The organism is Fodinibius sp. SL11 (assembly GCF_052060035.1).
GTDB lineage: Bacteria > Bacteroidota > Rhodothermia > Balneolales > Balneolaceae > Fodinibius.
In genome coordinates this window covers 55,782-112,593 of the sequence record NZ_JBPOEA010000008.1, presented here as the reverse complement: position 1 = coordinate 112,593, position 56,812 = coordinate 55,782, and the positions used below count along the sequence as shown (strand labels likewise).

General features: G+C 46.0%; 63 protein-coding genes (2 of these 63 only partly in view). 6 read left to right on the top strand and 57 right to left on the bottom strand.

Annotation, left to right across the window (positions count from 1 at the left end):
* Positions 1–437, top strand: the end of a protein-coding gene (locus ACQ76V_RS10730; RefSeq protein ID WP_441000499.1) for an acetate/propionate family kinase. Its footprint begins 787 nt before the window's first position; only the last 437 of its 1,224 coding nucleotides appear in the window; the start codon falls outside the window, past its left edge; the stop codon is at positions 435–437.
* A gap of 567 nt (positions 438–1,004) precedes the next feature.
* Here ACQ76V_RS10730 and ACQ76V_RS10725 read toward each other — a convergent pair.
* Complete coding sequence (locus ACQ76V_RS10725; RefSeq protein WP_441000498.1) at positions 1,005–1,697, bottom strand: XRE family transcriptional regulator; 693 nt, start codon at positions 1,695–1,697, stop codon at positions 1,005–1,007.
* 152 nt (positions 1,698–1,849) lie between these two features.
* On the opposite strand from ACQ76V_RS10725, the gene ACQ76V_RS10720 reads away from it, so the two are divergent.
* Entirely contained in the window at positions 1,850–4,852 is a 3,003-nt protein-coding gene (locus ACQ76V_RS10720) for a PAS domain S-box protein (RefSeq protein ID WP_441000497.1), read from the top strand.
* Positions 4,853–5,172: 320 nt separating this feature from the next.
* Here ACQ76V_RS10720 and ACQ76V_RS10715 read toward each other — a convergent pair whose 3' ends face one another.
* The 14 genes from ACQ76V_RS10715 to ACQ76V_RS10650 form a co-directional block, all read right to left on the bottom strand.
* On the bottom strand, positions 5,173–5,394 hold the full coding sequence (locus ACQ76V_RS10715; protein ID WP_441000496.1) for a GDCCVxC domain-containing (seleno)protein: 222 nt from the start codon (positions 5,392–5,394) through the stop codon (positions 5,173–5,175).
* Complete coding sequence (locus ACQ76V_RS10710) at positions 5,391–5,840, bottom strand: MerR family transcriptional regulator (RefSeq protein ID WP_441000495.1); 450 nt, start codon at positions 5,838–5,840, stop codon at positions 5,391–5,393. Before ACQ76V_RS10710 ends, ACQ76V_RS10715 begins: the two co-directional genes overlap by 4 nt.
* Before the next feature lie 82 nt (positions 5,841–5,922).
* Positions 5,923–6,069, bottom strand: a complete 147-nt coding sequence (locus tag ACQ76V_RS10705) for a hypothetical protein (protein ID WP_265764428.1) — start codon at positions 6,067–6,069, stop codon at positions 5,923–5,925.
* Between the two features lie 68 nt (positions 6,070–6,137).
* Entirely contained in the window at positions 6,138–6,719 is a 582-nt protein-coding gene (locus tag ACQ76V_RS10700) for a helix-turn-helix domain-containing protein (RefSeq protein ID WP_441000494.1), read from the bottom strand.
* A gap of 98 nt (positions 6,720–6,817) precedes the next feature.
* The gene (locus tag ACQ76V_RS10695) at positions 6,818–7,261 is read right to left on the bottom strand and encodes a c-type cytochrome (protein ID WP_441000493.1); all 444 of its coding nucleotides are present in this window, start codon (positions 7,259–7,261) and stop codon (positions 6,818–6,820) included.
* Between the two features lie 23 nt (positions 7,262–7,284).
* On the bottom strand, positions 7,285–7,767 hold the full coding sequence (locus ACQ76V_RS10690) for a DUF411 domain-containing protein (protein WP_441000492.1): 483 nt from the start codon (positions 7,765–7,767) through the stop codon (positions 7,285–7,287).
* Positions 7,768–7,796: 29 nt separating this feature from the next.
* Positions 7,797–8,156, bottom strand: a complete 360-nt coding sequence (locus ACQ76V_RS10685; RefSeq protein ID WP_441000491.1) for a P-II family nitrogen regulator — start codon at positions 8,154–8,156, stop codon at positions 7,797–7,799.
* Between the two features lie 58 nt (positions 8,157–8,214).
* A complete protein-coding gene (locus tag ACQ76V_RS10680; RefSeq protein ID WP_441000490.1) occupies positions 8,215–11,355 on the bottom strand; it encodes an efflux RND transporter permease subunit in 3,141 nt (1,046 codons plus the stop codon).
* Between the two features lie 57 nt (positions 11,356–11,412).
* Positions 11,413–12,837 carry an efflux RND transporter periplasmic adaptor subunit gene (locus ACQ76V_RS10675; RefSeq protein ID WP_441000489.1) on the bottom strand — a complete coding sequence of 475 codons (1,425 nt, stop codon included), beginning with the start codon at positions 12,835–12,837 and terminating at the stop codon, positions 11,413–11,415.
* Positions 12,838–12,873: 36 nt separating this feature from the next.
* On the bottom strand, positions 12,874–14,154 hold the full coding sequence (locus ACQ76V_RS10670) for a TolC family protein (RefSeq protein ID WP_441000488.1): 1,281 nt from the start codon (positions 14,152–14,154) through the stop codon (positions 12,874–12,876).
* A 172-nt stretch (positions 14,155–14,326) separates the two neighbouring features.
* The gene (locus tag ACQ76V_RS10665) at positions 14,327–14,779 is read right to left on the bottom strand and encodes a nuclear transport factor 2 family protein (protein WP_441000487.1); all 453 of its coding nucleotides are present in this window, start codon (positions 14,777–14,779) and stop codon (positions 14,327–14,329) included.
* Positions 14,780–14,793: 14 nt separating this feature from the next.
* Positions 14,794–15,864, bottom strand: a complete 1,071-nt coding sequence (locus tag ACQ76V_RS10660) for a DUF2231 domain-containing protein (RefSeq protein WP_441000486.1) — start codon at positions 15,862–15,864, stop codon at positions 14,794–14,796.
* A 63-nt stretch (positions 15,865–15,927) separates the two neighbouring features.
* Positions 15,928–16,692 (bottom strand): copper resistance protein B, encoded by a 765-nt coding sequence (locus ACQ76V_RS10655; protein ID WP_441000485.1) that lies wholly within the window; start codon positions 16,690–16,692, stop codon positions 15,928–15,930.
* Positions 16,693–16,749: 57 nt separating this feature from the next.
* Positions 16,750–18,573, bottom strand: a complete 1,824-nt coding sequence (locus tag ACQ76V_RS10650; RefSeq protein ID WP_441000484.1) for a copper resistance system multicopper oxidase — start codon at positions 18,571–18,573, stop codon at positions 16,750–16,752.
* A gap of 155 nt (positions 18,574–18,728) precedes the next feature.
* Between ACQ76V_RS10650 and ACQ76V_RS10645 the strand changes: the two genes are divergently transcribed.
* Positions 18,729–19,451 carry a response regulator transcription factor gene (locus ACQ76V_RS10645; RefSeq protein WP_441000483.1) on the top strand — a complete coding sequence of 241 codons (723 nt, stop codon included), beginning with the start codon at positions 18,729–18,731 and terminating at the stop codon, positions 19,449–19,451.
* Positions 19,444–20,892 (top strand): sensor histidine kinase, encoded by a 1,449-nt coding sequence (locus ACQ76V_RS10640; RefSeq protein WP_441000482.1) that lies wholly within the window; start codon positions 19,444–19,446, stop codon positions 20,890–20,892. The genes ACQ76V_RS10645 and ACQ76V_RS10640 overlap by 8 nt, the downstream gene beginning before the upstream one ends.
* On the opposite strand, the gene ACQ76V_RS10635 is transcribed toward ACQ76V_RS10640, so the two are convergent.
* The 26 genes from ACQ76V_RS10635 to ACQ76V_RS10510 form a co-directional block, all read right to left on the bottom strand.
* Positions 20,889–21,530: a class I SAM-dependent methyltransferase gene (locus ACQ76V_RS10635; RefSeq protein WP_441000481.1), complete on the bottom strand. Its 642-nt coding sequence runs from the start codon at positions 21,528–21,530 to the stop codon at positions 20,889–20,891. The two genes, ACQ76V_RS10640 and ACQ76V_RS10635, sit on opposite strands and share 4 nt — an antisense overlap.
* Before the next feature lie 40 nt (positions 21,531–21,570).
* Positions 21,571–22,275, bottom strand: coding sequence for a hypothetical protein (locus ACQ76V_RS10630; RefSeq protein WP_441000480.1), 705 nt, complete (start codon positions 22,273–22,275; stop codon positions 21,571–21,573).
* A gap of 21 nt (positions 22,276–22,296) precedes the next feature.
* A complete protein-coding gene (locus ACQ76V_RS10625) occupies positions 22,297–23,154 on the bottom strand; it encodes a patatin-like phospholipase family protein (RefSeq protein WP_441000479.1) in 858 nt (285 codons plus the stop codon).
* Positions 23,129–24,052, bottom strand: a complete 924-nt coding sequence (locus ACQ76V_RS10620; RefSeq protein ID WP_441000478.1) for a c-type cytochrome — start codon at positions 24,050–24,052, stop codon at positions 23,129–23,131. Before ACQ76V_RS10620 ends, ACQ76V_RS10625 begins: the two co-directional genes overlap by 26 nt.
* 52 nt (positions 24,053–24,104) lie before the next feature.
* The gene (locus tag ACQ76V_RS10615) at positions 24,105–25,634 is read right to left on the bottom strand and encodes a glucoamylase family protein (RefSeq protein ID WP_441000477.1); all 1,530 of its coding nucleotides are present in this window, start codon (positions 25,632–25,634) and stop codon (positions 24,105–24,107) included.
* An 11-nt stretch (positions 25,635–25,645) separates the two neighbouring features.
* On the bottom strand, positions 25,646–25,978 hold the full coding sequence (locus ACQ76V_RS10610; protein WP_441000476.1) for a glutaredoxin family protein: 333 nt from the start codon (positions 25,976–25,978) through the stop codon (positions 25,646–25,648).
* Positions 25,975–26,832 carry a restriction endonuclease gene (locus ACQ76V_RS10605; protein ID WP_441000475.1) on the bottom strand — a complete coding sequence of 286 codons (858 nt, stop codon included), beginning with the start codon at positions 26,830–26,832 and terminating at the stop codon, positions 25,975–25,977. Before ACQ76V_RS10605 ends, ACQ76V_RS10610 begins: the two co-directional genes overlap by 4 nt.
* Before the next feature lie 28 nt (positions 26,833–26,860).
* Positions 26,861–27,526 (bottom strand): methyltransferase family protein, encoded by a 666-nt coding sequence (locus tag ACQ76V_RS10600; protein ID WP_441000474.1) that lies wholly within the window; start codon positions 27,524–27,526, stop codon positions 26,861–26,863.
* Between the two features lie 53 nt (positions 27,527–27,579).
* Entirely contained in the window at positions 27,580–28,608 is a 1,029-nt protein-coding gene (locus tag ACQ76V_RS10595) for a type II glyceraldehyde-3-phosphate dehydrogenase (protein ID WP_441000473.1), read from the bottom strand.
* A 17-nt stretch (positions 28,609–28,625) separates the two neighbouring features.
* On the bottom strand, positions 28,626–28,841 hold the full coding sequence (locus ACQ76V_RS10590) for an SHOCT domain-containing protein (protein WP_441000472.1): 216 nt from the start codon (positions 28,839–28,841) through the stop codon (positions 28,626–28,628).
* A 113-nt stretch (positions 28,842–28,954) separates the two neighbouring features.
* Entirely contained in the window at positions 28,955–30,040 is a 1,086-nt protein-coding gene (locus ACQ76V_RS10585) for a site-2 protease family protein (protein WP_441000471.1), read from the bottom strand.
* Positions 30,037–30,336 carry a DUF5676 family membrane protein gene (locus tag ACQ76V_RS10580; protein ID WP_441000470.1) on the bottom strand — a complete coding sequence of 100 codons (300 nt, stop codon included), beginning with the start codon at positions 30,334–30,336 and terminating at the stop codon, positions 30,037–30,039. Before ACQ76V_RS10580 ends, ACQ76V_RS10585 begins: the two co-directional genes overlap by 4 nt.
* A gap of 15 nt (positions 30,337–30,351) precedes the next feature.
* Positions 30,352–30,540, bottom strand: coding sequence for a hypothetical protein (locus ACQ76V_RS10575; RefSeq protein WP_441000469.1), 189 nt, complete (start codon positions 30,538–30,540; stop codon positions 30,352–30,354).
* A gap of 15 nt (positions 30,541–30,555) precedes the next feature.
* A complete protein-coding gene (locus ACQ76V_RS10570) occupies positions 30,556–30,771 on the bottom strand; it encodes a hypothetical protein (protein WP_441000468.1) in 216 nt (71 codons plus the stop codon).
* 2 nt (positions 30,772–30,773) lie between these two features.
* Entirely contained in the window at positions 30,774–31,256 is a 483-nt protein-coding gene (locus ACQ76V_RS10565; RefSeq protein ID WP_441000467.1) for a hypothetical protein, read from the bottom strand.
* A gap of 44 nt (positions 31,257–31,300) precedes the next feature.
* Entirely contained in the window at positions 31,301–31,687 is a 387-nt protein-coding gene (locus ACQ76V_RS10560) for a DUF302 domain-containing protein (RefSeq protein WP_441000466.1), read from the bottom strand.
* A gap of 91 nt (positions 31,688–31,778) precedes the next feature.
* Complete coding sequence (locus ACQ76V_RS10555; RefSeq protein ID WP_441000465.1) at positions 31,779–32,120, bottom strand: P-II family nitrogen regulator; 342 nt, start codon at positions 32,118–32,120, stop codon at positions 31,779–31,781.
* Between the two features lie 13 nt (positions 32,121–32,133).
* On the bottom strand, positions 32,134–34,173 hold the full coding sequence (locus ACQ76V_RS10550) for a heavy metal translocating P-type ATPase (protein WP_441000464.1): 2,040 nt from the start codon (positions 34,171–34,173) through the stop codon (positions 32,134–32,136).
* A gap of 209 nt (positions 34,174–34,382) precedes the next feature.
* Positions 34,383–36,179 (bottom strand): cytochrome c biogenesis protein CcdA, encoded by a 1,797-nt coding sequence (locus ACQ76V_RS10545; protein ID WP_441000463.1) that lies wholly within the window; start codon positions 36,177–36,179, stop codon positions 34,383–34,385.
* A gap of 30 nt (positions 36,180–36,209) precedes the next feature.
* Positions 36,210–36,764 carry a TlpA disulfide reductase family protein gene (locus ACQ76V_RS10540; RefSeq protein ID WP_441000462.1) on the bottom strand — a complete coding sequence of 185 codons (555 nt, stop codon included), beginning with the start codon at positions 36,762–36,764 and terminating at the stop codon, positions 36,210–36,212.
* Between the two features lie 116 nt (positions 36,765–36,880).
* On the bottom strand, positions 36,881–37,168 hold the full coding sequence (locus tag ACQ76V_RS10535) for a hypothetical protein (protein ID WP_441000461.1): 288 nt from the start codon (positions 37,166–37,168) through the stop codon (positions 36,881–36,883).
* Between the two features lie 8 nt (positions 37,169–37,176).
* Positions 37,177–37,674 (bottom strand): DUF411 domain-containing protein, encoded by a 498-nt coding sequence (locus tag ACQ76V_RS10530; protein WP_441000460.1) that lies wholly within the window; start codon positions 37,672–37,674, stop codon positions 37,177–37,179.
* 138 nt (positions 37,675–37,812) lie between these two features.
* Positions 37,813–38,136, bottom strand: a complete 324-nt coding sequence (locus ACQ76V_RS10525) for a hypothetical protein (RefSeq protein WP_441000459.1) — start codon at positions 38,134–38,136, stop codon at positions 37,813–37,815.
* Between the two features lie 260 nt (positions 38,137–38,396).
* The gene (locus tag ACQ76V_RS10520; RefSeq protein WP_441000458.1) at positions 38,397–39,584 is read right to left on the bottom strand and encodes an Lnb N-terminal periplasmic domain-containing protein; all 1,188 of its coding nucleotides are present in this window, start codon (positions 39,582–39,584) and stop codon (positions 38,397–38,399) included.
* A gap of 124 nt (positions 39,585–39,708) precedes the next feature.
* On the bottom strand, positions 39,709–42,348 hold the full coding sequence (locus tag ACQ76V_RS10515; RefSeq protein ID WP_441000457.1) for a heavy metal translocating P-type ATPase: 2,640 nt from the start codon (positions 42,346–42,348) through the stop codon (positions 39,709–39,711).
* 27 nt (positions 42,349–42,375) lie between these two features.
* The gene (locus tag ACQ76V_RS10510; protein ID WP_441000456.1) at positions 42,376–42,741 is read right to left on the bottom strand and encodes an STAS/SEC14 domain-containing protein; all 366 of its coding nucleotides are present in this window, start codon (positions 42,739–42,741) and stop codon (positions 42,376–42,378) included.
* Positions 42,742–42,923: 182 nt separating this feature from the next.
* On the opposite strand from ACQ76V_RS10510, the gene ACQ76V_RS10505 reads away from it, so the two are divergent.
* Entirely contained in the window at positions 42,924–43,550 is a 627-nt protein-coding gene (locus ACQ76V_RS10505; RefSeq protein WP_441000455.1) for a rhomboid family intramembrane serine protease, read from the top strand.
* Between the two features lie 68 nt (positions 43,551–43,618).
* On the opposite strand, the gene ACQ76V_RS10500 is transcribed toward ACQ76V_RS10505, so the two are convergent.
* The 12 genes from ACQ76V_RS10500 to ACQ76V_RS10445 form a co-directional block, all read right to left on the bottom strand.
* Positions 43,619–44,056, bottom strand: coding sequence for a hypothetical protein (locus tag ACQ76V_RS10500; protein ID WP_441000454.1), 438 nt, complete (start codon positions 44,054–44,056; stop codon positions 43,619–43,621).
* Between the two features lie 116 nt (positions 44,057–44,172).
* A complete protein-coding gene (gene nhaA, locus ACQ76V_RS10495) occupies positions 44,173–45,528 on the bottom strand; it encodes a Na+/H+ antiporter NhaA (protein WP_441000453.1) in 1,356 nt (451 codons plus the stop codon).
* A 266-nt stretch (positions 45,529–45,794) separates the two neighbouring features.
* Positions 45,795–46,361: a helix-turn-helix domain-containing protein gene (locus ACQ76V_RS10490; protein ID WP_441000452.1), complete on the bottom strand. Its 567-nt coding sequence runs from the start codon at positions 46,359–46,361 to the stop codon at positions 45,795–45,797.
* Positions 46,362–46,531: 170 nt separating this feature from the next.
* Complete coding sequence (locus ACQ76V_RS10485; protein ID WP_441000451.1) at positions 46,532–46,852, bottom strand: P-II family nitrogen regulator; 321 nt, start codon at positions 46,850–46,852, stop codon at positions 46,532–46,534.
* A gap of 61 nt (positions 46,853–46,913) precedes the next feature.
* Complete coding sequence (locus ACQ76V_RS10480; protein ID WP_441000450.1) at positions 46,914–50,018, bottom strand: efflux RND transporter permease subunit; 3,105 nt, start codon at positions 50,016–50,018, stop codon at positions 46,914–46,916.
* 39 nt (positions 50,019–50,057) lie between these two features.
* A complete protein-coding gene (locus tag ACQ76V_RS10475; protein WP_441000449.1) occupies positions 50,058–51,317 on the bottom strand; it encodes an efflux RND transporter periplasmic adaptor subunit in 1,260 nt (419 codons plus the stop codon).
* Positions 51,318–51,346: 29 nt separating this feature from the next.
* Entirely contained in the window at positions 51,347–52,714 is a 1,368-nt protein-coding gene (locus ACQ76V_RS10470; RefSeq protein WP_441000448.1) for a TolC family protein, read from the bottom strand.
* 119 nt (positions 52,715–52,833) lie between these two features.
* Positions 52,834–53,304 carry a hypothetical protein gene (locus ACQ76V_RS10465; protein WP_441000447.1) on the bottom strand — a complete coding sequence of 157 codons (471 nt, stop codon included), beginning with the start codon at positions 53,302–53,304 and terminating at the stop codon, positions 52,834–52,836.
* A 99-nt stretch (positions 53,305–53,403) separates the two neighbouring features.
* The gene (locus ACQ76V_RS10460; RefSeq protein ID WP_441000446.1) at positions 53,404–53,769 is read right to left on the bottom strand and encodes a hypothetical protein; all 366 of its coding nucleotides are present in this window, start codon (positions 53,767–53,769) and stop codon (positions 53,404–53,406) included.
* Positions 53,766–54,230: a hypothetical protein gene (locus tag ACQ76V_RS10455; RefSeq protein ID WP_441000445.1), complete on the bottom strand. Its 465-nt coding sequence runs from the start codon at positions 54,228–54,230 to the stop codon at positions 53,766–53,768. The genes ACQ76V_RS10460 and ACQ76V_RS10455 overlap by 4 nt, the downstream gene beginning before the upstream one ends.
* Positions 54,202–54,561: a hypothetical protein gene (locus tag ACQ76V_RS10450; RefSeq protein ID WP_441000444.1), complete on the bottom strand. Its 360-nt coding sequence runs from the start codon at positions 54,559–54,561 to the stop codon at positions 54,202–54,204. Before ACQ76V_RS10450 ends, ACQ76V_RS10455 begins: the two co-directional genes overlap by 29 nt.
* Positions 54,558–54,719, bottom strand: coding sequence for a hypothetical protein (locus ACQ76V_RS10445; RefSeq protein ID WP_441000443.1), 162 nt, complete (start codon positions 54,717–54,719; stop codon positions 54,558–54,560). The genes ACQ76V_RS10450 and ACQ76V_RS10445 overlap by 4 nt, the downstream gene beginning before the upstream one ends.
* Here ACQ76V_RS10445 and ACQ76V_RS10440 point away from each other — a divergent pair, their 5' ends adjacent.
* Entirely contained in the window at positions 54,720–54,869 is a 150-nt protein-coding gene (locus ACQ76V_RS10440) for a hypothetical protein (protein ID WP_441000442.1), read from the top strand.
* Between the two features lie 223 nt (positions 54,870–55,092).
* On the opposite strand, the gene ACQ76V_RS10435 is transcribed toward ACQ76V_RS10440, so the two are convergent.
* The 4 genes in view from ACQ76V_RS10435 to ACQ76V_RS10420 are tightly spaced (at most 27 nt apart) and all read right to left on the bottom strand, a layout consistent with a single transcriptional unit that may run on beyond the window.
* Positions 55,093–55,335, bottom strand: a complete 243-nt coding sequence (locus ACQ76V_RS10435) for a hypothetical protein (protein ID WP_441000441.1) — start codon at positions 55,333–55,335, stop codon at positions 55,093–55,095.
* A 27-nt stretch (positions 55,336–55,362) separates the two neighbouring features.
* Positions 55,363–55,812 (bottom strand): hypothetical protein, encoded by a 450-nt coding sequence (locus ACQ76V_RS10430; RefSeq protein WP_441000440.1) that lies wholly within the window; start codon positions 55,810–55,812, stop codon positions 55,363–55,365.
* Positions 55,809–56,369: a transglycosylase SLT domain-containing protein gene (locus ACQ76V_RS10425; protein ID WP_441000439.1), complete on the bottom strand. Its 561-nt coding sequence runs from the start codon at positions 56,367–56,369 to the stop codon at positions 55,809–55,811. The genes ACQ76V_RS10430 and ACQ76V_RS10425 overlap by 4 nt, the downstream gene beginning before the upstream one ends.
* Positions 56,369–56,812, bottom strand: partial view of a hypothetical protein gene (locus ACQ76V_RS10420; protein ID WP_441000438.1) — the 3' portion only. The gene runs 447 nt beyond the window's last position; the window shows 444 of its 891 coding nt (coding positions 448–891); its start codon lies off the right edge, out of view; it ends in the stop codon at positions 56,369–56,371. Before ACQ76V_RS10420 ends, ACQ76V_RS10425 begins: the two co-directional genes overlap by 1 nt.

Sequence of the window (56,812 nt, the reverse complement as noted above, 5' to 3'; positions counted from 1 at the left end):
ACCTACATGCACTGTTGAACAAGCATAGCGGGTTATTGGGACTGAGCGGTTATGCGGCAGATATGAGAGAACTCACTGAAGAAGCAAAACGGGGGGACCGTCGGTGTCAGCAGGCGATTGATGTATTCTGCTATGACTTAAAGAAATATATCGGCTCGTATATTGCAGCTCTAAACGGTTGTGATGCCATTATTTTTACTGCCGGAATCGGAGAAAATTCGGCAATGGTACGTCGGCAGTCTCTTAAAAATATGGAATCACTGGGTATTGGGATTGATCCTGAAAGAAATGAATCAACGGAATCGGGCAAGATACAGAAAATAAGCAGTGATTCATCCAAAACGGAAGTCTGGGTAATTCCCACCAATGAAGAGCTGGTTATTGCCATAGACACAGCAAAAATTGCACAGGCCTCCGATCAATCTCCATGGGTGTAGCACATATCCTTTCCGTATTTTGAGAAACCGTATCTGAATCTCTTGCCTTAACAATATGCAATGGGGGGCAGCATACAACCCGATTGCTCCCCAAAGTGGTATCGCAGGTAGAGCACCTTTCGCACTGCATTAATATTGATCAGAAGTACTTAACTCTGGTACCCAAATGTTACCAAAATTTGGATCCTTTCTCCTAAATTTTATCAATAAGTGAAAATAAAAAAGCCCATAACTTATTGTAAGTTATGGGCTTATAAGAAAGTACGCCCGAAAGGATTCGAACCCTTAACCTTCTGATCCGAACCCAAATTGATATATGGTTTTATGATTCATAGAGATTGATTTTGGGATGTCATGTAACAACTAATAGGAAAGCTGTGAAAACAATTCAATGGATATTTTACTATCTACTAATCAGTAGTCCAAGAGGCTAATAATTCCTCCTATTACTCTCCCCGCCGGCTAAGAATATTATTACACCGAAATTTTACAGTTGTACACTTTTTATAAAAACGTAGCCAACTATAACGTAACGGTGAAGATGATTTTAATTCAGGTGGATAAAAATTAAACAGCTGATCCTCTCCAAATTATTCGTCCGATAATATCAAAGTTATCTTCATCTAATCCAACTTCTATGGGATTAAATTTCTTATTTATCGTCGAAAGCTGTAGCCGCTTTGATGGGAGGCGTTGAACAAGCTTCATACGTATTTCATTATCAAATCTTACGATGAAGATTCCATCACCGACAGGATCGGTTTGATCTCTATTTGCCAAGATAATGCTTCCAGACTTTATAACCGGACTCATTGAGTCGCATTTGACATTGATGGCCAAGAGATTGCTTGTATTGGGTTCAACTATAGTATTAATGAACGTATTACAAAATGGAATGGTACGAGAGGGGTTTTGCCATTTCTCTACAGACAGATATCCTTCTCCGCCTTCCTGCATAGGGTTCATTGTATAATACGGCAGATTTACGAAATTAATCCGATTTCCGTCTTTCTCATTATTTCGTTTCGTGCTTTTTTTAAGAATAGGATAAACACCTTTTAGGAGCCATTCGGCATTTATAGTATTTTCATTTTTGAGAATACTATTTAGAAAATCCAAGTCGGGGGTTGACTCCCCTTTTCTATACCGGTAATACGTAGACTGACTACAGCCCCCTATATTAGCCATTTCAGTAGGTGGAAGGCCTAATACTTGTTCCAACTCTTTTAGTCTTTCACTAAATATTTTTCTTGCAGGCATAATGAATGTAAATAATTATTCCCATATTTGGGATTTCGTTGTGAGATAGATAGACTTAGCAGTGTAATCAAAAATTAGTGCTTTTTCATTTAGGATTTGTACTGTTGGCTGGTGGATAGGGAAGCCAATCTTATTAAAAATAATATCATGTTATGACGAATGTTGAGGAAGCTTTATTCTGGAATAATCCTATTCCAATGGTTCTGCTGTCTGGGAAACGTAAAAAAATTACCGATATTAATAATGTTTTTCAGAAGCGTTTCGACCCTACTTCTGAAATTATTGGTCGTTCGCTCCAGGAGATTACAAAGCCTCTTGCTTCAACCCTAAGCCCCGATGAAGATTCGAATATATCAAAGGATTTTATTGTATTATCACTACCCGAAGGCGATGATACGATTGTTGAACTATCCTTTCAGCAAGTCGAGCATGGTGAGGACCCGAGGTTTTTAGGTACCATAAAAGAGCTTTTCCCACCGCTTGTTGAAAAAGATTCCACTCAACATCCCATTTTTAAAGCTATTTTTGATAATGCCCTGGATATTATCCTCGTAGCTGATGATGAAGGGCAGTTAACTCAGGTGAATGATACCGCTTGCAAAAAGTTGGGATATTCCCGAGAGGAGCTACTGGAGATGGGCGTCGGAGATATTACTTATAAACCCATGCAATCATATACGGATAAAAAATGGGAGGATTTTCAGCGTACCGGTACGGATGAAGGAGAATATTTGCTGCAAACAAAGCAAGGAGAAGTTATTTATACGGAGTATAGGGCTATTGCCAATATACGACCGGGTCAGCATCTGTCCATCTTACGTGATGTGAGTAAAACCGTTCGTATCGAGGAAGAGCTTCAGGTAAGTGAAGGGCGCTTTAAACGATTATTGGATGCCGCGCCAGATGCCATTTTTGCTGTTGACCAACATGGTGAGATTCTCTATTGCAACACAGAGGCTGAAAGCATGATGGGATATTCCGAAGAAGAGCTTGTGGGCAGTCCCATTGAAATTCTTGTTCCCGAGCTTATGCGGGACGAACACAAAGACCATTGCCGCCGGTATACTGAGAATCCGCACAAAAGGCCGATGGGAGCTGATCTTGAATTATCGGCTATTCGAAAAGATGGAACAAAGGTACCGGTAGATATTATGCTTGGGCCACTTAAAGAAAATGGTGAAGTGCATACGCTGGCTGTGGTCCGTGATATCTCGGACTTCCAAGAGGCTCAAGAGAAGATTAGAAGAGAACAATCTTTTACCAAGCTGCTTCATAGTTTGACCAAAATAGCCAATGAAGCTCGGGGCTTGGATGAAGCGTTGGATAAAAGTATTCAAGAGATCTGTGAGTTTATGGACTGGCCTGTTGGTCATGCTTATAAACCGGCCAATGATGGCTCGGGAGAATTTTATCCGGCTGACCTTTGGTATTTTCAAGATCCGGAACTGTTTGAAGACTTCCGTAATTTTACCATGGGCGTCCGGTTTTCTCCCGGAGAAGGAATGGTGGGTGATGTCATAGAAACCGGTAGGCCCCAATGGGTGAGAAATGCCCACGAAGATCCCGATTTTGTTCGGCGCCTCCCTGATATCGATCTAAATATTAGGGCATGCTTTGGCTTTCCAATTCTTGTCGAAAACAATGTAGTGGGAATTTTAGAGTTTTTTTCTTCAGACGTGTTAGAAGAAGATGCTTTGCTCCTGGAAAGAATGGCTACCATTGGATACCAGCTGGGACGAGTATATGAGCGTTACAACGCTGAGAAAAAGTTGAAGCGAAGTGAACAAAAATTTAAGCGACTGTTTGATATCTCCTTTGATGCGATTGTAATTCTGGGTAAAAAGGAATTAATCGATTGTAACAAGCGAGCTGAAGAGCTGTTTCACTGTTCTTGTGATGAACTCAAAGACAACTCTTTGACTTCTTTTTTCCCAAGCAAACAACCCTCAGGGAAATTATCAGATGATACAGGGCATGAGAAGGTAAGGAAGGCTTTCCAGGGAGAGGATCAATTTTTCGAATGGCAGTTTCAACGAAAGGATGGCACCACTTTTGACGCCGAGGTGAGTTTAATCCATATGCCTCTGCATGGAGAAAATTACGTGCAAGCTATCATAAGAGATATTACTGAGCGTAAGGAAAAGGACCGGCTTTTAAAGAAAAATATGGAGCTATTTAGCCAGCTCTTTGAAAATGCCCCAGTGGGGTTGCTGTTGTTAGATGAGAATCATTCGATTGCAAGAGTAAATGAAAGTTTTGAGGAAATGTTTGGTTATCAGCTTTCAGAATTAAAACACAAGGATGTTGATACGTTTCTGGCTCCTCCGGAGCGGGAACAAGAAGCTCGGAATATTACTAATCGAACATTACAGGGGGAGTCCTTCCAGATAGAAACAGTGCGCCAGTGTAAGGATGGAAAAGATGTGCCGGTTCTTATTGCCACAGTACCCGTGGAAATAGATGGAGATATTATTGCCATTTTTGGCATCTACGTGGATATATCAAAACGAAAAGAAGCAGAACAGCAGCTAAAAGAGCAGTTGGAAGAGAAGAAGATACTACTTGCCGAAATCCACCACCGGGTAAAAAACAATCTGGCAGTTATATCGGGGCTCCTTGAACTCCAAAAAGATAATACCGAGCATGAGGAGGCCTATCGAAGCCTACAAGATAGTCAAAATCGTATCCAAAGCATGGCGCTCATCCATGAACACCTGTATCAGATGGAGATGTTTTCTTCTCTTCAATTTGATGAATATGTTCAGAACTTGGGGAAAGCTGTTGCTTCCAGCTTTATAAATGATTCCAAAGAAATTACAATTACTTATGATAGCGAGCCTGTAGAGCTTGAGATGGATCAAGCCATCTCGTGTGGATTGCTATTGAATGAATTATTGACCAATGTGTTCAAACATGCTTTTCCAAATCGAACTAAAGGAGAGATTAAAATTTCAGTACATGAAGAAGATGGGATTGTGAGGTTAAAAGTCAGGGATAACGGCATTGGAATACCAGAAGAAGTGAAGGAAGGTCAGGATGGTTCTCTTGGGATTAAATTAATTCATACGCTTACGCATCAGCTTGGAGGAGAACTTGAAATCACAGAAGATAATGGTTCTTGCTTTATTTTGACCTTTGATAAAGCAAATACATAACTAAAACTGGCATTTTATGTACCATCATTTGTTACAACAGGATGGAGAAAAGATGAGCTTTTCCGTGTTTTCCCAGTTAGGATAAAATGAAACTAAAATAAAAAAGTGTCCGCCAAAAAATGACGGGCACTTTACTTAAGTACGCCCGGAAGGATTCGAACCCTCAGCCTTCTGATCCGAAGCCAGTCCAAGATATTCTTGTGCGCGAAATGGGCCGCGATTTTGGAATTTTATGTAGTACTTTTTGTAGTACCGAAGGGGAATTATGGGAAATGGTTTCCCGAAAGGTTACAGGCTATTTATTCGAATCAATTTACTGATTAACAGCAGGATTTCTCTTTTTGAACAGGGGGACATGGGATATCACCATACGAGCAAAACACACAACAATCTCTCTTTTGAGGTTTGAGAATTTCACCACAATTTGAACACTCCCAAAAATACTGGCAGGAGTCGGTTGGCATTGTCTCTGTAGACTCATGTCCACAATTTGGACAAGTGATTGTTGATTGAAGTTTAATTTTTCGGTCAGTGTTATTCATTTTCTAAGTTGCTTTCCGGTATTATTCTTTCCTTCTAAAGCTTCAAGAATAGGGCAATCTCTGATCGGCCTATCTTTAGAACAGGAATCAATAAGATTGGTCAATGTTTCTTTGATACGTAGTAGATCATCAATTTTCTCTGAGACATCTTGATACTTTTGCTGTGCCTCTTCCTTGATTTCGGAGCAAGATGACTCTTCATCCAATCGTAGCTCAAGAAGCTCTTTAATTTCAGTGAGGGTAAAACCTAACTGCTGGGCTCGTTTGATGAATTTAATCTGATCAATATGTCGCTGAGTAAATATTCGGTAGCCTGACCGTCGACGATCAGGTTTCGGAATGAGTTCACGTTGCTCGTAGTAGCGGACGGTTTCTTTGTTGACATCAGCCCGTTTTGCTACTTCTCCAATCTTGTAGGTAGTGATGCCCTGATATTTTTCGTCCATGTTCTTAATCATTTACATCACCTCGAAAACAATTATCTAAATTTGTGAGCAGCCAAGGTAAAACCCCGGATGCTTATTAATATCAGTTTTTCTTTACCATGGTTTTTCCACAGCAACAGGTTGGGTTTTGAGTGCCTGAACAGTCGCTGGGTGCTCCTTTGGTTACGGTTACTTCGCAGCCGCAACTTTCATCGGGACATTGATAAACTTCTCCTTTTTTGAGTGGCATAACAATACATTTTGTTTATTATAGAATGCAATTCACCTACAATATAAGCCCTGTACCATGGTCGAGAGTCAAATGTTAATTTGTAGAAGTTTATCAAGAGGCAGCCTATAGTTGTCCTTATGATAGATAAATTCTTCTATTGATAAGTTCAGCCGTTTCTTAAAAGTGTCTTCCAAATCCCTACTTGAAAGATAACCCAGCTGCCGAGTAATTTCTTCAGGTGCTTTTTCATTATAAGACAGCAATTCTTTAGCCCGCTCAAAACGAAGTATATCCCAATATTGTTTAATTGATATTTGACAGACGGAATAAAATTGAGAGTTCAGGTACTGATAATGTTGGTGGGTGGCAAATTCAAGATAGCTTTGTAGATGAGATGAGGTTACTCCCCTGGATTGAAAATAGATGTTATATATCAACAGAATTTTTATCCGTTCCACTAACTTGGTCTTTGGTGTAGTTAAAAGGTCGAATCCCATAGTCCTTAGCTTTGAGGATAAAGCAGGAAGACTTGATAACCTAACAACCGCCTGTCCCAACTCAACAGCAAGAACGACACATCCCATATCAGTTAATAGCTTCTTAACTGCAAGCTTACAGCGGGGGCAAACCATATTCTTGATATATAATATTTGAGTGTTGCTACTCATTGGCAATATGTATTTAAGATTCTACCTACAAGTAACAACACCTTTGCTTAAAGTAAGCTTAAATTGTCCTTTACTTTCGGATAATTGAAGAGTTAAAACTATTGGTCAGCATTCATCTGTACCCATCGGTCATAGGTTTGTTCATCCCAGAAACTTTGGAAATAGGCTATTGCTGCAATAACTTCCTCATCACTTAAAGTGTCACCAAAGGCAGGCATAGTACCTCCCAGCTTTACACCGCCCTCATTGATTTGTCGAACCAACACACTCAGGGGATGATGCCAGGCGTGCGCCGACCCATCCAAGGGCGGTGCCGGAAAAGATCCGTCGGGATTTCGTTGTTTCCAGTTCTCAACAATACCCTGAGCCTGGTTGCCGTGACAACTGGCGCAATGGGTTGTAAATACTTGCTTGCCAAACTGGAATTGCTTTTGAGTGAACCAACGCCCTTTGGTAACTGGTCCCTTTTGATCAGGTGGTTCGCTGGAACAACTGATAGCTATAAAAACACTCAACGTAAAAATAATTAGTAGATTTCTCACTTTACCGCAACAACTTAAAAGTGCTAATGGCTGGCATAAACCTGGCTATTTCCTTCTTGATCTATAAGATAAACATCATAAGGGGTGTTAAACGAGGTATTCATGCCGGGAGAGCTGGACGGCATCCCGGGAGCTGATATTCCCACGGCCTGAGGACGTTCATCAAGTAAACGGTTGATATCTTCCACCGGGACATGGCCCTCTATTGCATAGCCGTCAATGAGCGTAGTGTGGCATGATTCCATATCGCTGGGGATATGGTATTTATCCTTGATTTTCGGCATGTTACTTACAGGTTGGATAGAAATATTATATCCATACCGCCCCATATAGGTTGCCCATTTATCACAGCATTGGCAACCGGAATTTTTATACATAACGGCTTCTGTTACTGAAGTAGCCATATGTTTTTGGCGTTCATTATAATCACTGATAATCACCCAAATTACGGATCCAGCTATACCTATTACTAGTAATGCTAAAAATATAAAAGTCTTCGATTTCATAAGATTTATCTGAATTTATTTCGAACTTGTTAGTGCGAATGCCTTTCACTTTGTAAAAAGTCATCACCGGTTTTTCCGCTACGGATATGAATCGATTGGGATACCGGGGTTACATAGATAATTCCATCTCCGGGCTGACCGCTTCGGGCGTGATTTCTAATTACCTCAATAACTTCTTCCGTATCGTCCTGGCCGCAGACCACCACCAACTTTACAATATCAGAGAACCGCTCGGCAATGCTGATTGATAGTTGTGCTTTTTGGGGATCAGACATCCTTCCAAGTCCCATTACATCCATTAGAGTCATACAACAGAAGCCTTGTGCTTCTAACCCGTCAATAACTTCTTCTGCTTTTCGTTTTCGAATAAATGCTTTTATTTCATTCATAGTTGCCACCGTTTATTGAAATATGGGGCTACCCAAAGAGAGTAGGCCCCATAATTTGTTAATTGGTTATTTGTTGGTCTTCGCTTGTCGCTGCTAATTTCTTTACTTCCCGGCTTTTCCATAGGTAGTAGATGACCGGTATCACAACCAGGCTGAGTATGGTTGCTGACACCATTCCACCAACCATCGGGGCGGCAATTCGCTTCATAACGGTTGCCCCAGTCCCTGTACCCCACATGATAGGAAGCAGGCCGCCGGTAATGGCACAGACAGTCATGAATATCGGGCGGATACGCTGGGCCGATCCTTCGAAGATGGCCTGTTTGAGGTCCTCTAGGCTATTCATCTTGTCGTTATATTTACGATTGTTATATGCATTATCCAGATATGTGAGCATGATCACTCCAATTTCAGCGGCAACACCGGCAAGGGCGATAGCACCCACTCCTACGGCTACACTAAGGTTATACCCCAGGATATACATCAGCCAGAAGGAACCCACCAGCGAGAAGGGCAGCGTCAGTAACACAATTAGACTTTCCTGCAGGTTTTTAAAGTTAAAGTACAGCAGCAAGAAAATGATCAGCAGGGTAATCGGGACGACCACCTGCAGGCGCTTTTTGGCGCGTTCCATGTACTCGTATTGACCGCTCCAGGCCAAGCTGTAGCCAGAGGGCAGGTCCAGGCGCTGGTCTACTGTTTGTCGAGCCAGCTCTACATAGCCTCCTATGTCAGAGGTGGTTAGATCTACGTAAACCCAACTGGAATATCGGGCGTTCTCGGTTTTGATCACCGGGGCGTCTTTGCGGATCTGCAGGTCGGCCACGTATTCAATCGGTATTTGTGCCCCGGAAGGCGTAGGGATTAATACCCGACCGAGGTCCGTAAGGTTTTCGCGAGTTTCACGGGCGTATCGCACGTTCACCGGATAGCGTTCCAGCCCTTCCACGGTCTCAGTGACATTCATACCGCCTATGGCAGACTGGATGACATCCTGCACGTCGCCGGTCGTCAGTCCATACCTGGCTGCTTCCTTGCGGTCGATATTGAAGTCCAGGTAATTTCCACCGGTCGTCTTGTCGGCGAACACGCTCAGGGTACCGGGTACATCCCGTACCACTGAGGCAATATCCTGGCTAAGATCCGAAAGCGTCTGCAGGTTGGGACCAGTTACCTTGATGCCAATGGGTGTCTTGATCCCAGTCGAAAGCATATCGATCCGGGTTTTAATCGGCATGGTCCAAGCGTTAGTAAGGCCTGGAATCTTGATGGCTTCGTCCATCTGTTGCTTTAGTTTGTCCATCGTCATGCCCTCCCTCCATTGGTTTTCGGGTTTCAATTGAATAATGGTCTCGAACATGGAGAGCGGGGCCGGGTCGGTGGAGGTCTGCGCTCGACCCGATTTGCCAAATACCGATTCTACTTCCGGGAAGCTGGCGATAACTTTGTCGGTTTGTTGTAGTAGTTCTTTTGCCTTGGTAATACTGATACCGGGATCAGTGGTGGGCATGTAAAGCAGGTCGCCCTCTTCGATGGGGGGCATAAATTCCGAGCCCAGTCGCTGCAGGGGCACAATGGAAATGACAAGTATAGCAATGGAGGCAATGATGGTTGTCCATTTAAAACGCAGGGCCAAATTGATTACCGGTCGGTATATCCAGATTAAAAACCGGTTCACGGGGTTTTTATGTTCGGGTTGAATTTTTCCGCGAATCAGGTAACCCATCAGCACCGGGACGAGTGTGACCGAGAGCAGGGCCGCCGCGGCCATAGCATAGGTTTTGGTAAAGGCCAGGGGCTTAAAGAGTCGGCCTTCTTGTCCCTCCAGGGCAAAGATCGGTAGGAATGAGACCGTGATGATCAGCAGGGAGAAAAACAGGGCGGGGCCCACTTCTTTTGACGCATCGATAATAATTCGCCAGTGTCCTTTCTTCCCCCGGTCTTTCTCCAGGTGTTTATGGGCATTTTCCACCATAACGATGGCCGCATCCACCATGGCCCCAATCGCAATCGCAATACCACTCAGCGACATGATGTTGGCGTTGATACCCTGGAAGTACATCACCAGGAAGGCTGCCAGAATACCAATCGGCAAACTGATAATAGCTACCAGTGAGCTTCGGAAGTGGAGCAGAAATATCATTACAATGATAGCAACAACGATGCTTTCCTCTATCAGTTTTTCCTCCAAAAATTCAATAGCCCGGTTGATCAGGCTGGAGCGGTCGTAGGCCGTTTTAATAGTTACCCCCTCAGGGAGGCCGCTTTTTAGCTCTTCCAGCTTCTTTTTCACATTGTTAATGGTTTGCAGAGCATTTTCGCCGTAGCGCATAACGACCACGCCGCCGACGGTTTCTCCCTCACCATTCCAGTCAGCCACTCCGCGGCGCAGGTCTGGACCTATTTGAACATTGGCCACATTGCGAATAGTCACCGGCGTGCCGTTGCCATCGCTGCCGATCGGTACATTTTCTACATCTGCTACAGTTTGAATGTACCCCTTGCCGCGGACCATGAACTCAGTTTCACTCATCTCTACCAGGCGGCCACCTACGTCATTGTTACTGCGCTTGATAGCCATTTTTACTTTCGATAATGGGATATCATAGGCCAACAGTTTATCCGGATCCACCTCGACCTGGTATTGTTTGACGTGTCCTCCCACACTGGCAACTTCAGCTACCCCGTCTACACTAAGTAGTTCATACTTAAGGAACCAATCCTGGATAGAGCGCAGTTGTTGGAGATCATATTGGTCGCCTCCGTCCAATACATACTCATAGACCCATCCAACACCGGTGGCATCCGGCCCAAGGGTAGGGGTCACACCTTCAGGCAGGCTACTTCCTGCCGTATTGAGATACTCCAGTACCCGACTTCGGGCCCAGTACATATCGGTATCATCCTCAAAAATGATATAGATAAAGGAAAGTCCGAAGAAGGAGTAGCCCCGTACTGTTTTTGTGTTGGGAACCGACATCATGGTGGTGGTCAGCGGATAAGTAACCTGATCTTCCACCACCTGTGGAGCCTGGCCGGGATACTTGGTAAATACAATAACCTGGACATCACTGAGATCCGGAATGGCGTCCACCGGGGTTTGATACATCACATAGGTACCGCCTGCCAGCACGAGAATGCTGGCGATAATTACCATGAAGCGGTTGTTGACGGATAGTTCAATTATTTTCTGTAGCATTTTCTTAAATCTCCAAAATATTTAATAGGGGTTTGCGCTATAAGGTCGCCTGTGGGATCACATATTCATGTTTGAATGATCAGTAGTGTCTTCCGGCATCTTCTTATGGTTCATTTCACTACCGGAGCTGTCTGTAGTCTCCATTTTCATGTCAGAGGTATCTTGTTTTTGCTGCAGCATTTTCTGGATGGCTTCCTGCAGGCGGCTCTCGCTGTCAAAGAGGAACTGGGCTGAGGTCACAATCTTTTCGCCTGCTTTCACACCTTCAAGTATTTCAATTTCATTATTGCGTTGGCCGCCTTCCATGCCCAGGGTTACTTCGCGTGGCTCAAATGCTCCTTCTCCCTTGGCAACAAAAACGATATTCCGTTCACCGGTTCGGATGATAGCCTCATTCGGAATGACGGTAACGTTACGCTTGGGACGTGTTTGAATACGTACATTGGCAAACATGCCCGGTTTTAATACCAAGTCGGGATTCGAAAATTCCAGACGCACCTGAACCGTTCGGGTCTTCTGGTCTAGGCTGGGATATACGTAGGCAACAGTTCCCTGGTAGGTTTTGCCCGGTTGGTAGGAAAGTTCCATCTGGGCGGGTTGTCCTACTTCAATCCAGGGCACTTCATAGTCGTACACGCTGGTTTGCACCCAAACAGTTGAAAGGTCAGCAATTTTATAGGCCGGAGTACCTGATTTGATAAATTCACCTTCCACCGCATTTTTGTGAAGTACAACGCCGGTAGCAGGAGACTTCAATGTCACCGCTTTTTTAACTTCGCCGCTTTGTTCGAGTTCTTTTATCTCAGAATCAGGAATATCCCAGTATTCCAGTCGCTTTCGGGTGGCTTCAAGTAAGCTGTTACCTCCGGCGCGGATTTGTTCAAAACTGCTGGAACCCACTTTGTCTCTTGTTTTGAGAGCCAGCAGGTATTCTCGCTGGGTGGTAACCAACTCCGGTGAATAGATGCTAAACAGCGGTTGTCCCCGTTGGACCATTTTACCCGTGTAATCTACATGAAGTTGTTCTACCCATCCGGAGACTTTGGGATTAACGTTGTATAGCTTTTGCTCATCATATTCGACCTTGCCAACGGCACTGACCGTAGTGGAAAGATCTTTTTGCTGAACCGTTGCCGTTCGCACATTCATATTTTGGACGACTACCGGATTAATCTTAACAATCCCTTCCGAACTGTTGGCTTCATCTGCGTAAACGGGTACCAGATCCATTCCCATCTTGGACTTTCCCGGTTTGTCGTATATCTCACTGGGGTTCATCGGGGCCTGCCAATACAGTATTTCACGATCTCCCTCTTTCTTGGCATCAGATTCTGGGGCCTCCTGCATCTCCTGATGCTGCATTTCTGCGGTCGTCTCAGTGGTGGTTGCCGAGGTGTTGGCCATTTGGGTCCCCAGCCAATAGCCCCCTAAAGTAAAGGTGGTAATTAGACCCAGGGAAAGAAGTATAGATTTGGTATTCATGATGTTGGTCCTCATTGTTCTGTGTTCTAAAATGGTTTAAAGGTCGGTGCCGGTGAGGGCTTCCAGTTCTGCTAAGGCCTTATGGTAATCGGCCACAAATCGATGATAATCGAGGCGAAATTCAAAAAGCGTCAGCTCACTGTCGAGCAGCGAAAGGAAGTCTACTTTATCATTTTGATAACCTGCGATCGAAGATTCCAGCGACTCCTCGGCCTGTGGAATAATGCCGGTTTTATAGAGATCAACCAGCCTCTGGTGTTTTTCTAGGTTGGTCAACGACTGCTGGAGCATTTGTTCAACGGAGTTTGCTACATTTCGGTAGCGATATTCCACAGAAGATTGCTTAATTCGAGTCTCCTGCACCTTCTTGTCCTGCTTCTTGTTGTAAAAGAGCGGGATCTTGATATTGAACATAGCCGAGACAAAATCGTAGCCCGGCATTCCGTTTTGAAGTTCGTTTCGTTGAGTATAGGCCAGTCCTACCGCAAAATCGGGATAGCGGTCTTTCTGGGCCAAATCTACCTGTTGCCCACTTTGTTTTACAGCCGTTTTCCATGCAGAAAGCATTGGACTGGTGCTGTCGGCTTGCTGAATGAGTGAGTTTAATTCGTACTTCTCCGGTTTCGGTTCAGAAGCCAACGCTCTCCCAAGCGGGGCATCTGCCGGCTGATCTATCAGTGTGTTAATTTGGGCCTGCATCGCTTCACGCTGTTGGCGAAGCTTGAGTTCGCGGTCAATCATCTTGGAAAGGGCCACCTGTGCTCGCAGTACATCTTGCTGAATGCCCTTGCCCACGCCGTATCGTGTTTCCGCGATTTCCACGAATTCCCTGAGCAACTCCTGATTGCTGGCGACGGTAGCCAGGGCTTGATCTATGTAATAGAGATCGTAATAGGCCTGCTTGGTTTTCTTTATCAGCTGATTTTTGAGCTCCTGATATTGGTGCAAAGTTATGTCCGACTCGCTGCGCGCAATGTCTCCTTTAAGGCCGAGCTTACCCGGGAAAGGAAAGGGCTGCATCAGGGAGATTTGCTTGCCGGTCATCGGTTCCTGATCAAGGGCAAAGCTGTTGACCGGCAAGTTCATAAGACTTAAACCCAGCGTCGGGTCGGGCAATGCTTCCTGTTGCGATATTCGACTTTTGCTGGCCTCCCATCCCTGAAATGAAGATTGCAATTCAGGGTTTTGGGTCAGTACCATTTGGATAAGTTTATCCAAGACAAGCGTAGAATCCTTGGTTTGTCCTACAGCTTCAAAAGGGAATAACAAAAACAGAGAAAGGAGTAATATCAGGGGCGCAAAGATGAATTTGTTCATAGTAATTGCATCGTATTTAGTTCAGTCAATGGTAAAAAGAGTTTCTTGTCTTATTTCTGACTAAACTAACACCACCTTCCTTAAATGAACCTTAAATCATCCCGGGGTTTTCAATAAAAAAAAGTCCTGCACCATTAATGCAGGACTTTGAGACAAAGTAATGAACTAAGACTTAGTCTTGACTGGCCGAGGACCAGTGAAGTGCGGTGATTTGCCAATGCCCTTCTTCCTTCTTAAGAACAGCCAGTTCGAGACTGTTTAGATCCAATTTTCTATCGCTGTAGGTGCCCCAGGTATGTGTTTGAGTTGAAACCCAAGCGGTATTGCCCTTAATCGTTACATTTCGTGATTCTATTTCCCGTTTCATGGCACTCAGGAATTTCCCATCAGAATGAAAGTGGTGTGATAAATATTCCTCCTTGGTTTCGATATTCCCGCCTTCCAGGATTCTTACAGATTCTGATAGCAGGTTTTTGGCTGCCTGGGTGTCATTATCAATAATGGCTTGGTGAAATGATTCAAGCGTCTTGATTACCTTTTTCTCTGATGCAGAAGGCTGACTTACAGATATAGAAGTTCCTATTATAAATAAGAGAACTGCAGTTAATGATATTCGAGTATACATAAGTTTTTTAATGATTAATTGAGTTGGGTTAAGGTCAACCGATCAATAAGTATGGTTCCGGTTCCATTTAGTTTTAGCCCGACGCTTCCGGCCTCGGGAGCATCGCCATGGCCATGGACTACCATCTCTTTGTTAATATATCCCCGGAAATGAGTGCCGTTACCGACAGTGCGAATAAACAGTATGCCCGAAGCGGAGTAGGATTCTTCGGCAAACACTTCACGGTTGCCACCACTAACCCGACCTTGGGATACGGTGCCATCGGAAGAGAGCGTCACAAAATCATAATTTTGGGCATCCTGAACATGGTTGACGAGCGAAATATCTCCCTCAAAATCTGACAGATCCAGGTAGTAGTCAACCTGCACGTTTTGCAATGAGTCCTTTCCAACAAAGAAATTTGAGGTAGAATCGACTGAGACCTTAAGCAGGTGATTATTGCCGCTGTTAACAACGGTTGGCTGTAGCTCCGAGGCAGAACCTTCCAGCCACCGGAAGCGGGAAAGCAACGTGCTTACGCCATTCGGACCAACCTCCCATGACCAGTTGCCATTATCACTGACAGTGAATGTTGATTCTCCCTGTTGCAGACTATCCGTGGGAACTGAGGCAGTGCTTTGTTGCTCTATTAACTGACCGGTACCCGCTCCAAAGCCAAAAACCATTTCAGCACCATGATCTCCTGTTTCATAGAGAAAGAACACTCCGGGCAAGGCAAGGGCAAACAGCCCAATTCTAACCGCTTGCTGATCCATCTTTTGATACCAGTGGAGTAGCATTCGCAGAACGGCATAGATCCCAAAGAACCAGACGGTCCACAAGGCCCAATCAGCATGTTCATTCAAAACCGATTGCGCTCCCGACGGCAAAAACACGCTGTCGGCCGCAAGGGTCCCTGTATAGTAAGCGGCTATACCTGATACTGCACCAATACTATATAGGATGGTAGATTTTAGATCATCCCACCACTTATCGGGTAGAAAGAAGTTTAGCAAGTCCATCAACACTGCCAGTAGAATAATAGCGATGGGAAAGTGAACAAGGATCGGGTGAATGTTAGGTGCCCATTCAGGAATCAATTCCATATGAGACTATTTTATTTACTGAAGTTAGCTGAATAGTGAAGGTACTTTATTTACTGCAATTGTTTAAAACCACATACGGATACCGCCGACCATACTCAGATTGCTGACGTGGCCGCCTTCGGCACGTGCCATGTCAGCGGTTTCGCCTAGCTTACGTTCCCAGTTGATACCAATATAGGGAGCAAATTCTCGAGCAAACTCATAGCGAAGCCGGAAGCCAAGACCTATATTATTGAATCCGGATCCGACGCCCCACTCCGGAACCTCCTGTACGGCAACGCTGGTTTCAAACACCGGCTGACCGATCAATCGCTGGGTAAAGAGCAGGTCATATTCGGCTTCCACTGAGGCAGAAATATCACCGTCTTCACTGATGAACATTCCTCCGTCGACGTGGAAGAAATAGGGGGCCATACCTTGCAGGCCAATCACCGCAAAACCTCTTGACTTGTTGCCAACGCCCTCGTAGGCAAGGTCGTAACGGATTCCTCCCTGAATATCAAAATAAGGGCCAATGGCGCGGCTGTACAAGCCCTGAAACTCCATCTCGGCCTCACTTTCGATGGTCAATGCTTCGCCGTGGGATTTAAACCAGAACTTATTTAGGCTTTTGCCCACATAGCCTTGCACTTCCCACATCAGGGGATTAATGCCGCTGACGCTTCGGTATTCCAGTTTTTCAGCAATCAGATAGACGTATGTTTTATCGTCCATCATCAAATCGTTGCTGAACTCAGGTGCTTTTTGAGCAAAAGCTGAGCTGCCGGCGATTACAATGATAGCGAAGGTTGTGAGAATGAATATTGACGCGCGTCTAATCATGGTCATTATGTTGCAATTTTGTATGTCAGATAGAATTCGTTCGTGAAGGCTCGCTGGGTCTGTTTACGAATAGTCCTGTCCGTAAATGCTTCCATTTTCATCGGCCACCTGAACTACGCGGAACATGCCGCGTTCCATGTGATACAGGATGTGGCAGTGGAAAGCCCAACGTCCCTTGTCGCGTGGCGTAATAAGGGCTGAAATGCGCTGTGCCGGTTGTACAAGCAGGGTGTGCTGCCGGGGATTATGCTGCCCATTGCCGTTTTCCAGCTCCATCCACATCCCGTGCAGGTGAATGGGATGTTCCATCATGGTGTCGTTGACCAGTGTGAGACGCAGTCGTTCATTGTGTTTGAATTCAATAGGACCATCGACCTCATGAAACTGCTTACCATCAAACGACCACATGTAGCGTTCCATGTTACCGGTTAGGTGCAGCTCTACTTCTCGCTTGGCATCGCGGGTGTCTTTATTAGGACGCAGGCTTTTCAGATCGTTATAGACCAGCACTTTTCGTCCGTCGTTGCCCAAGCCAATGCCTGGTTCGTCTAGACGGTCAAATTGGTTCTGTGCAATGGCAGCAGCGCCCGGTCCGTGCTTGTCGGGACCGTGTTTTACGGGGGATTTGGGATCTTTGGACATATCCATGTTGCCATGATCCATATCCCCGTGATCCATATCCCCATGGTCCATTCCTTCCATGTCGTCGCCTTCCATATCCATGCCGCCCATCGACATCATCATGCCCATGTCTTTCATATCCCGCTTGGGTCGTGGGCGGAGATCAGGCACTTGTGCTGACATGCCTTCGCGTGGTGCAAGTGTGCCACGGGCATAGCCGCTGCGGTCAAGCGATTCGGCAAAAATGGTATAAGGTTTTTCCTCTTTGGGTTCTACAATCACATCATAAGTCTCGGCAATACCGATGCGAAATTCGTCAATGGGTACCGGCTCTACATTCTGTCCATCGGCTGCTACCACAGTCATCTCCAGGCCGGGAATGCGAACATCAAAAGCGGTAGTACCCGCTGAGGCATTGATAAATCGCAGGCGCACTTTTTCCCCTTTCTTGAACAGGGCGTTCCAGTTGGAGTTGGGGCCGTGGCCATTCATTAAGTAGGTGTAGGTAGCCCCGGTGACATCCAGTAGATCGGTGGCGCTCATCCGCATATTCCCGAACATGGCATAGTCTTTAATCGTGTCGCCAAGGCCGTTCTTTTTAACATCACTGAAAAACTCTCCAAGATCTCGCTTCTGGTAGTTGTAATAGCCCTCCATTTTGATGTTGTTGGCTAACACGTCGTGAGGATCTTCGAACGTCCAGTCGGAAAGTACAATCGGGTAGTCCCGATCATATTCAACCGGATCCTCATCGGCAGGATCAATAACCAGCGGTCCGTAGTGGCCAAGTTGTTCCTGCAGTCCCGAGTGACTATGGTACCAATAGGTGCCACTTTGCCGTACCGGATACCGGTATTCAAAGGTCTCACCGGGAGCGATACCGTCAAAACTAACTCCGGGTACGCCATCCATCTGGAAGGGCAACAGGATACCATGCCAGTGGATCGAAGTCGTATCATCCAGTTCGTTGGTTACTCGAAGCATTACGTCTTGTCCTTCTTGCAGGCGGATTAAGGGCCCCGGCACCGAACCATTGATACCTATGGCTTCACCCCGCTTACCGTCAATCTTGTGAGGCATTTTACCGATTGTCAAATCAATGACATTGTCAGGGCCCTTGGGAGTTAACACTTCCCGCTTCTCATTGCTGAAGCCCGCTAACGCGTAGCCCGGCAATACCGCACTTGCCCCGGCAAAAGCTGCTAAGGAGCCAGCATATCGGAGAAAGGTGCGGCGATTCATACCATTATTATTATCGTCACTCATAAATCAGCGTAACCTATTGTTTTTAATTAGCTAAAACGTTGGTTTCCAAATGTCGAACCGAAACATACAAACTGAACCTTAAATTAAGCTTAAAACATTATTGGTCAGTGTCTTTTATCTTAGGGTGTTATTTCATGAAATAGAATTACTTTTTTATGTGGATATTTTTAGTGGAGGATGAAAAGCAGCTGGCCAATAATTTGAAGCGGGGACTGGAAGAGGAAGGTCACGTGGTGGAAGTGATGCACGACGGAGAGGAAGCCGAGCTGCAGGGACTGGTGAATGATTACGATATGGTTATCCTGGACTGGCGGCTGCCTAACCGTGATGGCAAGCAAATTTTGGAGCATTGGCGGGCAGAAGACCGGACCTTTCCAGTTCTCATGCTTACGGCACTGGGGGATCTGGATCACAAGGTCTCAGGGCTTGATGCGGGAGCAGACGATTACATGGGTAAGCCGTTCTCTTTTGAAGAGCTCTTGGCCCGCGTTCGAGCATTAGGGCGTCGTTCCACAGAGATGCAGAATAATGAAGTGGTTTCGGTGGGTCCTATTGAGCTTGATTCACGTAAGCATTGGGTTAAAATATGTGGCATTAAACGATCGCTTCGGCCCAAAGAATTTATCTTATTGGAACTTTTGTTGAGTAAGCCGGAAACAGTATTCTCAAAGACCCAGCTGGCAGAGCGGGTATGGGGGTCGGCCTACCACGTAAGTGATAATACTATTGAGGCGACCATATCAACCCTGCGACAGAAGCTGGCCGAATCTTTAGAAGAGTGCGGGCAAGAATTTTTGGAGGATCACTCCCAGGCGATTGAAACCATCCGGGGCGCAGGATATCGACTAAATACTGATCTGATAAAAGAAGATGAGTAAGATTGTGAGTAGTTTGACGAGTTTTTTTGATCGACTGTCAATTTCTAAAAAACTGGCATTTTGGTATGGGTTAAGTCTGTTCGTGATGCTTAGCCTGTTTGGGTACTTCTTATACGAGACCTTTCACCAGTCCATTCATCATAATTATGACAGGCACCTTCGCTTTGAAGCCGAGCAGTTGCTTCCACATATCGATACCACCGGGGATTCACTTTCCATTGATCTTACAGGATACAGTAGGAATGCAGCACTTAAAAGCGGCGTGGAATACGGAACCTATGTTCGATTGTACAACCAAGAGGACAGCCTGATTTATAAAAGCCCCAACTTTGTGGATGTAAAACAGCCATTGAATACCGGTATTCCCGACAGGCCCGAGGAATATTCCTTTAGCAGTCAGTGGCAGGATCTGCCAGCACGGACACTGTTTTATCCTATTATGGATGACAGTGGTCAGCTTTGCGGCTGGCTGGAGGTTACCGGCTTCGAATGGACCTTGCACGAGGAGCTGAGTCGGTTCAGGCAGTATCTATTCGTTCTAATTGCAATAAGCGTGGCATTTTCTATCCTCGGAGGATACTGGCTTTCCCGAAGAGCACTAACACCGGTAGCCTCTATTAATGAAGCAGCCAAATCAATCACAGCTACCGATTTAGACAAACGTATTCCGGTAAACTACCAGGTAAAAGACGAGCTGACCGACTTGGCCGAAACCTTTAATATGATGCTCAATCGCCTGCAAAAAGGTTTTGAACGGGAGAAACGCTTTACCTCCGACGCCGCCCACGAACTCATGACCCCACTTTCATCGATGCGCAGTGATGCCGAGATTATGCTCCGTAAACCCCGATCCAAAGAGGAGTACCAGGAAACAATAGGGCGAATGCTGACTGAAGTTCGCAAGATGAGCGAAATGGTGCATCTGTTGCTGCAACTTTCACGGGTGGAATCGGTACATCGGTCGAAACCGGATATCGTTAGCGTCAGCCGTATTACAGAAGCAGTGGCCGATCAACACCAGGAAAGTGCTCAGGCAAAGAATATCAGTATTCAAACACAAATTGATCCTGAACTGCAAGTCCGAGCGCATGAAGCTTATATCGAGGAGGTTATCAATAATCTGTTGGAAAATGCATTGAAATATACTCCCGAGGGTGGATCTATAGACTTACAGCTTAAGCGATCCAGCGGTAAGGTCGTGCTACATCTTAGTGATACAGGCATTGGATTCGATGAACAAACGAAAAAGCATTTATTTGAACGATTCTATCGGGCTAATCAACGGGATGTTCAAGAAAATCGGGGTAGTGGATTGGGATTGCCACTCGTTAAGGCTATTGTAGAATTATACAATGGAAAAATTCGTGCCTACAGTGAGGGGCAAGGTGAAGGGAGTACCTTTGTGGTTGAATTTCCGCTAGCAAAAGATAAAGGGGCTTAATGCGGTTTGCTCGCTTCGATTTTTTTGAAGATGCCCTTCGCAGTTAAATCCTGAACCCTTTCAATACTCCAGCCGGCCTTTTCAACATTTGCAACTGTCTGGCGGGCAATATGAACGTCACTTAAATAATGAATGGGAGCATCCAGTTTTTCTATTATGCCGGCCAAAACGGGTTGTTCCGGCTTCATGTGTTCTAGCAGATACAGTTTCCCGCCGGACTTGGTGACGCGCAGGGCTTCCTTTAATCCCAATATGGGATCGGGCACCGAGCAAAACACGAAAGTGGCAACCAGATCGTCGAAGTGGTTGTCAGGAAAGTCCATGTCTTGGGCATCCATCTCTTTAAGGGTAACACGGTCTTGTTGCTTTTTATCAAGCAGTTGTTTGGCCCGTTTTAGCATGCCCGGAGAAAGGTCAATTCCTGTTAACTTAATCTCATCGGGATAGTAGGGGATATTTTTGCCTGTGCCTACTCCGATTTCCAATACCGTTGGTCCGTGAATTTGTTGCCATAGTTTTTGTCGCCATTTTTTATACCACAATTGCTCGACCGGCCACTCCATTAGGTTATAAATAACTGATGTAGCGTTATATCGCTTTTTAGTAAATTGGGTTTGTTTAGGATTTGAATTATTCATTCGAATCGAGACTGTATATTAAATTTATTTTTATTCGGATTTATAGTAAGCGTATCATAAAATAACTCCCGTCTTCACTGGTAAGTTTTTGGCGTATGATTCCCCGTTCTTTATCTACGATTTCAATCACCCCGTAAGCAAACCCTTTTACTTTTATGCCGAGTACATACACCCCAAGATCTACATCTGAGTTAATTTGATACTGCCCGGCCTGCAGCGTGTCGTTAGATACCACCCGCCGGTCGTAGATGGTAATTTTACTCTTTCCTCCCAAAAAGCCCACCAGCCCTTTATCAATATTCAAGGCAAATTCAATAGATTCCATCTCCCATCCGGGCTTGGGAGCCGTTGGGTAAAAAGCATTCGTATCCAACAGGTTGACCTTGATTTCACTGCCTTTCCCGTAATCTGTAAAGGGGAAAACATTTAGCAAAACTTTTTGTTCATCTGGTTGGCAGGTATAAAGGGTTTTGGTGCTGTCTTGTAGCTCCCCTTTTGCATTGTATGAATAAAGTTCAACCGGAAGACGATAGGTATTGGCTTTTTCTTCTATGGAACCGACTATCAGCTTTTGGTACGATTCCAACTCTCCGTCTTTGCTATAGTTACATTTTTTGTACTGGTTTCCGTCAATTTCAAAGAGCAGCATTTGGGTATCCTGTCCGAAACCGGATGACGGAAGTAAAATATACAAACACAGGATAAAGAATAGTTTTGAGCAGTTCTCTGTTTTTTTCTCAGGCATTAATCGAGTATAGTTATTTAGTTATTCAATCGGCAAAGGTACGCATCCATAACCTTGTTCCAGGGCTCGTCTGGAAAATTGGTACGCTTCTTCAATGATCATTTCGGTCTTGCTGAAATCCAGTACACTTGTTAAATGGGTATTAATGCAGAGATCCAAGAGATACAGCTCCGTACTGGCAGCAATTTTTTGAATGTCGTTTCTAAGTTTTTGGTGCTGGCTGACCTGGGCCGTGCGAATTATCATGTTAAACAATCCAGTTACGGTATTGCTGAACTGATGTCGGCATTCACTTAAAATGCAATAAATAGTATCGGCTCCAAGATCGTAAGCCTTGTCAATAGGTATGTTATTGGAAATTCCGCCATCTACCAACTGATTGTTGTTAATCACTTGTGGCGGAAAATAAACGGGAAGGGCACTACTGGCCATTAAGGCGGGCATTAACGGACCTTTATCAAGATATGTAGAACTTGCCTTTTGGAGATCAGTTGCTACAACAGTTAAAGGGATCGAAAGTTCTTCAAATGTATCTACCGGCAAGTGATGTTGTAGAAATTTCTTTTTACCTGTGGGTTTGAATAAACTAGAAGCATTTCCCCATTTCCATAGAAGCTCCGGGTTGAACCGATAAAGTTTCTGTTCTGAAATTCCTTTCCATAGTTCTTTTAATTGACTTATATCTAGTCCAGAGGCAATGAAAGCCCCGTTAATAGCCCCAATTGAAGTGCCAATAATATAATCCGGCTTTACCCCCTGCTCCACCATAGCTTGATAGAAACCAATTTCGGCAGCGCCTTGGGCCCCACCTCCGCAGAGAACAAGTGCTGTTTTATTAGACTCGGCATGCATATTATTGGTTGCCTTGTTCTTGTGCATTCAACTCTTCTGCATTCCAAGGAGTAGCTCGGTCGCTGTAGGTATTGCTAATTCGGATGATGTCTTCTTGGGAAATGTTCGGTTGATCTCCCTCACTTTCCTCGCGCAGGTGATTGAGAATGGCCGCTATTTCTGCTGCACTGAGCCGTGCTTTAAAAGAAGGCATGCTGCCTTGATATTCTTGTTCTTGTACTTCAATCTCACCTTGTAGACCATGAAGTAAAATTCGGATGGGAACGGATTTATCGCTGGTAATCCACTCTGAATCGACCAGTGGTGGAAATACGCCTGATACACCCTCGGCATTACCTCCGTGACAGGAGGCGCAGTTTTGAGAATACAGGTTTTCACCATTTAATAACGCAGGATCTCCTTCCTCATTAAAAGGCACCTCGCTGGGCTCATCCAGGCCGGGAATCATTTTTCTCATATTACCATACTCTTCGGAGAGATGACGGTTTATCCGGGCCATATCTTGTTGTCCCATTCGCTGGTGTATTTGGGCCATTTGCTCATGCATGCCCATCATCTGACTATACCACTCACCGGTCATATGACTTTGCATGTGCATGCCCATGCCTTCAGCCATCATATTATCGCCCTGCATATGACGTCCCATGTTGCCAGCCATCATTTGACGGTGACTGACATCCATATCATCGTGCATTTTCTGCATCTGGTTGTAGAGCGATTGTAAGTCAGACGGCAGAGTGTCCATTGCGCCTTCATAGTTTGTCAACAGCTTTTTGTAATTAGATTGCAGAGAATCATAGGCGGTTTCTAATTCCTCCCGTTGTTCCTCACTCATATAGCCAGAGCCTCCCATTTGACATGAGGATAGAAAAACGAGGAGTCCTACTATTACCAGATAAAATCCAACGTCTTTTTTATTCATCATAACTCTCTTCTCAAGTTAAAGTTAATTCATGATAAACTTCTTTTAATAGGATTCATAACCATCCGTTTCTAAATCCTGCTTTTTTTAATCCATTCACAAGATGCCTGGATCCACGCATAAGCTTCCAGATCAATCCAGACCTATAATTTTCGATCATCAAGACAACCGGACCAAGATTGATACCATAATGATAGGAAGACGTCCACCCATCCCGGTTTTTTTGGTTATTGGGATAACTAAGATTGAAACTACATCTCAGGCAATATTTCCCGGTAATCTGGGGATACACGTCTTGGAAATTTTGGATGGTTGGCAATACAATTTCAGGGGCGAAGGGTAGCGAAGCGACTACAGCCCACGGGGCAACCGTGCCATCATCGGGTCCGTAGGGTGCGCCACGGGCGATATAGCCAAAGAAGGAGCGTTCAATGCCGTTGACTTTTTTTGTGCTCCAACCCGGGCCGTCACTGGCTGTTATTCCCCAGAAATTTTCCCCGTAGCCTTTAAAGTCTAATGGATTTCGTATGGCGTAATCACGCTGGATATAGGTAGCACGACTGCTGTTTTCAAAATAGTCGATTCCTTTTTCTCGCATAAAAGCGTCCTGGATACCACGAAAATCGATCCAGATATGGGAATATTGGTGGATGAACAGCGGTCCGCCGTAGATGAATTCATAGCCATATATCTTTTTCCATTCATAGGAAGAAGTCCAGGCTTTGTAGCTTTCCTTCGGCAACGGTTGGGACGGAGAGCCAAGAGCAAGGAAGTACAGGAGCCCAGCCTCGTCATATCCTTCCCACCGATATGGCAGAAAGCCGTCCTCTGGTGTCCACCCGTGGGTGATTGTGGCCTTACCGTTGCAGGCCCATTTCCAATCGACACGGCGGTAAATGTCATCGGCCAGGTTACGTATTTCCTGTTCCTGTTTGGTATCGAGGTCAAAAAAAGTGGCAGCCAGAAGCATGCCAGCCAGCAGAATACCAGTATCGATCGTCGACAACTCGCACTTTCCAGCACGTTTCCCAGTCTTCATATCCAGAAAATGATAATAGAACCCTTTGTGTCCGGTAGCATTTGGAGCGGGACTTTGTTCGCTGGTCCAAAAGAAGCGCAGGGTGGATAAGGTACGTTGAATTGCTTCCCTTCGTGATATCCAGTCGCGTTCGACTCCTACCACATAGGCTCCTAGTGCAAAACCGACCGATGCTATACTGGCAGGCGAACCCAACTGTGAATTGTCTGCTACCAGCCCGTTATTCGGATTGGTTTCATGCAAGAAATAATCGAAAGCGTGGCGTTGCAACCTATCCAGTCTTTCACTATCAAAGTCGGAAGGTGGTTCGTGTTCTGTTGGTATCTTATCGAATCGAATATTTTCTGATTTTTTTGGAAGCTGGCGAAATGCTTCTTCTGTTATCCTTTGGGTAGAAATACCATCATAGAGTTTATCCTCTATAGCCTTAATTACCTGGTCAATCACTTTAGAATCAGCACCGGTAGCAACCAGCATGCGGCGAAGCTTAGCCTCATTGAAAGGCTCTTGTTCTCCGGATGCTTTTGTGACGTTTATCGTAGCCATAGGTAAAGTAGTTACTGATGGTCTTGGACTGGTAGGGTACGATAATACTTTTTGTCAACCTGTTGTCGCCATTGATATCGATCTAAAATACTTTTGACTTTCGAAATTGCAGGCTTTTCGTGATAGGTCTCATTTAAGGAGAGTACTGGTAGAATCAAGGGATTTCCCAGTTCAGATATCAACTCTTTTGCTTGTTGTGTATCAAACCGTAAGTCGATAAAGGAAAACGATTGTTGTTTCTCTCTTAGCAGGTTTACTAATTTCTGGAGGTATTCACACCATTCCTTGCAGTAAATAATTAAAGTAGGATCCCTTTCGAGGTGGTTATTATCAGAGTATTTCATTTAGTCATCTCATTTTTATTGGTATTGCAAATATCCTGGGCTTCCTTCAACACTTGATTCTTTTTGCGGCTGTCCAGTCCTATGCTAGTCAGGATCTTATCATTCTCACATAACTGTTGGCAAAAAACGATATTCTGCTGAAGCAACTGCTGTTTATCTTTCTTACTAAGGGTTGAAAGACAAGTAATAGGATGGAGATTCACTTTGCTAATAAGATCTTTCAGCCCATTATTTTGGGGATAGTCCCAACTTAACAGTTTAAGATCGATGCATTTGCCATACTGCAGGGCATCCTTGGTAAATCGAGTATTGGTTACCACCCATCCCTGGTGTTGCTTGTCTTCGTGACCGGGCTGGCTACTCCAGTTTCTTTCCACATCCTTGAATCGTGATTGAATGTAAAGGGGGACTTTTACATTACATTTATGCCCTTTTCGGTTGTGAAATTTGCATTCTATCATGAAATGCTTGTTATCCTTCTCAGCAATCACATCAATTTCATGGGATACGCAGTTGCCCTCCACAACAATTCCTGTTTCAGTTTGGTAGCCTAACCTTTTAAGTAGTTCGCCAACAAACTTTTCAAAGGGATAACCAGTAGGTCCCAGTTCCAATAATGCTTCTTTTAACTTATAACGTCCGGCGGAGCGATCGGAATACTGTCTGAGCAGTCGAAAAGCCCTTTTATAGATCTCCTGAGTGGAAATGCCATTATAGAGTATCTCACTGATTACATTTGTAATTCGATCAATAATTTGTTGATCAGCACCTGCACTGTTGAGTGAACGCCGAAGTTTATTTTCATCAAATGATTCTTTTTCTCCGGATGCTTTGGTGACTGTGATCGGTGTCATATTTTAGACCATTATTGAATTGAAATAACTACAAATTTGATTGTCCAGTATTACCGGACCGTTGAATAAACTGTTTCCAGTTGTCTTTCGCCGGAAGGAAGGCCGGCACGTTTCGTTTGTACTGGAGATACTCTTCACCAAACTCTTCAATTACCTTCTTCTCTTCCCTTCGGGCAAGCAGGACATAAGCGATTACGATCACCGGAAACAGACCAACGGAAAATATAGTCGGCCAGTGAATGACCCCCTCTCCAAAAAGCCCGATAAACAATCCAGTGTATTGGGGATGTCTGACCAGGCTGTATAATCCGTCGGTTGCCAGCCTGTTTTCCTGCTTGGCATGGTAAAGCTGACGCCAGCCCTGGATAAAAATTCCGAAGCCAATAAAAAGCAGGGCATAGCCCAGAATCATTGAGATCATCATGCCGGTCTGCCCCATACCTAATATTGTGGACCAGAGATTGGCATCTACAGACCCGCTGTCAATTCCCAAGAATCGCGCCATCAAATAAATAGTAAGGGGAAAGCCATACATCTCTGCATACAATGCAATGATAAAGCCTTGAATTAAACCAGCTCCCACCCACTCCCGCCAGGATTTGGGTGCCATGTACTTGTATAATAGCCAAGAAGCAATAACGATAACAAAAAGCGCTATAACCCAGGCTCCTGAATGTTCAATTCCTCGTTCCATGTAATTGCTCCGTTCAGTTAAAAGAGTTTTTGGTAATGAAAATGGATCATTTCCTAAATAAACCGTTGCTTAATACCCAGTGATCGATTTGTTTTGTCTATCGATTTTTCGGGATTGGATTCTAAGCCGGTTAGTGCCCGAATGGCATCGATGGTTTCGGGAATTACAATGGCCTGGTTATCAACCAGGTAGGCGTAGTAAAGCTCGTCTCCCTCCACTTTCAACATATCTTCCCATATGGCCACCTCGTACATATCACCATGGGGGCGGCCTATGTCCAGCATTAATTCCTTCACTGCATTGTTAGCTGATAATTCATCATCCATGCGTATAAAAGCGGTTCGGGATGAGGTGCCAAACGCTTCCAGCACTTCCTCTTTGGATGCTTCCTTTGTCAATTGCACGGTCCAGTAGTGTAGGTGGGAAAGTGTTTCCGGTACTTTAACTGCTGCCGTCACTACATCCAACTCGGGATCCACGCTCTGAGCATCCGGCCCCTGGTGACTTGGAATTTCCGGTTCGGGAACCAGCGTATTCATGATGCCACTCTTATGGCTTTCCCACGGATCGGTAGCCCGACGTAGCAGCGTGCCACGCGCTTTCTTGAGCAGTCCGGCCCGTTTCAACGCACCTAGGGTTCGCACAATGGAGGTGGTGTTGCAGGAAACAACCCTGGTTGAATCTCTTCCCACCGCTGAGTCGTAGTTGGATTCGGCACTGAAGGAGTGACCGGTTGTTTCATGTTTTTCACCACCCTGTACGATATATTTCACCCCTGCTTGCCGGTATTTTTCAGCATTTTGAGCACCGAATTTTTTGGGAGCACAGTCCACAACCACATCGGCGATAGATACTAAATCATCAAGGTTGCCGGCCACGGGTATGTGGGAATCGTCCATGGCTTGTCGTCCTTCCTCCGTATTGGCAAATACACTATATTTTTTGGCTGCAACTTTAATCCGCCAGTCGGCAGCTACATCTCCAATGCCAATAAGCTCCATATCATCCTGTAGGGCTACAGCCTCCGCTACTCTTTTCCCGATTACTCCATAGCCATTTACGGCAACTTTAATTTTCTTCATAGGTTCAGCCTTAAATTTTAATTGCTTTGGTTTAAGATTTTTTTCCGTTCCTCGAACTCTTCCCGTTCAATTTCCCCGCGGGCAAATCTTTTCTTTAGTATTTCCATGGCATTCTCTTCCAGTTCTGTTTTGGGGCGATAGGGGATGACATTGAAAACTACCAGAAGGATAATCCCAACCACAATGAGCCACCAAATCCAATGCATGCCTATAAAGTGATGATCGTAAAACATAAATCCTGATGTTTTAATTAACAGTTGGTAAATACAGCCAGCACTGTATTTAAACTAATAGCAAGATAGGAACAGACGCCTTAAAACAAGCTTAAATTGGAAGAGGAGTTTTCTTAATCCTGAATTTGTGGGGCTGCCTGTTTATCAAGGAGTATCTTATTCAGATTGGAATTTGTAATTATCCCCCTAAGTTTGCCGTTTTCAATAACTGGATAAATGGTTTGGTCTTCCAATTGAAGGGCATCAATTACATCAGCCAATAATAAATTGGGTTCAAAACTTTTAACATCTTCCTGAATTAGATCAATTATTGGTTGTTCTGATTTACCTTCTTGAAGTGCTTGGATAACTGATCTATAGGAGACGAGACCTGCAAATTGATCTCCGTTTGTGACAACAAGTTCTGAGGATTGGTTTTCAAGCATCAGAGAAGTGGCTTGTGCTACTGTGGCACTCAGTGAAATACTTTGGAAATTTCCGGTCATGACATCTTTTGCTGATATCAGTTTCATAGATTCTGCCATAGAAACCTGTCGCGATTCAGCACCGGCACCAAGAAATACAAATACCCCGATAAATAGTAGAAACGGATTGTAAAAAAGTCCAAACAGGATGAAGCCTATGGCCAGTAGTTGTCCTACTGAGGCAGCAACTTGGGTGGCTTTGGCACGCTTCATCTTAAAGGCCAACAAGGCCCGAAGCATGCGGCCTCCATCCATTGGAAATGCCGGTATTAAGTTGAAAAGGACCAGAATGATGTTAATTGCGAGCAAATCAGACAGGAAATTACTCCCCGTTACGTGATGGCTAATATCCAATTGGCTCTGTCCGGTTACAATTATCAACAAGAATAGCACAATGGCAATGACCACATTTACTGCAGGACCGGCAGCCGCAACAACTAATTCTTGCCTGGGATCTTCGGGCATTCGCTCAAGCCTTGCTACTCCACCAATGGGTAATAAATTGATATCCTGTGTGTCGATCCCATACTGACGAGCTGCCAGAGCATGTCCAAATTCGTGCAGCGTAACACAAGCAAACAGCAAGGCCAGAAAGAACAACCCTGTTATAATTTCAAAAAGTCCGTGCCCTAGTTGCAGGTGCATCCAGGAGAGCCAAATGACCAGCAGGATGAAGGTCCAATGGATAAAGACTTTAATGCCTGCTGGTTTGCCGATGTATAGCGACCATTTCATGATGGATTACTTTCCACCTGTTCATCCGCACCCAATCCAATATTGTATATAGCCGCTATTAATGCACCAACCAGCCAACCCAGGATAAAGGTTTGTATGATCCCAAAAAATGCATCCAATGGCGGGACACTCATACGAATTATGGGTTCTACATCCAGTCCATGCAAAAGGCTGTTAAAGAAGAAAATAGTTCCCTCTCTTCCCACCGAAACCATTAGGATAATACAACCGATATAAAGAACAGCGCCGGTTGTGCCAATGGCCAGCCCCATTTTTTTGATGTTTAGTGTTTTCATAGTGACCTCCGAATTTTAATGTTGGTGATCTTGATGTTTGGATCCTTTTCCGTGGTGACCAATCATCAGGATATGGCAGGCAAACATCGCTGCGATAAACAGAAAGATGGATACGTTACTGCTCAGCCCCAGCATTGGGGCGAAAAACAGAAGCAGAAGTGGAACACCACATCCAATAATCATCCAAAGGGTATGCTTGCTCATTTTCATGTGATATGGTTAGTTGTTGGTAAGTGAGCTTTTGAGCCTGTTGAACTCTTCTTTTGATATTTCACCGGTTTGAAATCGTCTCCGGTTAACTTCGACGGTTGCATTTCTGATTTCAAGCCGGTGCTTGCCGCGCAGAGCAAGATACCAGATCAGAAGAAAGACCCCGGCAAGAAGTAGCCACAGTACCGGGGCCCAATGAGTATTTAGAGCGTTTAGCCAGTCCATGATCAGTTATGATGTTGCTCGTGGCTGTTGCCTTTCATGCCGTCTTTTTTGTTCATCATTCCCTGGCCATCCATCATGTTACCCTGCATCATCTGCATGCACTTCATATGCATTTTCATCATGGATGAATCGCCCATCATCTCCATCATTTTAGAGTGATTCATATTGCCATCCATCATAGACTGCATCATGTCCATGTGTTTTTGCATGCGCTCCTTCATCTGGGGATCATCCATCATCTTTTGCATATTGCCCATCATCATGGTACTGTCCATGTTCATCGAACCCATCATCTGTTGCATCATTTGTTGCCGCATTTGAGGATTCTGGGCCATATGCTGCATCATCATGGCACGCATGGTGGAGTCCTGCATCATTTCCATCATCTGTTGCCTTTTTTGCGTCATATCTCCCTGCTTCTGCTGGGCCATACCCATGGTTGTAATGAGTAGCATGAAGGATAGAATCATTGTTAATCGTTTCATAGTAGTCACCTTTAATTTGGATTAAATTCCAGTTTAATTTTTTATTATAAGTTGCTAATTACCTTTTCTAATCTCTTTCGGACCTCGTCCGCAATAGGCTGAAGCCCATCATTGGATACGGCTTGCATCGAAGCCACAGGGTTGACGGCCGAAACTTCTACCGTGCCATCTTCATTTTCTTCTACAATGACGTTACAGGGCAGCATCACGCCAATCTTGTCTTCCGCCTGCAGCGCCTTGTGGGCAAAGTTTGGATTACAGGCGCCCAGGATTTTATACTTTTTAAAATCTACATCCAGCTTCTTTTTCAGGGTATCCTTGACGTCAATTTCCGTTAACACGCCAAATCCCTCTTCTTTGAGTAGGCCGGTTACTTTTTCTATGGCCTTATCATAGGAGAGATCGACTTTCTGTGAAGTGAAATATTCCATAGTGTTTTGGTCTTTTAAGATTCAATGGGTTTTGATGTTCTACTGTAACATACAACAACCTCCCTTAAAGCAACCTTAAAGTGCGCAAGAGTTAATTAAGAACTGTTGCACCCTCTTTACCGTCACGAATTCTTGTTACCTTTTCTATGGGGCAGACAAAGAGTATACCATCTCCTTTGTGACCCGTTTTCCCATGCTTCTTAATAATGTCGATAACTGTAGCTACATCGTCTGATTCCACTGCAATTTCAACCTTTGCAACATGCGTATGCATGGCCGGGAAGTTAAGGGATCCATGCTGATCATTGGGGTCGCTAAATCGACCTGTGCCTTCACCTTCGAAAACAGTCATGCAACAGTAGCCTTCTTTTCGGAGTGCCGTATATACATCTTCCAGTAACATGGGTCGGATGTACGCTTTGACAAGTTTCATAATAACCTCGGATTTAGCGTTCAATTTTAAGGAATCGGGCATTAATAGCCACGATCACCGTACTAAGCGACATTAACACAGCACCAAGGGCAGGGCTTAGGATAATGCCGTAGGTGTATAAAACCCCTGCAGCCAACGGTATCGCAAAGGCGTTGTATCCCGTAGCCCACCACAAGTTCTGAACCATTTTCTTGTATGTCGCTTTTGCAAGTGCAATTAATGAAGCTACATCTTTGGGATTGCTTTGGGTAAGGATGATATCCCCGGTTTCTACAGCCACATCAGAACCCGCTCCAATAGCAATTCCCACGTCGGCCTGTGCCAGAGCCGGTGCATCATTAACACCGTCGCCGGTCATGGCCACTTTGAGTCCGCGCTGTTGTACTTCTTTTATTTTAGCAGCTTTTTCTTCGGGCAACACTTCTGCGAAGAAGTCATCCAGTCCGAGCTCGTTGGCTACATAGGCGGCTGTTTGCCGGTTATCGCCGGTAAGCATGATACACTGGATACCCATATCGTGGAGGCTTTGAATAGCCTCTCGGGAATCTTCCCGGATACTGTCGCCTAGGGCAATCGCTCCCTGCAGTTGGTCGTCAATAATGACGAACACGACGGTTTTGCCCTGTCCTGAAAGCTGCTCATACTGTTCGGTTGGATGGGTAATGTTATTTTCACGCAGGTAACCCGGGCTTACCACTTTGACCTGTTTGCCATCCACGCGACCTTCAATTCCTTTTCCTGTAATAGAGTTAAACTCCTCTACTTTCATCAACCCGTCGGTAGCTTTTACGATACCGCGGGCAATGGGATGTTCGGAGTTTTGCTCCAGCGAACCAGCCAGTTTCAGCAGTTCATCTTTATTTTCAAAGCCATTGAACGACAGGACGTCCGTTACTCCAAATTCACCGTGGGTAAGTGTCCCCGTTTTATCAAAGATAATGGCTCCGAGATTACGGGCTTCTTCAAAAGCGGTACGGTTGCGGATCAGGAACCCGTTTTGTGCGGCCAGACTGGTGGAAACGGCTACGACCAGTGGTACGGCCAGTCCCAACGCATGCGGACAGGCAATAACCATGACCGTAACAGTGCGTTCCAGGGCGAATACAAAATCTTCGGTGGTAAAGAAGGTCCACGCAAAGAAAGTAAGCGTACCAGCACCTAACGCAATGATGGTCAGCCAAAATGCGGCGCGATTAGCCAGATCCTGGGTACGTGATTTGCTTTCTTGTGCTTGTCGAACAAGGTCAATGACCTGGGAGAGAAACGAGTCTTCACCCGTCCGATTTACTTCAATAGTCAGCGACCCTTCTCCATTTAAGGATCCCCCGATTACTTCGTCGTCTTTTTGTTTGGACACGGGCTTCGATTCTCCCGTCATCAGTGATTCATTAACCGATGACTTACCGTCAATTACCAGTCCGTCGGCCGGAATCTTTTCTCCGGGTTTGACCAGCACTTTAAATCCTTTTTGCAACTCTTCCAGAGGGACATCCTTTGTGGAACCATCATCTTGGACAACGTGGGCTTCCGACGGCATGAGCTTAGCCAGCTCTTCCAACGCACGTGAAGCGCTCATCACCGACTTCATCTCGATATAATGGCCGATCAGCATGATATCCACGAGGGTAGCAAGTTCCCAGAAGAAAACTTGTCCTTCTACCGCAAAGACTACCAGGGTGCTATATACGTAAGCAGCCGTAATGGCAACACCAATTAGGGTCATCATTCCCGGCTGGCGTTTTTTCAGCTCATCATAGAGTCCCTTCAAAAATGGCCAGCCGCCATAAAAGAAGACGACACTCGAAAGTACAAATGAGATATAGGTGTCACCTGTAAACTGGAGGGCATCCCCTAATCCCAGCAATTCCTGTATCATGTGAGAAAGAATCAGGATAGGAATAGTTAGAGCAATGGATATCCAAAACCGTTTTAGAAAATCCTCGGCCATGTGGGCATGGTGCTCGGCATGCCCGCCGGAGTGTTTGTCTTTTTTGTGATCGTGATGATGTTGATGCTCATTTTGGTGAGCATGAGAGTGATCAGTGTGTTCCATAATACCATCCTTAAGCTGTTTTTGAATACCCAATAGATTGTAGGGCTTTAGTTTTCAGGTATTATAGGAAAGGTAGGCTTAAATTAAGCTTAAAAAGCTTATTATTTTCTTAAAAGTGGCAATTACCTTGTGCTGGACACACTTAATAATTTGATCTGGTCGATTTAGTGAATGAGTTGATTGCCCGATACGGGTGAGAATGGGTTGATTTATTCAGGCATTCGATTCAGAAATTCTTCGGCATTTACAAACCCAACTATCCGGGCCTCTTCAATTTCATTTCCCTCATCATCCAGAAAAACAATCGTGGGTACACCAGCCACACCGAATTTTTTGCGGAGCGCTTCGGACTCGGCCGACTCATAATCGGTAAGATTTACCTTGATCGTCCGGTACGACTGCAAAGCCGCGATAACTTCCGGGTCGGTAAAAGTGATCCTGTCCAGTTCCAAGCAGGGTACACACCAGTCGGCCGTAAAGTCAAGCACGACAGGGATGTCTTCAGAAGCCGCGGTCTCCAGTTTGTCCGGGCTGTAGGTCTCCCAGTCTACCGTTGGCTTGGCTAGATTCATGATCACGAGCAATCCGCCGATCATACCGGCGATACCCACTACGCGCTTCACGCGCGAAAATATCTTTAAACTACGTCCCGAGGACTCCAAGAAACCAAGATAAATGCCGCCTAGGATCAATGTTGGAGGCAGGGTGTACAATACGTATTTGGGGAACCATGCTAGTGCCAGGAAGAACAAAGCGGCACCGATTAACACAACACCAAACACTTTTTTCACCCATACCATCCACTGGCCGGATTTCGGCAGCTTGGAAAGCAGGTTGCTAAAGGTACCGAGGATGAGATAAGGTAGTCCGAGTCCAACGGCCATAACAAAAAAAGTAAAGAAGCCGAACAACGGATCGCCTTGTGCACCTACGAAGGTCAGCAGCGCAATAACCGGCGGACCGATGCAGGGCGCGGCAAAAATGCCCACCATGATACCGGAAAGAAAAAGACCTGTCGGTCCGACAGCCTGTTGGGAACCACCAAGTTTTTGGAGCACCCACTGTGGTGGCTGTAGCTCGTACAGCCCGAACATGCTCAACGCCATTGTCAACAGAATAATACCGACGGCACCCAACACTACCGAACTCTGCAGCCAGCTTCCAAACAGGCTGCCGGTATAGGCAGCGGCTACTCCGAGTACGCTGTACATACTTACGATGCCCAGCACATAGATCGAAGCCATTCCAAAAGACTGCAGGGTATTTGTTTGCTGGTCAGCTCGTCCGCCAAACAGGGACACCGTAACCGAGAGCATGGGATACACGCACGGCGTAAGATTCAGCGCCAGCCCGATCAGGAAAATACCGAGGAAGGCCAAAATAGACCCGCGCTCGTCAAACATGGAAGCTATAGAATTGTCACTCAGTGAGGCAGAGGATGAGCTTATGGATTCCCCGGCATTTCCAGAAAAAAGTTTTTGATTGATGGATTGGAAACCGGTATTGGTCGCTGTAACGTCAACCGGTATGGAAATATCGATGGTGGATGGCGGCAGGCAAGACTTGTCGTCACAGGCTTGCACACGCAGGCTGCCGTTCAGCGTATAGGTGCCAGGCTCCAGTTCAGAAGAAGCTTTCAGTGTGACAAATATAGGTGCATTTCCATGGTACACATCCAGTGGTTCCTCGGCAAAAGCAAAGCTAAACCGCTCCGACTTCGGATATTGTATTTCGGATACTGTAAGCCCGGTTTGATCATTGATATTTAATTCCGTGCCAATAAGATAATCAAGGGTAGGCTCGTGGGCATTTACGTGCCATCTCTCCTCGATATTCATTACCACTGCAGCAGCAACCGTATCTCCAGCCGGAACTACATTTTGAGAAAGTTTGACCTCTGCCTCCACTTTTCCAGCACTTCCTGCTGGTTGGGCAGAAATTTTGCTCCCAATCCCGAATAAAAAGAGGATTGCCAGTGAAGAAAGTATGAATTGATGTACCTTCATAAGACCCTAGACAATTTCAATAGTTAGAAGTTAGCTTTCTTCTGCTAGTAATTCTTTTATTCTCGGTTCCAACTCTTTTTTCGTAACCGCTCCGACCGCAAAATAGCGCAGGTTGCCTTGCCGGCCGATAATGTAAGTGGTCGGAATACCCATGGTCGGGCCATATTTTTCCATTACAGTTCCATCGGTGTCGATGTACATTGGATACGTTACGTCATATTCCTCCATAAACGGACGCACCACCGATTCGCCCTGCTCGTCGATGGAAACCCCGAGAGTGACGTAACCCTCGTCTTTATATTTTTCATACAAATCAACCAGCTCAGGCGTTTCCTCTCGGCATGGGGCACACCAGGTGGCCCAGATATTCATCAGTACGACTTTTCCCTTTTGATTGGAAAGGCGAAAAGTCTCTCCACTCAGAAGATCTACTTCAAAGTCCGTGGGCTGCGCCTCTTTTTGGGCCGGATACAACGGAGCCGAAGCGGGGTCAAGCCGTTTAACAGGTTCGGTTGTACTTTTACTTTGGGCCTGCTGTTGAGGAGTATTGTTTTGTTTGGCTCCACAAGCTGTGAAAATTAGCAATGAAGCTAAGTAGATAACGTATTTCATGATTTTACCAGTTTTCCTGTTGAGTAATTATTTCTTACACATTTCCCTATTGAAGGGGCTAGACGAGAGGTGGTATCTACTTGTTGATCTCAAGGTTGTTGCGTTTCCGTATCCGTTCTTCGAGACTTCCACTTACTCTTCAGAACGATTTGGCCTGTTGGCGTAATTACCTCTCTGGGTCCGGGTTCTTCCATGGGAAATTTATTGATACCCACATTCGGATCCCGGTCATCCGGTACATAATGATTATGCGAACCATGATTTACCGCCGTATAAGGTTTCGGGTTAAAAAAGCCCAGAGAATCAGCCAGTGCAAAGCCGGCAGCAATGAGTACTCCCAGTATAAACAGGTATTTGTATTTATTTTTGGATGTCATAGCGTTACTTATGGTTTGATCTTTCCAAAATAAGCGACTTGGTCGGGTCCATTAAAAAAGTATACGTCAACTAGTCCGGGTTCTTCTGTCATACCTGGGGATTGAGCCGGCATGCCGGGTACGGCAATACCTTTGGCGCCGGGTTGTTTTTTAAGCAGTTCCCGAACCGCTTTGGCCGGCACATGACCTTCTACTACGTAGCCCTCAACGACTGCAGTGTGGCAGGCACTGAGTTTGTCCGGAATACCTTTTTGTTTTTTAATGGAGGCAAGCGTATCCGTCGGCTGTTCTGTCACCGAAAATCCGTTTTGCTCCATATAAGTGGCCCATTTGGAACAACATTGACAGTTCGGATTTTTGAACATAGTCACATTGACCGACTCGGATTGCGCGAGGGCTACATCTTCTGTATTGGTTTTATGTTGTTTTTCCTGAGAGCAGCCAATAATGCCGCTAATCAGTACGAGAACTGTCAGGAAATATGATCGTGTAATTTTGTATGTCATTATGATAGAATATTTATGGTAATAGAATTAAAAAAGTGATATCGGGTTGGATACTACTTACTTAGAAAACAAAGTGAAGGAGAGTGGAGACACTGGAATTGAAAGCCCCGCTAAATAATACCCCTTAAAGGAGGGTTGTTAATTCAGGAAGGTGCTATTTATCAAGAAGATCGGAGGAGTAGAAAAAGATAACGAGATGTTCAGCGAAAGGTAATTGAATAGTCCGTTATCCTGTATGTGATTGGAAACCGTTTGAGCCGGCCAGATAGCTTTGGCAAACAACTTTTCTATGGGCAACAGGCTCGTCAGGTCGATAAAGGAATGGGAGAAAGATTGCTGGCAAACTGCCCTGAATGTACAACTGTCTATTTGATCTGTATAAGACGAACTATCTTTAATCTCAGGACAGCATTCAACAGACTCATTAGAAACATTGACCACAAGTTGTGGTGTGGTCGCCATTTGACAGAACAGGTTAACCGCATGAAGTGCAGAAGGCAAAACTATATTTGCTACAAACGTAATCAGCAACAACAATATAGCATGACGGTATTTCCTGATGTTTTCTTTCAATAGTTTACTTTAGTTACAAAATAACTACAAGAAGATAAGAAACTAGGTGACCATAATAAATTAAGGGGACAATAGATCATATTTGTTAGGTATTAGTTCAGGAGAGAATTATGGAATAGGGTTTCTTAAAACTTCCTACCTGGGTATCATTAATTTTGGTTGATTTCTAATATCGTGGCATACTTTGGCCTACTCATGAGAAAATATATCCATCCCCTAAAAATTAAGAGAACCAATACGGGATAGATGGTAGGAGGAATACCTTGGTGAATTAAGAAAAATGTCAAAGCTATTAAGATAATACCCAAGGTGACCAGTTCAATCAGCTTCCATGTTTGTGGATGGTGTTTCCTTTTATAGATAACTACATATAGAATTATGGGGCCTATTAATGTCCATACTATATTGGCATTCCATGTGGTAGCCGGATAAATGGAAAACAGCCAAAGAATGAGGATAAGAAATCCAATCCCGCCCACAATCCCAAAGAGCACACGATCAAACCAACGCCATAGGGATTGCTTATTAGGGAAGGCAATTCCAAGAGGTATCACAAGAACAAACAACGACCAGAATACAAGATTTGGAGTTAAAAGCGGCGGGTTGAGGGCAGCTTTATTAGAGGGAGTATAAATTGCTTGATTATCAACCAGGGCGACAGAGTTGTCACCATTTTGAATTTTGGCATTAGCAAAACGTTTTTTGAGAAAATTGGGTAAAAATAGCGTTTCTGATCCTGAAGGAATTTCATCGGCTGGAAGACCCAGTACCAGATTAACACCCAATTTGACCCAGGGAGCCGGTTCCAGGTAGGGATTAATAAACTGCCTAAAACTATTCTTTGCCGGATTTAGGGGCTTTTTGAACCACAGCGAATCACCGATGACTGCGTTAAGGGCCTCATATACCCGCGTGGTGCAGTTGTCATAAAAGAACTTGTAGGAGTAGTACCGGTTTTCAGGCCGGGCATTGGTCTGCAAATAGCGAAACAGTTGTTGGGTTTGCTCCGGGCTTAGGTTTAGCCGCTGCTCGGTGATGATACGCCCATCTCTTAGATATGCTTTCTTCGCATTTTCAAACGTTGTGGTGGAAAGAAAGTACCGAAGGTTGCCCAAAGCAAATTTCCAATAGAAACCTTCGGCATCGAAATCAAACGTACCGTAATTATAGGTACGATCAATTCCGGTTTTGGGATCGTAGATCCGTAAGGCCGTATGCCCAAAAAGGCTGTAAAGCTGATCTCCCGGAGCGGCCGTAATGAGACTAACTTGTGAATCCGCTGAAAGAGAGATTGATTGTGCTTTTGAAACGGTTGCATTAGCTATGGCCCAAACCAACAAAACTAGCAAAGGCTTACAAAAGTTTGATGAGAGATAAGAACAAAAAGAAAATCTCGGTAGCCAAACCGATTCTTCTCGTTGACTTTTATCTCTTCCCATCCAAGTTCAAATTTGCTTTGTATTATGCCTTATATCCAAGCAGCCGCAACGCATTAAATACCACAACTACTGTCGACCCTTCGTGACCAATGACGGCCCATCCCATACTCAAGCCGAGAATTGTAGCCGGTACCAGAATGGCAACCATGCCCAGGCTAATCCACAGGTTTTGCTTGATTATCGATTTGGTTTTGCGGCTCAGCCCAATGGCGAAGGGCAGCACGGAAATTTTGTCGGCCATCAGGGCCACGTCGGCAGTTTCTAGTGCCACATCCGAACCGGCAGCACCCATGGCAATGCCTACGGTGCTGTTGGCCATCGCCGGGGCGTCGTTTACTCCGTCGCCCACCATGGCTACATGCCCTTCGCTTTCCCGCAGCTTTTTGACCGCTTCCACTTTGTCTTCGGGCAGTAAATTACCTTTGGGATCGTCGATACCGATCTCCTTAGCAACAGCGTCTGCTACCCGCTGGTTGTCGCCGGTAAGCATAATCAAATGGGTCAACCCCATGTTCCGCAGTTTTTGAATAACATCCTTGGCATCTTCCCGGGGAGTATCCATGAGCCCCAGCATTCCAAGATATCGATCCCCATTGCGAACGATCATGGTTGTTTTCCCTTCGCCCTCCAGTTTTTCTACTTTTTGCTTGAGATCATCAGAGAGTTTTATGCCATCGGCCTCTTCAAACAATTCCGCATTGCCGATATGTACCGTGGAACCATTTAGCTTGGCCTTCACTCCACGTCCGGTGATCGATTCCAGATCTTCAGCTTCCGGTAAATCAATCCCATCTAACCGTTGCTTACCATCACGTACAACAGCATCGGCCAATGGATGGTCACTAAGACCTTCTACGGCAACAGCGGTACGTAGTAATTCCTGCTCATCCGCTCCTTCAAAAGTGATCACATCAGTAAGTTTGGGCTCTCCTTCCGTGAGGGTTCCCGTCTTGTCAAAAGCAAGCGCTTTGAGGATACCAAGGTTTTCCAGAGGTCTTCCGCCTTTAATGAGCACGCCGCCACGGGCAGCCCGTCCTACACCGCTAAGTACCGCGCTGGGGGTAGAAATGGCCAGCGCGCAGGGACTGGCGGCAACCAGTACAGCCATCGCCCGGTAGAAGCTGGCCGAAAATGGTTCATTAATGACCAAGAAAGCAAAATTCAGCAATACGACCAATCCTAATACCGCAGGTACAAAATACTTTTCAAATTTGTCTGTGAACTGCTGGGTGGGCGATTTCTGGGCTTCGGCTTCGTTAACCAGCTTGATCAGTCGAGAAAGTGTGGAGTCTTTAGCCAGTTTGGTCACTTTCACTTCGAGGCTGCCGTTTCCGTTGATGGTTCCGGCAAATACGCGGTATTTATCTTTAATAGAATCTACATCTTCGTCGATAGATTCAGGATTCTCATATTCCATCTTATCAACCGGAACGCTTTCTCCGGTGATGGGTGCTTGGTTGACGCTGCTTTCTCCATTGATAATCACTCCGTCGGCGGAGATCTTACTGTTGGGCTTGATCACAATAATATCCCCGACCTGCAACTTCTCAACAAGTACCTCTTCAGTAGCTCCATCCGTTTTTCGAAGCGCGGTTTTAGGTGCCAAATCAGCTAGCCCTTTGATGGCGTCCCGCGCTCTGCCCATAGCATAATGTTCAAGCGAATGCCCCAGACTGAAAAGGAACAAGAGCAGGGCTCCTTCTGCCCATTCGCCGAGAATGGCCGCGCCGACCGCGGCAATCAGCATCAGGAAGTCGATCTCAAAGTTTCCGGCTCTAACTTCGGTGTATGCTTCTTGCACAAGATAGTATCCTCCGAAGAAGTAGGAGCCGATATACAGCGCCAGCGAAACCCAGCCGGGCACGGTGCTCACATAGGAGAGGCCGAAACCTGTGGTAAGCAGACCGCCGCAGATCAGCGAGAAGATCAGCTCGGTTTTTTCTCCGAAGATGCCGCCGTGATCGTGATCGTGGGCATGCTCGTGTGATTCTTCATCTTCTTCATGCTTATGTGTATGCTCTGCGTCATTGTGGCCATGATCGTGCTTATCTTTGGGATGTTCATCATCTTTTTCCGCTAATTCTTTATGTTGATGGCTTTCATATTTGGATTCACTTGTCTCTTCATGTTCACCGGAGCCTTTTTGCTGCTCTTGGTCTTGTTTGGAACTCTCAGGCTGACCATCAACCAGGGTAATACTATCCTGATAACTGTTGGCCCGTTGTTTGACCGGCAGGTTCATTGCCTCCAGCATTTCAAGAATATTGTATTTTGTAATCATGGAGCGGTTGAACTCAATCCGTACCCACCCTGTGGCTCCCGCATAGGCATCCACTACCCCTTCCAGCCGTTGCAGCCGCCGGGTAACGGTACGAGCATGACGTGGATGACGGATACCGCTGACCTCAACTAACAGATGTCCAAAGGTATCGTGAAGTTGGGCCCCTGCCTGCCGGGCAAGGTTTTTGATCCTATGCAGCGAAATGACATCCGGTTCAAAATGAATACAGAGTTGAGATGTCGGTTCCCCATTGCTTTTAATGTGTGCTCGAAGAATGCCCTCCCGGCCTTCCAGCGTGCTGATCAGCCTGGTCACACACTTATCCTTCACGTCCGGAATGTCAGGCAGAAGTACCGGGAGGTTTAAGGTCAGTTTTTCCATAGTTCGTTTTTCTTTAAAATTTATTTATTAATGATCAGAGCGTACCCAATTCCAGGCCTCTTTAGACTGATCAATAGGGAAAAACATTAATTCTTCCTTGGTAATGGGATTGACGAGCTTCGTACCCCACTCTTGCCATTGTTTATCTCCAACTACCGCAATACGATCAAAATACCCAATGAATTCGGCATCAAGTTGCAAGTCTTTCCAAAACGCTGCGGTATCTGCCCATCCCCCAAAGTCTTCCAGAATCATGATTAAATGAGGATCATCAGTTACAGTTGTAAACTTGTTTAGAGCCGGTTTGAGGTCATCCAAGTCTGCTTTTGAAAGTTTGCCAGATACTTTGATGGCAAGAATATCGTCATCAGTATGAGCATTTAATTCAATCATAGTACTCTGTTATTTTAAGTTGTATTTAAACACTTTTTTTCAAGATACATGTTGGAGAGTATCAGCACTTGCATATTTTTGTAAATCTTGTGCAGGATTATGACTTTAAGGAAAATGGATGAATCAAAGGACCGGTATTCAGGTTTTACATATAACAAATTGAAAGGAAACTATTTAGATCTTTGAATTACCAAACCAATCAATATAGCCCCAATACCCAATTTTCCATATTTCCGCCGGCTGTAAAGCATTTACTTATTATTAATGTTGTAGTATTTCTGGCATTAAATACGCCGGTTATAGGTCCATTCCTGTACCAATACGGGGCTTTATGGCCCGTTGGTTCCGGCAAGTTTGGTATTTGGCAGTTGATAAGCTATATGTTTCTTCATGCCGGGTTCGGGCATATATTTTTTAACCTATTTGCCCTCTGGATGTTTGGACAATCCATTGAAAACTACTGGGGTACCCGGCGGTTTACCGTGTATTATTTCTTGACCGGTATTGGAGCGGCACTGACACAGCTAGTTGTTGTCAACGCTAGCGTACCGACACTTGGTGCCTCGGGTGCCGTGTACGGCATTTTGCTGGCGTTCGGTGTGATGTTTCCCGAACGACCCATTATGCTGCTCTTTCCTCCCATCCCGATCAAAGCCAAGTATTTTGTGGCCATTTTTGGGATTATTGAGTTAGTAAGCGGGATTACAGGCAGGCAGGGGGGAGTGGCCAACTTTGCCCACCTGGGTGGAATGGTGTTCGGTTATATCCTTATTAAATATTGGGCCCTAAAAGGCGAAGAGCACTATTAAGTTACTGTTGACGTTTAGTTTTCCAACTGTTTTGTAAAAAATAAGCCTTCAGTGAAGTTACTTAGCGGTTAAATAACCAAATCCATTTTCTCAATCAATTCTCTGATTATCGATTCCTGTGTAATGTACTTGTTGAATTCCACAATCATCATGCCTGTAGGTGCCACCAGCACATTCATAACACCTTTGACATTCTTCAAAAGGGTGACAGTAGCCTCAAGACGATGGATATCTTGGATCTCCTGTATTTTAACCCGCAGATGCCCAAATGTTTTATCCAGCTTTTTACCGGTTTCCCGAACTATTTTTCGTATTTGATCTTCTGAGATTACATCTGATTTAAATTTAATTAAGAGCCGGGGTTCCTGAGTTTGCGCTTCAATTAACTTCACTGTGTTAATGCCATCTCTTTTTTTGAGGCTGCCGACTAGCCGGTCGATACATACATCCTTAGAATCTGCTATATCTTCCAATATTGGTTGAAGGCTAATTCGTAATGAATCCATAAAACTTAACTTTTTTATTTCACTTCAAAGTTAATAGTTGCTGTGATCTGATTGAGATGCTAATAAAATAACTGCTGTTTATTCGGCATATTGCGCTATAAACTGTTGTGCCTTTTTTATTCTGCTGCTTTCACATCGCCTTGCTCGGGTACGTCAAATGATTGTTGGGTTTTGCCTCCAAAGTGGGATTTGAGACTGAGCACATAATATCCCAACACACCACTTACCAGCGATCCCAAGAGAATACCAACTTTCGAAAATTCCAGCAGCGTAGCATCAGCAAAGGAAAGGTTGGCAATAAACAAGGCCATCGTAAATCCAATACCTGACAGGAGGGCGACTCCGTATACTACCTTCCAGGTTTCCCTGTTGGGAGCCAGCTCGGAGAAGCCTAGTTTGGTGAGCAGCCAGGTTGCCCCAAATATTCCTACCTGCTTCCCAAAAAGTAAGCCCAGTGCTATGCCCCAGGTTAAGGTAGAGGCAAAAGCCTGACCCATCATTTCGGGTTCAAAAATCACCCCGGCATTGGCAAAGGCGAACAGGGGCATAATCACAAAGTACACGGCGTTATGCAGCTTGTGTTCCAGTCGGTGGAGTGGCGATTGAGCGTGGCTTACGGTCTCGTCCATATGGTGCAGGGCTTGCTCTTTTGTTACCGGCAAGTTTTCATTGGCCGCCTGCTTAAACAGATCAAATCCTTCTTGCGCGTATTCTTTTAATCGATCCACGCTCCATCCGCGAGTAGCCGGTATGGCAAAACCAAGCACAACCCCGGCTATAGTGGCATGAATGCCCGATTTCAAGACTGCAACCCACATAATGACACCTACCAAAAGATAGGGAGTTAGCTTGTTTATTCCCTTAAAGTTAAAAAGCAATAGAACAAGCAGGCATATTCCGGCTATCCCTAAGGCGCCCATACTTATTTGTTCGGTGTAAAATAGTGCAATTATCAATACGGCGATGAGGTCATCCACTACGGCTACAGCCGTAACAAATACCTTAGCCCAAACCGGCACCCGGGATCCCAGCACGGCCAGTACGCCAATGACAAATGCGATGTCGGTAGCCATGGGAATGGCCCAGCCATTCATAAAGTCGGTGCCGCCGTTGAATCCCCAAAAAATAAGGGCCGGCACCGCTGCCCCGCTCATCGCTGCAACAACCGGAAGCAAAGCTGATTGGAACGTTGAAAGCTCTCCGTATTTGAGCTCCCGTTTGATTTCCAGTCCGACCAGCAGGAAGAAAATCGCCATCAGTCCGTCATTAATCCATTCATGAACCGAGTGTTCAATTATCAGCGAAGAAAAGCCAATGCTAAACTCCAGCTCCAGAAGGTGCTCATAAAATTCATTGAGTGGACTATTGGCAATAATAAGAGCTGCTATGGTAGCAAACAGCAGCATCATGCCCGCCGCGGAATCTTTCTTAAAGAAGTGAAGGATAGACGTATAGATTTTTGAATTATTCACGTTTTACAATATTGGTTAAAATGTTGTTTCGTTATTTTAAAACATCAGAATTGTAAAAATAGCACCGCCGCGGTCAGACAGCGGTGCCTCTTGGGGATTATGCTAAGGGATTGGGATGAAATGTTTGTAAGTAATCGTATGACATAGTCATCCTTCCCAAAGCATCATCAGGGATAAAATGTTTCAGTGTGCCTGTTGAATGTTTAGTGTATAAATCAGCCAAATTTTTAGCTTGCAGAATTTTGCGTTTATCGTGCAGTATTATGTTAAATCTGATCGATGGAGGTACGCTTATTCTCTTTAATCTCCTTAAAATGTGAAGGTGACAACCCGGTCTCTTTTTTAAACTGCCGCGAAAAGTGTTGCTGGCTGCTGTAGTCCAACTCATAGGCAATTTCCGTCAGGTTTTGCTTGCCATAGACAATCAATTCTTTCGCACGTTCTATTTTTTGCAGGATGAAATACCGTTCAATGGATTTTCCTTCCACGCCGGAAAACAACCTGCTTAAATGCTGGTAATCTTTGTGCATTCTCTGTTCGAGGAACTCCGAAAGATTGCCATCCAGTGTTTCCCGCTGGTGTATGATATCGATGATCAGGTGTTTGATCTGTTCGACTATCTGACTGTTGCGATCACTGATGATTTCAAATCCGTTTTGGCGGACAACCTTAGAAAGCCTCTCAAATTCATCGCTATCTACAGGATGATTCAGTTCCAGCTTGCCCAGCTCTATGTGCTTTACAGGAAATCCGGCTTCGAGCAGTTTCTGCCGGAGCACTTCTCCACAGTGCTCGCACACCATGTTTTTGATGTGAAAATGTTGTTGTTCCATAACATGGGAGTGATTTTGGGTTATAAAAGCTGCCGCCGCGGTCAAGCAGCGGCAGCCAAGGTGATAGTGATGCGGTTTCGTGCAGCTATCACTATCTAATTAGGTATTGAAGAGCGGTCCTCACCAGTCAAGTGAGGACCGCCTCAGGGATGGTGATGGGACAGTATTTGTCATCGTATGACATCCTCATCGGTTTCCCCGGTTCGAATGCGTACGGCTTTTTCTACGTCGGATACAAAAATTTTGCCGTCCCCGAAGTTACCGGTCTGTCCCTTTTCAACAATTACGGAGATAATTTCATCTACCCGGTGGGTAGGAACGACCGTTTCCAGCTTAATACGCTGGACCAGTTGAGCTGCTGTTTTTTCTTCAGCATGCCCCCAGCCACGCACGTCACTTAACGAAATGCCTGGGGCATCGTCCATGCTTTCAAGGGCGTCAATGACATAGTCAATCATGTTGGTTCGAATAAAAGCTTTGATCTCTTTCATAATAATTAGGTTTGAAACCATCCAAGGGTTCAAAACTCTTGGATGGTTATGTATTAAAAATTTACAGTTCGGCATGTTTGACTGGCTCGGCAAACCACTTGTAGATGGTCGGCAGTACCACCAGCGTAAGCAGGGTGGAGGTAAACAGTCCGCCTACAACTACGGCTGCCAGTGGGCGCTGCACGTTGGAGCCGATATCATTAGCCAGCAGTAGCGGCAATAGTCCAAGACCGGTGGTCAAGGCCGTCATCAGTACGGGACGCAGGCGCAGCAGCGAAGCCTGTACGACCGACTTCTCGGTGGACATTCCTTCCTCCCGAAGCTGATTGATGTAGGATACAATGACCAGCCCGTTGAGTACCGCAATACCGAAGATGGCAATAAAGCCTACCGCTGCCGGTACCGACAGGTATAGTCCGGATATCCAGAGGGCAAAGATACCCCCGATGGTGGCAAAGGGAATATTCAGGAAGATGAGCACCGCATAGCGCCAGCTTCCGAAGGTGGAGAACAGCATAAAGAATATTAGTCCCAGAGTAATGGGAACGACTACCATCAGCCGGTTCATGGCTCGCTGCTGGTTTTCAAACTGTCCGCCGTATTCGGTAAAGTATCCGGCTGGCAGATCAACTTGCTGGTCTACTTTTTTGCGGATTTCATTGACAACGCTCCCCATATCTCGTCCGCGTACATTCAGTTGCACGTAAGTACGGCGGTTCGCTTTGTTGCGGGATATTTGTTTGGGGCCGGTAAAGACTTCCACATCTGCAATCTGGGAGAGCGGTACCAGCGAGCCTTTAGCGGTGCGTACGGGCAACTCCCGAACCTGTTCAATACGCTTGCGCTGGTTCTCCTGCAGGCGCACGAAGATATCAAAGCGGCGAATGCCTTCGAAGACCTGTCCGGCTACCGAGCCGCCAATACCGGTTTCTACAGTATTCAGAAAGTCATCGATGCTGATGCCCAGTCGCGCCAGCTGCTCGCGATCGGGCCGCACCAGGATTTGCGGTTTGCCGCCCTGTTGCTGTGCGCGGACATCTACCGCTCCTTCTACGCTTTTGGCAACCTCCGCAATTTCCTGCGCCTTTTGAGCCAGGGTGTCCAGGTCATCGCCATAGAGACTAGCGACTACCTGGGCGCGAACGCCGCTGAGTAGCTCATCCGTACGAAGCTGAATAGGCTGGGAGAAGTTGGAAGCTACGCCCGGCAGATCTTCCTGCAGTTTTTGCGCCATGGCCGACTGCAGTTCTTCATAGGTTCGACCGGCCTCCCACTCATCGAGTGGTTTCAGATTTACTACGTTGAACACCACGTTCACCGGTTCGGGGTCGCCACCAACTTCCGCACGTCCCACACGGGAAAAGATCCCTTGCACTTCGGGGAAAGTTTGCATCGACTCCTGAATACGCTTCGTGTATTCCTTGGTGGTGGGGAGGTTAGCACCCGGAGGCAGTACAGAGCGTACCGCAAAGGTACCTTCCCGCAATGTCGGCTGAAATTCGGTTCCTAGGAACGGAAACACGGCCATACTTGCGGCAAACAGCACGAGAGCTCCGCCAAAGACCATTTTGGGGAATTTCGTGGCTTTTTCGATCAGCGGGCGGCTGAATCCTTTTACTTTGCGGACCAACCACGGCTCTTTGTCCATCCCTTTATCCGGCAGGATGAAACTGGAAATTACCGGGATGTAGGTCAGGGCTAGAAAGATAGCTCCGCCCAGTGCAAAGGTAATGGTATAGGCCAGGGGTTTAAACATTTTCCCCTCGACGCCTTCCAGCGAAAAGAGGGGAATAAATACGATAATGATAATGCTGGTGGCAAAGATCACCGGGCGTATCACTTCGCGTGCAGCTTCGCCTACCACCCGCACCAGAGATACGTTTTCGGTATCCCGTTCTTCCAGCAGGCGATAGGTATTTTCCACGATCACGGTGGCACTGTCTCCGATCATACCAATGCTGATCGCCAGTCCCCCCAAACTCATCAAGTTCGCCGATATGCCCATGAGGTTCATCCCAATGAAGGCGATGAGAAAGGCAATGGGAACGGTGGATATAATAATAAGCGTCGAGCGAAGGTCCCCCATAAAAAAGTAGAGGATGACAAGCACCAGAATGGCCCCGATGTACAGGGCATTGCTGACCGTACCCACGGCTTTGCTAACGAGCTGCCCTTGCGAGTAAAAGGGCTTCATAACCATACCGTCGGGCAGAGCTTTATTGATTGCATCGATCTTCTTATCCACCTGAGCCAGCAGGTCCTGCGTGTTTGTGCCAATGAGCTTGAGCACAAAGCCTCCCACCGATTCCTCTTGGTCTTTAATAAGAGTACCCCGCATAATCTCGGAACCGAATTCCACCTTTGAGACATCCTTCACGTAAATGGGCGTGCCGTCTTCGTTTTTCACAATGATGTTTCGGATGTCCTCCAGCCCCTGTTTGTCGGGCTTAATCCAGCCGTAGCCGCGGACGAGGTATTCTTCGCCGCCTCGTTCCAGGAAAGAAGCGCCCACATTGCGGTTGTTGCTATTGATGGCTTTTTCCAGATCCTCCAGGGTAAGTCCACGTGAAATAAGGGCGTTCATATCCGCATTAACCTGGAACTGCCGGACATCGCCGCCCAGGGAAAGCACGCCGGTAACGCCGGGTACGGTCCGAAGCTGGGGCTTTACGATCCAGTCCTGGGCCGTACGCAGTTCCATCAGGGAATGATTAGCGGTATCGGTGTTGGTCACTTCGTACATCATGATGGTTCCAAGTCCGGTCGTTATGGGACCCAGTTGTGGTTGTCCCAGCCCATCGGGAATAGACTCCCTGGCTTTGGACAGCCGTTCCATGACCAGCCGACGGGCAAAATAGATGTCGGTGCCGTCCTCGAAATATATGTTTACGCGCGAAAGCCCGAAAATGGAGGTACTCTGCACGCGATCCAGTTTGGGTAGCCCGTACATCGAAATTTCAATGGGATAACTGATCTGCGTCTCCACATCCACCGGGGAAAGGCCGGGGCTGGAAGTAAACACCTGCACCATGGTGGGCGATACGTCCGGGAAGGAGTCGATGGGGACATCCTCAAAAGAGAAGTATCCATAGACGCCAACGGCCGCCACCAGAATGAGGATCGTCAAACGATTCTTTAATACTTTGTCAATTATTTGTTGAAGCATAAGTCTGTCATTTAAGAAATTCGATATTGCAACGAGCAGTTAATGTCCGTGGGATGCGCTTCGTCCCTGAGCGGTAAGGGCGGACTTCAGATCAAAGGCGCCGGCGATGACAGCTTGCTGACCGGGTTTCAGGCCCGAAGCAATTTCCACATAGCCCTCATTTTCCCTGCCGAGCATCACTTCGACTGGCTTGTAGCTGCCGTTTTCTTTACCGGGGACAAATACAACTTTTTCGCCCTCAATGGTTTGTACCGCATCAATGGGAATCATCGCAACGTTACGTTCTTTCCCTGTTGATATGCGAGCGGTGCCGAACATTCCGGCCCGGAGTTGGCCGTTCGGATTTTCGACGATAGCGCGAACCGGCATCGTGCGGGTTTCTTTTTCCAGGGCATACGAAACCCAGTCGGTCTTTCCCTCAAAGGTTTCCCCGGGAATGCTTCGAACCGAAAGGCTTACATTTTGTCCTTTATTCAGATACCGGATATCCTGCTCGTAGGCATCAATCATCACCCACATTTTGGAGAGGTTCGCTACGTGGATAGGCGTCTCACTGGGACTAATCGTTTGTCCGGGTGAAATATCTCGCTCCTGGATCACCCCGTCGAGCGGACTGGTCAGGTAGAAGTGAGATAAGGGCCGGTCGCTGCCTGCTTCAATGTTTTTAATGTCGTTTTGCGACATACCGTAGAGGCGCAAGGCTTCCGCCGCAGAGTTCAGTTCGGCTTTGGCCTCCTGGTAGTTGGCTTCGGCATCCAGGAGCTCGGCTTGTGAAGATATTTCCTGATCATAAAGCGACTGCTCGCGTTTGTAGCGTGCCTCTTCGGCTTTGAGCCGGGCCCGAAGCCGAATATATTCGGCTTTGGCTTTGCCCAAGCCCACGCTGCTCATGAGCGCAATCGGCTCATCTTTTTTGACTCGTTCTCCCAAGTCTTTTATCACTTTCACAACCTTTGCTTCAATCCGGGGACCAACTTTGGCAATTTGATCCAGATCGTATCCGACGCTGGCCGGACGGGAAATCGTCGAGGAGGCATCTCCTTCAGACAGTGTTTCCACCTTGATACCCAGGCTATTTTCTTGCTTCTCGGTCAGATGCACTTCGCGGGCATGCTGTCCGGTTTCTTCATTGTGTTGTCCTGATTCCTCAGTATCCTGCTTGTTTTTTTTGCTGTGTTGCGATTCGGGTTGATGCTGTTCGGTTTGCGCGTTGGCTTGGGAATCCGAATTAGATCCACAGCCTGTCAAAAGACTTCCTAACAGAAGTCCAGTAAGTGTTAATACAGTTAGATTCTTCATGATTGGTGATTCCATATTCATTCAAAAAATTAGTTTGCAGAAATTTCAGAAAGGGGCGTGCCTACGAGTCGTTCCACTTCGGCTACGGCCCGGTTGTATTCGGCCAGGGCCTGAATGTAGCGAGTGCGCGTCGAAAAGAGCGTACGCTGGGCATCAAGTACTTCCAGGTAATCGAACTTGCCCTGCCGGTAACCGATTTGGGCCGCTTCGAAAGCTGTTTTAGCGCCGGGTAATACTTGCTCTTGCAGTTGATTGACTTCGTGAGCAGCTGCATCGAGCTTATTGTATGCTGTTTGCAAGGCCTTGTAGGTTTGGGTGACGGCCGCTTCCCGTTGGGTCTGCACGCGACTCAACTCATACTTCGCTGCCTTGATATTCCCCTGATTGCGATCAAAGAAAGGCAGTGGGATAGACACGCCAACAATGGCAGCGCTGGCACCCAAATCCTCCGCGCGTTTGTATCCTCCGCTCACGGTGATGTCGGGAATGCCTCTGGCTTGTGCGAGGTCAAGCGCCGATTCGCGCTGCTGCAGTTCGGTAGCCCACCGCGCCACATCCGGATTTTGCTGGATATAGGTTTGCACCTTGGCGTATTCGGGGATGGCAGAAGGCATGCTCAGCTCTCCTTTTAATTGTTGAAACTGTGGTTGCTCGCTCCCCCAGTAGGCAGCCAGTGAACTACGAGCGGATTCCCATTGGTTGCGGGCATTTTCTAGATCAATTTTTGCGCGGGAAAGCTCAACTTGTGCTTTGGTCTGCGCCAGCTTGGAGACTTTTCCGGCCTTCACTTGGGCAGAGATAGAGTTGTACAGGTTTTGGGCGACATCAACCAGCTCTTTTTGCTGCTGCCACTGGCGCTGAGCTTCCAGTGCTGAGATATAGGCCTTGGTAACACCAGTCAGCACATCAAGCCGTTGGGCTTCATAGTCCCATCCGGCCAGCTTTTTGGTGGCACCGGCCAGCCGTTTACGCTTGAGTCGGTCAGCGCCCAACAGGATTTTCTGTCCTAATTTGACGGTAACTTCTCTGGCGTCGTACCCTTCAAAAGGACCCGTGCCTCCAAAGTTTTCCATCTCGGCATTGAGTGTTGGATTGGGAAGCAGGGAAGCCTGAATGCGTTCGGCTTCCTTTACGCGCACCTGCCAGCCGTAGCTTTGCAGCCGGGGGTTTTCGAGCAGGGCTTTGGACAGCGCATCCGAGAAGGTTAGCGTATCTGAAATAGTGACCTTGGATGCAGTATCCTGCGGGTTCACATTCTGATTTAAGGCGGGGGACGTCTCATAGGTTTGGTCTCCCAGCGTGCTTTCTGATGGTGGTTCAATAACGGTTTCTTCTGTGGCACAACCGGCAGCAAGCACAAGCATGCCGAGGGCCAGTATGGAGTTAAATAATTTCATGTCTTTCCAGCCAATTTTTGCTGTTATAGAGGGCAAGCAGAACCGGCAGGATATAACTGTTCCTTACCTGATTACATTACTTGCAAGTGAAATGGCGATATGGAGAGGGCTGGAACTACTTAGTCGTAGAGAATACGGACAACCGTTTTGAGCGAAGCTGTTATCGTATCCTCAATCAAGGGAGGGGCGTAAGAAACAAGTTGAAAGACCCGTGATTGCGGGAGGTTTTCAACCTTACTGTTCAAAATTCCATCAAGAAATTTAAGCGTTCGTTCTTGATCAAACCGGGTGGTCTGTTGTTCTTTGGAACAGATTAAGGATAGTGATACATCATGATGGCTATCTTCTACAGCATTAAAGGTAGGTTCTTCATGAACGTGCTGATCTTCAGCATGGACTACATCTTCAGCAGGAATAGTGAAGATGGAACTAACCTCGGACTCTATATTGATCTGCCCGTTTTCTTCAAAACAATAGACAAGACTGTCAACAAATCCGTGAATGCTTAGAAAATGTATTCCAAACAGGAAAAGGAGGGCAAGCGTGATGCCCTTGAGGCTTTTCTTATATGTGGATCGGATCTGTTCCATTTGAAACTCTTTAAAATCAAATCCAAAGTTAGGGAATAGCTGGGAGGAAAAAAAGCAGTCTTTGTTAATTGAGACTGCTTTTTTAAAGAAGGGATTATGCTACCCAACTAATTTATTGAATACCTTCCGAATAAATCCCCCCACACGGATCAATATTTTCCCACCAAACTGATCAATAACAATTCGTAGCTCATGCAAGAAAAGATCTAGCAGGCGCTCTTTTTCTTTGGGAGAGAGCTTACTTCCTTTCTCGCTTTTAGGATCTGTGTATTGGGCATACAAGCGAAGAATGTCTTGGGCTTTCTCAAATAGCCCGCGAATTTGAACTGAGGCTGACAAGGCAATTATGCCAAGGATAGCCACCCCAATTTCGGCCAAATTATTTGGAGCCAGCAGGCCTGATAGCCAGTCTGCAGGGAATAGAACTAAAAGAGTAATGAATAAGAAAGGTAGCATTGTAATCATCGTTTTTTCTTTGATTTATGGGATTTGTATTGGGAAATATCTTCGGCTTTGACTTTTAGATCGGAGTAGTCATTATCAAGCCTGGAGTTTCCGGGAATCCTATGACTTTGATTTTCCTGTATCTGCTGAAGCCACTTCTGACCTAAAACTTTTGCCTGCAGGTCTGATAACCCTTCCCCTTTTCCTTTTAGCAATTCATCAACAGGATTGATCTGCGTGGCTCCCGATGATATAGCGATCATTCCGTATAGATATCCGATTATCTCTAGGATGGAGAGAATGAGCAGTAGGGTCGTATCAATTCCGGATGCAGATAGCCTGCCGGTTGAAATAAGCCCGGAAATGGTGAGGCTTGCGATACCACTTTTTACGATTCCTCGGCCTTTTTCAGGGGTTCTGTTTTTGAAAAGACCAATTAAGGTGGGGACCGCCTTAATAATCGGTGTTAATATTCTCAGCATTAGTGGTGTCTCCTTTAGTTAAGGATTTGTATTGATTTATCCGTCGGGGAATGATTTCAAATTCAATGGATCGAATTCGTTGGTTATGATCATCAAAGCGACTGTCTGTACGCTGGACATGGGTTTCCAGGCTTTTCTCCAATTTACTTAGGTTGTCGGCCTGTACTTTCACTTTCTCGTTGATGCCAATCATCAGCTCATACCATTTCTTAATTTCGGCGGTCTGGTTATTGATGGAATCGTAGATACCGGTCAGAAATAGGCAGATAATCGTGGTAACAATCAGCTCCTTGTATTTTTGGAAAAAGTCACTGGATTGGGAGTTGCTCATGAGGCGTACCTCTTGATCGCCTCATCCAGCGTAATGGTTTGCCGATTGGTTTTGCAGTAAAAATCGCCACGAGTTAGCGATTGGTAATAGTACTGGCCGTCGATTCGGAGCCAACGGAGCGGGCGCTGAGAATAGCCGTTCCCTGCCCAATCGTCCACGTGCAAACCGATAGCTGGTACTTTGTTACCTTCTTTGTTGGTGTAGCTCCAATCAAAGTACAAGCCTACGCCGTTAAATCCCCAGGTGGTTGCGAGCAGCCAATGCCGGAGCGCGGACGGTTGACTGACCAGCCACTGGTCAAACAGTAGGACATCAAAAGCCAGGCCTTGGCCGTGGGACTTCGGATCTCCTTTGCGCCAAGCCGAGGAAATAAGGGTGGATATGCCGTGCCACTGGCGCCAAGCTAGAAAAGACCGTAAAAAGCCTATGTCCATGCGACCAATGGTGCCGGGACCTTGGACTTCGAATTCGGAGATCGAAAAATGATTGCCGTAACTGTCGAGGAGGGCCAAGTAATCATTTCTGTTCATATTAGTTTCCTCTCGTGGCTAAGGTGAGAAGGAGGATCAGTGCTACTCCACCAGCAATCTTATAGCTGGTCGGTATTTCGCCGTTAATGTATTTTTTGGCTTCACTGATAAGATCTTTTTGCGTTTCTGGGGCTTTGTCTTCTCCCAGTCCTTCGGTGCAACCGCATCCGGATTGGGAGGTATTACCAGCAAGACCGCTTCCAGCGCATCCACAGGATTGTTCATTTACAAAAGAGGTTTCCATAGTATTTCACCTGAATGTTTTGAGTTTTTAAAAGAGGATTTTCCAAAGAAGCAGGCTGCCTGCAATTCCGCCACCTGCCATTGCCGCATGGGTTTTCTTTACCTGCATGCCGCCAATACTAAAAGTGCCCGCTGGGATATCCTTGTGGGGATTAGGCTGCTGCTTGCTGGCAGATTTGTTTGTGGTTTTGGATTTAGTGGTCGGCTGTGACTTTTGAGTAGAGGTTTTCTTAACTGTGTTGATTTTCAGCTTTGGAGGAGCAGGTACCGGATTTTTGTCAATAACCGGCCGAGGTAAAAGAACAGGCTTTGGTTTTGGGATAGGTCGTGGCCGTATTCGTGGCCTATTTTCCCGGTCTCTATTGCGCGGCATAGGTTCATCCAGTACCGGGCGAAGCATAGTCGGTCGCGTCGGCATTCGTCCCAATCCTTGGGTTTCCGTAGGTTCTTCGTAGATATAACGTGATTCAGAGTTCATGGGCGTTGAGTGGTCATATAGTTATAAGTTGCAAAGGCGATAGCAGCCATCGGAAAGATGTATATGGACAAGCTGGTTGCTTGGGAAAGGCCGAGTAGCCCGTTGATGAGCTTCTTTCGCTCCTGCACATCATGGCTATAATCCCCTCCGGTGGTAACCGAATCCGGTGGTAAGCCCGCGTAGATGGCGGTACGCACTTTATTGGGACCGGCGTTATAGGCGGCAACGGATTGGGCAGTATTTCCGTTGAACTGCCTGAGCAGTTTGGCCAGATACTCAGCGCCATAATCAATATTGGCCTGGTGGTCAAAGGGGCTGTGATTCTCGGTAAACCCGGGATGATATCGCCGGTCGATCTGCATGATTCCTACCCCGTTACCGTGATCTCCGGTACCGTCAGCCGATAGGGCCAGCCCCATGCGGCTTTCACGGGAAGCCACAGCGAGCAATAAGGCAAGGGGCACGCCATAGCGCCTAGAGGCTTCGGAGAAATATCCCATCAGCCCGCGAATACGAGCATAGGTAAGCTCGGACGATATTGAAAATGAGCTGGTCATTACACCACCATCTTGATCTTGTAATTGACTTTGCGCATTTGACCGGCCATGATGGTAAACTGATCGGCGGGTGCTAGGGCTTTACGAGCTACTAACTTGGGCACCCACTCGTCATAATCGTCCCCACGGTTGGCGTAAATCCCTACCTCTTTAATGGTGATGTCGGTAGCACCGCGATTTTCAAATACGCGAGCTAAGTTGAAGTACGCTTCATTGTCGGCTTCATCAATCGTTACTTGGTCATCGATGATCATTCCGTGATGGATAAGCTGGCCGTCTCCACTGCCATGTGTAATGCCTCCGAGGTTATAAGGAGTCTCCTGGGTAGCATCGGGAGAAAGGTCAGCGTCTGTCATTGAGACAAATTTGTTGCTTTGGCCCAGTCGGAGTCCCAGATGCCACCCTTTGTTGATTTCTGACGCCCGCCGTTCCAGAGAGGTCAT

Bases quoted from the DNA above. Each gene is read 5' to 3' on its own strand.
- ACQ76V_RS10600 (WP_441000474.1), bottom strand. From the start codon at position 27,526: ATGGAACGAGGAATTGAACATTCAGGAGCCTGGGTTATAGCGCTTTTT.
- ACQ76V_RS10655 (WP_441000485.1), bottom strand. From the start codon at position 16,692: ATGACCATGATTAGACGCGCGTCAATATTCATTCTCACAACCTTCGCT.
- ACQ76V_RS10650 (WP_441000484.1), bottom strand. From the start codon at position 18,573: ATGAGTGACGATAATAATAATGGTATGAATCGCCGCACCTTTCTCCGA.
- ACQ76V_RS10550 (WP_441000464.1), bottom strand. From the start codon at position 34,173: ATGGAACACACTGATCACTCTCATGCTCACCAAAATGAGCATCAACAT.
- ACQ76V_RS10510 (WP_441000456.1), bottom strand. From the start codon at position 42,741: ATGATTGAATTAAATGCTCATACTGATGACGATATTCTTGCCATCAAA.
- ACQ76V_RS10535 (WP_441000461.1), bottom strand. From the start codon at position 37,168: ATGACATCCAAAAATAAATACAAATACCTGTTTATACTGGGAGTACTC.
- ACQ76V_RS10435 (WP_441000441.1), bottom strand. From the start codon at position 55,335: ATGGAAACCTCTTTTGTAAATGAACAATCCTGTGGATGCGCTGGAAGC.
- ACQ76V_RS10675 (WP_441000489.1), bottom strand. From the start codon at position 12,837: ATGAATACCAAATCTATACTTCTTTCCCTGGGTCTAATTACCACCTTT.
- ACQ76V_RS10530 (WP_441000460.1), bottom strand. From the start codon at position 37,674: ATGACATACAAAATTACACGATCATATTTCCTGACAGTTCTCGTACTG.
- ACQ76V_RS10635 (WP_441000481.1), bottom strand. From the start codon at position 21,530: ATGAATAATTCAAATCCTAAACAAACCCAATTTACTAAAAAGCGATAT.
- ACQ76V_RS10580 (WP_441000470.1), bottom strand. From the start codon at position 30,336: ATGAAAACACTAAACATCAAAAAAATGGGGCTGGCCATTGGCACAACC.
- ACQ76V_RS10625 (WP_441000479.1), bottom strand. From the start codon at position 23,154: ATGCACAAGAACAAGGCAACCAATAATATGCATGCCGAGTCTAATAAA.
- ACQ76V_RS10685 (WP_441000491.1), bottom strand. From the start codon at position 8,156: ATGAATGAAATAAAAGCATTTATTCGAAAACGAAAAGCAGAAGAAGTT.
- ACQ76V_RS10480 (WP_441000450.1), bottom strand. From the start codon at position 50,018: ATGCTTCAACAAATAATTGACAAAGTATTAAAGAATCGTTTGACGATC.
- ACQ76V_RS10450 (WP_441000444.1), bottom strand. From the start codon at position 54,561: ATGAGCAACTCCCAATCCAGTGACTTTTTCCAAAAATACAAGGAGCTG.
- ACQ76V_RS10500 (WP_441000454.1), bottom strand. From the start codon at position 44,056: ATGGATTCATTACGAATTAGCCTTCAACCAATATTGGAAGATATAGCA.
- ACQ76V_RS10705 (WP_265764428.1), bottom strand. From the start codon at position 6,069: ATGCCACTCAAAAAAGGAGAAGTTTATCAATGTCCCGATGAAAGTTGC.
- ACQ76V_RS10610 (WP_441000476.1), bottom strand. From the start codon at position 25,978: ATGAAATACTCTGATAATAACCACCTCGAAAGGGATCCTACTTTAATT.
- ACQ76V_RS10595 (WP_441000473.1), bottom strand. From the start codon at position 28,608: ATGAAGAAAATTAAAGTTGCCGTAAATGGCTATGGAGTAATCGGGAAA.
- ACQ76V_RS10490 (WP_441000452.1), bottom strand. From the start codon at position 46,361: ATGGAACAACAACATTTTCACATCAAAAACATGGTGTGCGAGCACTGT.
- ACQ76V_RS10485 (WP_441000451.1), bottom strand. From the start codon at position 46,852: ATGAAAGAGATCAAAGCTTTTATTCGAACCAACATGATTGACTATGTC.
- ACQ76V_RS10700 (WP_441000494.1), bottom strand. From the start codon at position 6,719: ATGAGTAGCAACACTCAAATATTATATATCAAGAATATGGTTTGCCCC.
- ACQ76V_RS10630 (WP_441000480.1), bottom strand. From the start codon at position 22,275: ATGCCTGAGAAAAAAACAGAGAACTGCTCAAAACTATTCTTTATCCTG.
- ACQ76V_RS10575 (WP_441000469.1), bottom strand. From the start codon at position 30,540: ATGAGCAAGCATACCCTTTGGATGATTATTGGATGTGGTGTTCCACTT.
- ACQ76V_RS10430 (WP_441000440.1), bottom strand. From the start codon at position 55,812: ATGAACTCTGAATCACGTTATATCTACGAAGAACCTACGGAAACCCAA.
- ACQ76V_RS10470 (WP_441000448.1), bottom strand. From the start codon at position 52,714: ATGAAATTATTTAACTCCATACTGGCCCTCGGCATGCTTGTGCTTGCT.
- ACQ76V_RS10585 (WP_441000471.1), bottom strand. From the start codon at position 30,040: ATGAAATGGTCGCTATACATCGGCAAACCAGCAGGCATTAAAGTCTTT.
- ACQ76V_RS10725 (WP_441000498.1), bottom strand. From the start codon at position 1,697: ATGCCTGCAAGAAAAATATTTAGTGAAAGACTAAAAGAGTTGGAACAA.
- ACQ76V_RS10605 (WP_441000475.1), bottom strand. From the start codon at position 26,832: ATGACACCGATCACAGTCACCAAAGCATCCGGAGAAAAAGAATCATTT.
- ACQ76V_RS10690 (WP_441000492.1), bottom strand. From the start codon at position 7,767: ATGAAATCGAAGACTTTTATATTTTTAGCATTACTAGTAATAGGTATA.
- ACQ76V_RS10715 (WP_441000496.1), bottom strand. From the start codon at position 5,394: ATGAATAACACTGACCGAAAAATTAAACTTCAATCAACAATCACTTGT.
- ACQ76V_RS10645 (WP_441000483.1), top strand. From the start codon at position 18,729: ATGTGGATATTTTTAGTGGAGGATGAAAAGCAGCTGGCCAATAATTTG.
- ACQ76V_RS10475 (WP_441000449.1), bottom strand. From the start codon at position 51,317: ATGAAGAATCTAACTGTATTAACACTTACTGGACTTCTGTTAGGAAGT.
- ACQ76V_RS10660 (WP_441000486.1), bottom strand. From the start codon at position 15,864: ATGGAATTGATTCCTGAATGGGCACCTAACATTCACCCGATCCTTGTT.
- ACQ76V_RS10465 (WP_441000447.1), bottom strand. From the start codon at position 53,304: ATGGAACAGATCCGATCCACATATAAGAAAAGCCTCAAGGGCATCACG.
- ACQ76V_RS10670 (WP_441000488.1), bottom strand. From the start codon at position 14,154: ATGAACAAATTCATCTTTGCGCCCCTGATATTACTCCTTTCTCTGTTT.
- ACQ76V_RS10640 (WP_441000482.1), top strand. From the start codon at position 19,444: ATGAGTAAGATTGTGAGTAGTTTGACGAGTTTTTTTGATCGACTGTCA.
- ACQ76V_RS10680 (WP_441000490.1), bottom strand. From the start codon at position 11,355: ATGCTACAGAAAATAATTGAACTATCCGTCAACAACCGCTTCATGGTA.
- ACQ76V_RS10460 (WP_441000446.1), bottom strand. From the start codon at position 53,769: ATGATTACAATGCTACCTTTCTTATTCATTACTCTTTTAGTTCTATTC.
- ACQ76V_RS10425 (WP_441000439.1), bottom strand. From the start codon at position 56,369: ATGACCAGCTCATTTTCAATATCGTCCGAGCTTACCTATGCTCGTATT.
- ACQ76V_RS10565 (WP_441000467.1), bottom strand. From the start codon at position 31,256: ATGAAACGATTAACAATGATTCTATCCTTCATGCTACTCATTACAACC.
- ACQ76V_RS10615 (WP_441000477.1), bottom strand. From the start codon at position 25,634: ATGGCTACGATAAACGTCACAAAAGCATCCGGAGAACAAGAGCCTTTC.
- ACQ76V_RS10590 (WP_441000472.1), bottom strand. From the start codon at position 28,841: ATGTTTTACGATCATCACTTTATAGGCATGCATTGGATTTGGTGGCTC.
- ACQ76V_RS10455 (WP_441000445.1), bottom strand. From the start codon at position 54,230: ATGCTGAGAATATTAACACCGATTATTAAGGCGGTCCCCACCTTAATT.
- ACQ76V_RS10570 (WP_441000468.1), bottom strand. From the start codon at position 30,771: ATGGACTGGCTAAACGCTCTAAATACTCATTGGGCCCCGGTACTGTGG.
- ACQ76V_RS10545 (WP_441000463.1), bottom strand. From the start codon at position 36,179: ATGAAGGTACATCAATTCATACTTTCTTCACTGGCAATCCTCTTTTTA.
- ACQ76V_RS10720 (WP_441000497.1), top strand. From the start codon at position 1,850: ATGACGAATGTTGAGGAAGCTTTATTCTGGAATAATCCTATTCCAATG.
- ACQ76V_RS10665 (WP_441000487.1), bottom strand. From the start codon at position 14,779: ATGTATACTCGAATATCATTAACTGCAGTTCTCTTATTTATAATAGGA.
- ACQ76V_RS10515 (WP_441000457.1), bottom strand. From the start codon at position 42,348: ATGGAAAAACTGACCTTAAACCTCCCGGTACTTCTGCCTGACATTCCG.
- ACQ76V_RS10560 (WP_441000466.1), bottom strand. From the start codon at position 31,687: ATGGAATATTTCACTTCACAGAAAGTCGATCTCTCCTATGATAAGGCC.
- ACQ76V_RS10620 (WP_441000478.1), bottom strand. From the start codon at position 24,052: ATGATGAATAAAAAAGACGTTGGATTTTATCTGGTAATAGTAGGACTC.
- ACQ76V_RS10710 (WP_441000495.1), bottom strand. From the start codon at position 5,840: ATGGACGAAAAATATCAGGGCATCACTACCTACAAGATTGGAGAAGTA.
- ACQ76V_RS10555 (WP_441000465.1), bottom strand. From the start codon at position 32,120: ATGAAACTTGTCAAAGCGTACATCCGACCCATGTTACTGGAAGATGTA.
- ACQ76V_RS10525 (WP_441000459.1), bottom strand. From the start codon at position 38,136: ATGGCGACCACACCACAACTTGTGGTCAATGTTTCTAATGAGTCTGTT.